General features: G+C 61.8%; 56 protein-coding genes, 5 pseudogenes and 1 riboswitch (1 of these 62 running past the window's edge). Of the genes and pseudogenes, 44 read left to right on the top strand and 17 right to left on the bottom strand.

Annotated elements, in window-relative coordinates:
• From CVS27_RS15330 to CVS27_RS15320, 3 genes are all read left to right on the top strand, one after another.
• Positions 1-1,016, top strand: the 3' portion of a protein-coding gene (locus CVS27_RS15330; RefSeq protein WP_103466718.1) for a cation diffusion facilitator family transporter. The gene continues 79 nt to the left of window position 1, outside the view; only the last 1,016 of its 1,095 coding nucleotides appear in the window; its start codon lies off the left edge, out of view; it ends in the stop codon at positions 1,014-1,016.
• Positions 1,017-1,029: 13 nt separating this feature from the next.
• Complete coding sequence (locus tag CVS27_RS15325; protein WP_103466717.1) at positions 1,030-1,500, top strand: peptidase; 471 nt, start codon at positions 1,030-1,032, stop codon at positions 1,498-1,500.
• A 232-nt stretch (positions 1,501-1,732) separates the two neighbouring features.
• Positions 1,733-2,056: a heavy-metal-associated domain-containing protein gene (locus tag CVS27_RS15320; protein ID WP_103466716.1), complete on the top strand. Its 324-nt coding sequence runs from the start codon at positions 1,733-1,735 to the stop codon at positions 2,054-2,056.
• A gap of 187 nt (positions 2,057-2,243) precedes the next feature.
• Here CVS27_RS15320 and CVS27_RS15315 read toward each other — a convergent pair.
• A pseudogene (locus CVS27_RS15315) lies at positions 2,244-2,417 on the bottom strand (Tn3 family transposase); the annotation flags it as partial.
• A gap of 804 nt (positions 2,418-3,221) precedes the next feature.
• Here CVS27_RS15315 and CVS27_RS15310 point away from each other — a divergent pair.
• The 10 genes and pseudogenes from CVS27_RS15310 to CVS27_RS15265 all read left to right on the top strand — a co-directional run bounded on the left by CVS27_RS15310 (position 3,222) and on the right by CVS27_RS15265 (position 18,484).
• A complete protein-coding gene (locus CVS27_RS15310; protein ID WP_103466715.1) occupies positions 3,222-5,657 on the top strand; it encodes a heavy metal translocating P-type ATPase in 2,436 nt (811 codons plus the stop codon).
• 44 nt (positions 5,658-5,701) lie between these two features.
• Positions 5,702-8,131: a phosphoketolase family protein gene (locus CVS27_RS15305; RefSeq protein WP_103466714.1), complete on the top strand. Its 2,430-nt coding sequence runs from the start codon at positions 5,702-5,704 to the stop codon at positions 8,129-8,131.
• A gap of 1 nt (position 8,132) precedes the next feature.
• Entirely contained in the window at positions 8,133-11,318 is a 3,186-nt protein-coding gene (locus CVS27_RS15300; RefSeq protein WP_103466713.1) for a beta-phosphoglucomutase family hydrolase, read from the top strand.
• A 71-nt stretch (positions 11,319-11,389) separates the two neighbouring features.
• On the top strand, positions 11,390-12,454 hold the full coding sequence (locus tag CVS27_RS15295) for a type II glyceraldehyde-3-phosphate dehydrogenase (protein WP_103466712.1): 1,065 nt from the start codon (positions 11,390-11,392) through the stop codon (positions 12,452-12,454).
• A gap of 100 nt (positions 12,455-12,554) precedes the next feature.
• A complete protein-coding gene (locus tag CVS27_RS15290; RefSeq protein ID WP_103466711.1) occupies positions 12,555-12,938 on the top strand; it encodes a methyltransferase family protein in 384 nt (127 codons plus the stop codon).
• Positions 12,939-12,985: 47 nt separating this feature from the next.
• On the top strand, positions 12,986-13,846 hold the full coding sequence (locus CVS27_RS15285) for a DMT family transporter (protein WP_103466787.1): 861 nt from the start codon (positions 12,986-12,988) through the stop codon (positions 13,844-13,846).
• Between the two features lie 100 nt (positions 13,847-13,946).
• Positions 13,947-14,966: pseudogene (locus CVS27_RS15280) on the top strand (ABC1 kinase family protein).
• On the top strand, positions 14,947-17,214 hold the full coding sequence (locus tag CVS27_RS15275; RefSeq protein ID WP_207767544.1) for an NUDIX domain-containing protein: 2,268 nt from the start codon (positions 14,947-14,949) through the stop codon (positions 17,212-17,214). The pseudogene CVS27_RS15280 and the gene CVS27_RS15275 overlap by 20 nt, the downstream one beginning before the upstream one ends.
• Positions 17,215-17,330: 116 nt before the next feature.
• Positions 17,331-17,825, top strand: coding sequence for a universal stress protein (locus CVS27_RS15270; RefSeq protein ID WP_243400215.1), 495 nt, complete (start codon positions 17,331-17,333; stop codon positions 17,823-17,825).
• 212 nt (positions 17,826-18,037) lie between these two features.
• Positions 18,038-18,484, top strand: a complete 447-nt coding sequence (locus tag CVS27_RS15265) for a hypothetical protein (RefSeq protein ID WP_103466710.1) — start codon at positions 18,038-18,040, stop codon at positions 18,482-18,484.
• A gap of 125 nt (positions 18,485-18,609) precedes the next feature.
• On the opposite strand, the gene CVS27_RS21665 is transcribed toward CVS27_RS15265, so the two are convergent.
• Entirely contained in the window at positions 18,610-18,849 is a 240-nt protein-coding gene (locus CVS27_RS21665) for a multicopper oxidase domain-containing protein (protein WP_103466784.1), read from the bottom strand.
• Here CVS27_RS21665 and CVS27_RS15255 point away from each other — a divergent pair.
• The 9 genes and pseudogenes from CVS27_RS15255 to CVS27_RS15215 all read left to right on the top strand — a co-directional run.
• Positions 18,760-19,059: pseudogene (locus tag CVS27_RS15255) on the top strand (heavy metal translocating P-type ATPase); the annotation flags it as partial. The gene CVS27_RS21665 and the pseudogene CVS27_RS15255 overlap by 90 nt on opposite strands.
• An 86-nt stretch (positions 19,060-19,145) precedes the next feature.
• A complete protein-coding gene (locus CVS27_RS20565; RefSeq protein WP_133162947.1) occupies positions 19,146-19,625 on the top strand; it encodes a DUF6153 family protein in 480 nt (159 codons plus the stop codon).
• 106 nt (positions 19,626-19,731) lie between these two features.
• Positions 19,732-20,328 carry a DUF305 domain-containing protein gene (locus tag CVS27_RS15245; protein ID WP_103466708.1) on the top strand — a complete coding sequence of 199 codons (597 nt, stop codon included), beginning with the start codon at positions 19,732-19,734 and terminating at the stop codon, positions 20,326-20,328.
• Positions 20,329-20,482: 154 nt separating this feature from the next.
• Positions 20,483-21,301: a F510_1955 family glycosylhydrolase gene (locus CVS27_RS15240; protein WP_103466783.1), complete on the top strand. Its 819-nt coding sequence runs from the start codon at positions 20,483-20,485 to the stop codon at positions 21,299-21,301.
• A 4-nt stretch (positions 21,302-21,305) separates the two neighbouring features.
• Positions 21,306-22,055: a cytochrome c biogenesis CcdA family protein gene (locus CVS27_RS15235; protein ID WP_103466707.1), complete on the top strand. Its 750-nt coding sequence runs from the start codon at positions 21,306-21,308 to the stop codon at positions 22,053-22,055.
• 26 nt (positions 22,056-22,081) lie between these two features.
• On the top strand, positions 22,082-23,608 hold the full coding sequence (locus tag CVS27_RS15230) for a multicopper oxidase family protein (protein ID WP_103466706.1): 1,527 nt from the start codon (positions 22,082-22,084) through the stop codon (positions 23,606-23,608).
• A gap of 11 nt (positions 23,609-23,619) precedes the next feature.
• Complete coding sequence (gene lgt / locus CVS27_RS15225; protein ID WP_103466705.1) at positions 23,620-24,534, top strand: prolipoprotein diacylglyceryl transferase; 915 nt, start codon at positions 23,620-23,622, stop codon at positions 24,532-24,534.
• Positions 24,531-25,166 carry a thioredoxin-like domain-containing protein gene (locus tag CVS27_RS15220; protein WP_103466704.1) on the top strand — a complete coding sequence of 212 codons (636 nt, stop codon included), beginning with the start codon at positions 24,531-24,533 and terminating at the stop codon, positions 25,164-25,166. Before lgt ends, CVS27_RS15220 begins: the two co-directional genes overlap by 4 nt.
• A 27-nt stretch (positions 25,167-25,193) precedes the next feature.
• A complete protein-coding gene (locus tag CVS27_RS15215; RefSeq protein WP_103466703.1) occupies positions 25,194-25,439 on the top strand; it encodes a hypothetical protein in 246 nt (81 codons plus the stop codon).
• 441 nt (positions 25,440-25,880) lie between these two features.
• Here the strand turns inward: CVS27_RS15215 and CVS27_RS15210 are convergent, their stop codons facing one another.
• Positions 25,881-26,711 carry a M23 family metallopeptidase gene (locus CVS27_RS15210; RefSeq protein ID WP_103466702.1) on the bottom strand — a complete coding sequence of 277 codons (831 nt, stop codon included), beginning with the start codon at positions 26,709-26,711 and terminating at the stop codon, positions 25,881-25,883.
• A gap of 5 nt (positions 26,712-26,716) precedes the next feature.
• Positions 26,717-26,891, bottom strand: a riboswitch (cyclic di-AMP (ydaO/yuaA leader).
• 565 nt (positions 26,892-27,456) lie between these two features.
• On the opposite strand from CVS27_RS15210, the pseudogene CVS27_RS15205 reads away from it, so the two are divergent.
• Positions 27,457-27,819 (top strand): annotated as a pseudogene (locus tag CVS27_RS15205) (SOS response-associated peptidase family protein); the annotation flags it as partial.
• Here the strand turns inward: CVS27_RS15205 and CVS27_RS15200 are convergent.
• Positions 27,816-28,463: a nucleotidyltransferase family protein gene (locus CVS27_RS15200; protein WP_103466700.1), complete on the bottom strand. Its 648-nt coding sequence runs from the start codon at positions 28,461-28,463 to the stop codon at positions 27,816-27,818. The pseudogene CVS27_RS15205 and the gene CVS27_RS15200 sit on opposite strands and share 4 nt — an antisense overlap.
• Before the next feature lie 218 nt (positions 28,464-28,681).
• Here CVS27_RS15200 and CVS27_RS15195 point away from each other — a divergent pair, with 218 nt between their 5' ends.
• Together CVS27_RS15195 and CVS27_RS15190 are read left to right on the top strand one after the other, a co-directional pair.
• On the top strand, positions 28,682-29,119 hold the full coding sequence (locus CVS27_RS15195) for a sigma-70 family RNA polymerase sigma factor (RefSeq protein ID WP_103466699.1): 438 nt from the start codon (positions 28,682-28,684) through the stop codon (positions 29,117-29,119).
• Between the two features lie 260 nt (positions 29,120-29,379).
• Positions 29,380-30,045 carry a hypothetical protein gene (locus CVS27_RS15190; protein ID WP_133162946.1) on the top strand — a complete coding sequence of 222 codons (666 nt, stop codon included), beginning with the start codon at positions 29,380-29,382 and terminating at the stop codon, positions 30,043-30,045.
• Between the two features lie 48 nt (positions 30,046-30,093).
• On the opposite strand, the pseudogene CVS27_RS15185 reads toward CVS27_RS15190, so the two are convergent.
• Positions 30,094-30,492: pseudogene (locus CVS27_RS15185) on the bottom strand (DUF4113 domain-containing protein); the annotation flags it as partial.
• A gap of 583 nt (positions 30,493-31,075) precedes the next feature.
• Between CVS27_RS15185 and CVS27_RS21495 the strand changes: the two are divergent.
• The 4 genes from CVS27_RS21495 to CVS27_RS15165 all read left to right on the top strand — a co-directional run bounded on the left by CVS27_RS21495 (position 31,076) and on the right by CVS27_RS15165 (position 33,228).
• A complete protein-coding gene (locus CVS27_RS21495; RefSeq protein WP_103466696.1) occupies positions 31,076-31,330 on the top strand; it encodes an SHOCT domain-containing protein in 255 nt (84 codons plus the stop codon).
• A gap of 53 nt (positions 31,331-31,383) precedes the next feature.
• Positions 31,384-31,899, top strand: a complete 516-nt coding sequence (locus tag CVS27_RS15175; protein WP_243400214.1) for a sulfocyanin-like copper-binding protein — start codon at positions 31,384-31,386, stop codon at positions 31,897-31,899.
• A gap of 222 nt (positions 31,900-32,121) precedes the next feature.
• Positions 32,122-32,556, top strand: coding sequence for a rhodanese-like domain-containing protein (locus tag CVS27_RS15170; protein WP_207767543.1), 435 nt, complete (start codon positions 32,122-32,124; stop codon positions 32,554-32,556).
• A 285-nt stretch (positions 32,557-32,841) separates the two neighbouring features.
• A complete protein-coding gene (locus CVS27_RS15165) occupies positions 32,842-33,228 on the top strand; it encodes a DsrE family protein (RefSeq protein ID WP_103466694.1) in 387 nt (128 codons plus the stop codon).
• A gap of 12 nt (positions 33,229-33,240) precedes the next feature.
• Here CVS27_RS15165 and CVS27_RS15160 read toward each other — a convergent pair whose 3' ends face one another.
• Both CVS27_RS15160 and trxA read right to left on the bottom strand, forming a co-directional pair.
• Positions 33,241-33,852, bottom strand: coding sequence for a hypothetical protein (locus CVS27_RS15160; protein WP_103466693.1), 612 nt, complete (start codon positions 33,850-33,852; stop codon positions 33,241-33,243).
• Between the two features lie 153 nt (positions 33,853-34,005).
• The gene (gene trxA / locus CVS27_RS15155; protein WP_103466692.1) at positions 34,006-34,371 is read right to left on the bottom strand and encodes a thioredoxin; all 366 of its coding nucleotides are present in this window, start codon (positions 34,369-34,371) and stop codon (positions 34,006-34,008) included.
• Positions 34,372-34,578: 207 nt separating this feature from the next.
• Here trxA and CVS27_RS15150 point away from each other — a divergent pair, with 207 nt between their 5' ends.
• The 3 genes from CVS27_RS15150 to CVS27_RS15140 all read left to right on the top strand — a co-directional run bounded on the left by CVS27_RS15150 (position 34,579) and on the right by CVS27_RS15140 (position 36,408).
• A complete protein-coding gene (locus CVS27_RS15150) occupies positions 34,579-34,881 on the top strand; it encodes a rhodanese-like domain-containing protein (protein ID WP_103466691.1) in 303 nt (100 codons plus the stop codon).
• Between the two features lie 157 nt (positions 34,882-35,038).
• Entirely contained in the window at positions 35,039-35,647 is a 609-nt protein-coding gene (locus tag CVS27_RS15145; protein ID WP_103466690.1) for a rhodanese-like domain-containing protein, read from the top strand.
• Entirely contained in the window at positions 35,644-36,408 is a 765-nt protein-coding gene (locus tag CVS27_RS15140) for a sulfite exporter TauE/SafE family protein (RefSeq protein WP_103466689.1), read from the top strand. Before CVS27_RS15145 ends, CVS27_RS15140 begins: the two co-directional genes overlap by 4 nt.
• A 114-nt stretch (positions 36,409-36,522) precedes the next feature.
• On the opposite strand, the gene CVS27_RS21745 is transcribed toward CVS27_RS15140, so the two are convergent.
• On the bottom strand, positions 36,523-36,690 hold the full coding sequence (locus tag CVS27_RS21745; protein WP_103466688.1) for a DUF8730 family Cys-rich protein: 168 nt from the start codon (positions 36,688-36,690) through the stop codon (positions 36,523-36,525).
• Positions 36,691-37,141: 451 nt separating this feature from the next.
• Here CVS27_RS21745 and CVS27_RS15130 point away from each other — a divergent pair, with 451 nt between their 5' ends.
• Both CVS27_RS15130 and CVS27_RS15125 read left to right on the top strand, forming a co-directional pair.
• Complete coding sequence (locus tag CVS27_RS15130) at positions 37,142-37,963, top strand: NAD(P)/FAD-dependent oxidoreductase (RefSeq protein WP_243400213.1); 822 nt, start codon at positions 37,142-37,144, stop codon at positions 37,961-37,963.
• 462 nt (positions 37,964-38,425) lie between these two features.
• The gene (locus tag CVS27_RS15125) at positions 38,426-38,872 is read left to right on the top strand and encodes a universal stress protein (RefSeq protein WP_103466687.1); all 447 of its coding nucleotides are present in this window, start codon (positions 38,426-38,428) and stop codon (positions 38,870-38,872) included.
• Here CVS27_RS15125 and CVS27_RS15120 read toward each other — a convergent pair.
• Both CVS27_RS15120 and CVS27_RS15115 read right to left on the bottom strand, forming a co-directional pair.
• Positions 38,869-40,068, bottom strand: coding sequence for an MFS transporter (locus CVS27_RS15120; protein WP_243400225.1), 1,200 nt, complete (start codon positions 40,066-40,068; stop codon positions 38,869-38,871). The genes CVS27_RS15125 and CVS27_RS15120 overlap by 4 nt on opposite strands.
• 204 nt (positions 40,069-40,272) lie before the next feature.
• Positions 40,273-41,673 carry an MBL fold metallo-hydrolase gene (locus tag CVS27_RS15115; RefSeq protein WP_103466686.1) on the bottom strand — a complete coding sequence of 467 codons (1,401 nt, stop codon included), beginning with the start codon at positions 41,671-41,673 and terminating at the stop codon, positions 40,273-40,275.
• 192 nt (positions 41,674-41,865) lie between these two features.
• On the opposite strand from CVS27_RS15115, the gene CVS27_RS15110 reads away from it, so the two are divergent.
• The 6 genes from CVS27_RS15110 to CVS27_RS21660 all read left to right on the top strand — a co-directional run bounded on the left by CVS27_RS15110 (position 41,866) and on the right by CVS27_RS21660 (position 45,888).
• The gene (locus CVS27_RS15110) at positions 41,866-42,123 is read left to right on the top strand and encodes a metal-sensitive transcriptional regulator (RefSeq protein WP_103466685.1); all 258 of its coding nucleotides are present in this window, start codon (positions 41,866-41,868) and stop codon (positions 42,121-42,123) included.
• A gap of 214 nt (positions 42,124-42,337) precedes the next feature.
• The gene (locus CVS27_RS15105) at positions 42,338-42,586 is read left to right on the top strand and encodes an SHOCT domain-containing protein (RefSeq protein WP_306418506.1); all 249 of its coding nucleotides are present in this window, start codon (positions 42,338-42,340) and stop codon (positions 42,584-42,586) included.
• Positions 42,586-44,091, top strand: a complete 1,506-nt coding sequence (locus CVS27_RS15100) for a multicopper oxidase family protein (RefSeq protein WP_103466683.1) — start codon at positions 42,586-42,588, stop codon at positions 44,089-44,091. The genes CVS27_RS15105 and CVS27_RS15100 overlap by 1 nt, the downstream gene beginning before the upstream one ends.
• Positions 44,092-44,146: 55 nt before the next feature.
• Positions 44,147-44,557, top strand: coding sequence for a DUF302 domain-containing protein (locus CVS27_RS15095; RefSeq protein ID WP_103466682.1), 411 nt, complete (start codon positions 44,147-44,149; stop codon positions 44,555-44,557).
• Between the two features lie 167 nt (positions 44,558-44,724).
• On the top strand, positions 44,725-45,045 hold the full coding sequence (locus CVS27_RS21565) for a transglycosylase domain-containing protein (protein WP_306418508.1): 321 nt from the start codon (positions 44,725-44,727) through the stop codon (positions 45,043-45,045).
• A gap of 507 nt (positions 45,046-45,552) precedes the next feature.
• Positions 45,553-45,888, top strand: a complete 336-nt coding sequence (locus CVS27_RS21660) for a GIY-YIG nuclease family protein (RefSeq protein ID WP_370739518.1) — start codon at positions 45,553-45,555, stop codon at positions 45,886-45,888.
• 146 nt (positions 45,889-46,034) lie between these two features.
• On the opposite strand, the gene CVS27_RS15080 is transcribed toward CVS27_RS21660, so the two are convergent.
• Positions 46,035-46,352, bottom strand: coding sequence for a hypothetical protein (locus CVS27_RS15080; protein WP_103466680.1), 318 nt, complete (start codon positions 46,350-46,352; stop codon positions 46,035-46,037).
• Between CVS27_RS15080 and CVS27_RS15075 the strand changes: the two genes are divergently transcribed.
• The 3 genes from CVS27_RS15075 to CVS27_RS15065 all read left to right on the top strand — a co-directional run bounded on the left by CVS27_RS15075 (position 46,351) and on the right by CVS27_RS15065 (position 49,627).
• Complete coding sequence (locus CVS27_RS15075; protein WP_103466679.1) at positions 46,351-46,581, top strand: hypothetical protein; 231 nt, start codon at positions 46,351-46,353, stop codon at positions 46,579-46,581. The two genes, CVS27_RS15080 and CVS27_RS15075, sit on opposite strands and share 2 nt — an antisense overlap.
• 282 nt (positions 46,582-46,863) lie before the next feature.
• Positions 46,864-48,126 carry an AlbA family DNA-binding domain-containing protein gene (locus CVS27_RS15070; protein WP_103466678.1) on the top strand — a complete coding sequence of 421 codons (1,263 nt, stop codon included), beginning with the start codon at positions 46,864-46,866 and terminating at the stop codon, positions 48,124-48,126.
• A 181-nt stretch (positions 48,127-48,307) separates the two neighbouring features.
• Positions 48,308-49,627 carry an AlbA family DNA-binding domain-containing protein gene (locus CVS27_RS15065; protein ID WP_133162945.1) on the top strand — a complete coding sequence of 440 codons (1,320 nt, stop codon included), beginning with the start codon at positions 48,308-48,310 and terminating at the stop codon, positions 49,625-49,627.
• A gap of 75 nt (positions 49,628-49,702) precedes the next feature.
• On the opposite strand, the gene CVS27_RS15060 is transcribed toward CVS27_RS15065, so the two are convergent.
• From CVS27_RS15060 to CVS27_RS15040, 4 genes are all read right to left on the bottom strand, one after another.
• A complete protein-coding gene (locus CVS27_RS15060) occupies positions 49,703-49,906 on the bottom strand; it encodes a hypothetical protein (protein WP_103466676.1) in 204 nt (67 codons plus the stop codon).
• A gap of 34 nt (positions 49,907-49,940) precedes the next feature.
• Positions 49,941-50,471 (bottom strand): hypothetical protein, encoded by a 531-nt coding sequence (locus CVS27_RS15055; RefSeq protein ID WP_103466675.1) that lies wholly within the window; start codon positions 50,469-50,471, stop codon positions 49,941-49,943.
• Between the two features lie 515 nt (positions 50,472-50,986).
• The gene (locus tag CVS27_RS15045) at positions 50,987-51,442 is read right to left on the bottom strand and encodes a hypothetical protein (protein WP_103466673.1); all 456 of its coding nucleotides are present in this window, start codon (positions 51,440-51,442) and stop codon (positions 50,987-50,989) included.
• Positions 51,439-51,846 carry a hypothetical protein gene (locus CVS27_RS15040; RefSeq protein ID WP_103466672.1) on the bottom strand — a complete coding sequence of 136 codons (408 nt, stop codon included), beginning with the start codon at positions 51,844-51,846 and terminating at the stop codon, positions 51,439-51,441. The genes CVS27_RS15045 and CVS27_RS15040 overlap by 4 nt, the downstream gene beginning before the upstream one ends.
• Positions 51,847-52,154: 308 nt before the next feature.
• Here CVS27_RS15040 and CVS27_RS15035 point away from each other — a divergent pair, with 308 nt between their 5' ends.
• Complete coding sequence (locus CVS27_RS15035; protein ID WP_133162944.1) at positions 52,155-53,015, top strand: hypothetical protein; 861 nt, start codon at positions 52,155-52,157, stop codon at positions 53,013-53,015.
• A gap of 72 nt (positions 53,016-53,087) precedes the next feature.
• Here CVS27_RS15035 and CVS27_RS15030 read toward each other — a convergent pair whose 3' ends face one another.
• On the bottom strand, positions 53,088-54,098 hold the full coding sequence (locus CVS27_RS15030) for a DUF932 domain-containing protein (RefSeq protein WP_103466670.1): 1,011 nt from the start codon (positions 54,096-54,098) through the stop codon (positions 53,088-53,090).
• Positions 54,099-54,255: 157 nt separating this feature from the next.
• Entirely contained in the window at positions 54,256-54,750 is a 495-nt protein-coding gene (locus tag CVS27_RS15025; RefSeq protein WP_103466669.1) for a hypothetical protein, read from the bottom strand.
• Positions 54,751-55,055: the final 305 nt, after the last annotated feature.

Below are 55,055 nucleotides of genomic sequence, written 5' to 3'. Positions count from 1 at the left end.
ATGACCATGACGGACACTCCCACAAGCACCATTCGGGTTTCAAGGGTTGGTTGTTTGAACTATTCGTCCCACACACTCACGACTCCTCCGACTCAATCGACGATGCCTTGGAAGCGAGCAAGGAAGGCATCCGGGCACTGAAGATCAGCATGGTAATCCTGCTGGCCACCACGGCGCTGCAGGTCATCGTGGTGGCGATCAGCGGTTCCGTGGCGCTTCTGGCGGATACCATCCACAACTTCTCCGATGCACTCACGGCCGTGCCGCTGTGGATTGCATTTATCTTGGGCCGCCGGGTGGCCACGAAACGCTACACGTACGGTTATGGGCGGGCCGAGGATCTGGCCGGCCTGTTCATTGTTGCAGTCATTGCCCTGTCCGCGATCCTAGCCGCATGGCAGTCAATCGAACGCCTGTTCAATCCGCAACCCCTAGAAAACCTCTGGTGGGTGCTCGCGGCCGGCGTGATCGGATGCGCCGGCAATGAGATCGTGGCAGTTTACCGCATCCGGGTCGGACAAAAAATCGGTTCGGCCGCGCTCGTCGCAGACGGCGTGCACGCCCGCACCGACGGATTCACGTCCCTCGCCGTAGTGATCGGAGCCGTCGGCGTGATGCTCGGATTCCCACTGGCGGACCCGATCATTGGCCTGCTGATTTCAGCTGCAATCATCGTCTTACTCTGGGGGACGGTGAAAAGCATTGGCCGCCGGCTCATGGACGGCATCGAACCTGACCTCGTTTCCAGCGCACACTCCGCTCTTGAAGCCACGCCTGGCATTCTGGAGGTGCCAAGGCTGCAATTGCGTTGGGTAGGGCACCGGCTGCAGGGCACGGCAACCGTCATCGTTGCTGACAACACCCTGTCAGTGGTCGAAGAGACCATCCGGGATGCCGAGCATCGGCTCGGGCATGCGCTCAAGAAACTCGACGACGTGGTGATCAAGGCCATCACGACCCCTGCGGACGACAACAAGGCTGACGTTGAATTGTCCAAGCACGAGGTTCATCGATGAGACAGTCGGTCCAATGACCGCCTTGATACCTGATCAGGGTCTGTCGGCGAGCATTCCCGGACACGGCAGCTTCTCTATTACCGGGAATGCAGTGGACATGATCGAGGTGTTCGGCGGGCTGTTGCATTGTTATCAGGGAAGCGGAGGCTGTCGCAAGCAGGGCCTGTACTTCTCTCGGACGGAACCAAAGAAACCCCTTCGATGCCTGCTCCATAGCCTGAGCTGGCCCGGAAGCGATTCCCTCAACGAGTGGAACCAGCCGAACCATAGAGGAATCGTGATCAGCGTCAGCCACGAACTGGCACCCAAACTCGACGGCGCAGTCTTGGACTTTGGCACATACAACAAGATGCAACGATTCGTGTGGCTGTCCATGCCTGCCGTCAAAGGACCAGCTTGCACATGCCTGCGTTCCATCGGGCCAGCCGCGGGGAAACGCTCGCCTTGCCTCGACGATCAGGGAATTGGACTTAGCGACCTCTAGAACGTGTGGAATGATCCTGCTTCCAGACCCCGGATCTATTGATTTCATGACGGAACGGCCGGCCATTGAATCCCAAATCACATCTGCAACTTCTTGACCTAGATACCCCTAGGGGGTATATTGGAGATGTTGTTAGTGAAGTAGTTTGTCGCGGCCGTTGGATACTCCGCCCGCCACTGCCGTTCAACCCACAACGCACACCATCCAACCCTTTCCAAAGGACCTGACCGATATGTGCGAACCAGATAGTCACACACTGATCGAACTGACCCCTGTTTCAGAGAGCACCTGTGCGTGCTGTTCAACCGAGACGAAAACTGCAGCACCCGCCAGCGCCAAAGATGCCTCCGGGACCAGTTACCGGCTGGAAGGCCTGACCTGCGGGCATTGTGTTCAGCGCGTGGAGTCGGCCATTATGGCCGTGGCGGGGGTGGACTCCGCCACCATTGACCTGGTCGTCGGTGGCGCCTCGACACTGACAGTTTCCGGATCCGTCACCTCGGAGGAAATCCGCGCCGCCGTCGCCGTGGCCGGATACGCTGTCATCACAAGCTAGAAACCCCTTTTCAACGATTTAGGGAGCGTCATGGACGAACAAGGAACGCAACGAAAGAGAGCAGCACGAACGCAACCGTTCCGACGACCATACCCGCGACCAAGACGACCACTGGGAATACTGACCTGATAGGTGAAAAGTGAATTATCCGACGCTAAGGTTTAGACGAGCGTCGGATCGGCCTGTATTATTTGCCGGCTTTGACCTGGTTGGCGCGGGGCCATGTGTAGTCGCCGGTGAGGTTGATGTGCTCCCACCCCAGGGGTGAAAGGAAACGCAGCAGATCAGGGTCCGTTGCGTTGGTCTCCTTATCCAAGGTGGTGATGGTGCGCTCGAGGTAGACGGTGTTCCAGAGCACGATCACAACGATGAACCGCTTTGTTTGTGACAAGGACTTAAAGTTCCCCGCACCCGGTTTGATATGATCACAGCAGAGGGTGAAACCAACCAGCATGATTCGAGATTAACACTGGGATGGGGAAACGTGCGTCATTCCATGCGATGGCACCATGATTTTTCCAACGTGGCCGCAATCACCGCGGTGCTGGTGTTTCTCGTCGCGATTACGGGAATTCCTGACAGGCCGATGGAGTCTACTCAGGAAACCGGAGCCAGTGCTACATCGCGGACCGTCACCTTGTCCGACCCGGAAAACTCTGAGTTTGTGAGTATCCGGCTCGTCCTTTCCGGCGACACCGCTGTGGTTGCCGAAAATGACGGGGTGAGACAACCCGCCCCATCCCGTACAGAACACTGCCCCATGAACTTGGGCTTGTCTGTAGCGTGCCCTGATGTGCTGTCTTCAGCCGTCGCTCCCTCTTCTGTCCCGGGAGTGCGCGGCAGCGCCTCCGCCGCCGGTGCTGCAGCACAGCCAGCCGGGGCTCTTCCCGGAGCACCCCTCCATCCTGTATCGCTCATCCGGCTTCCCATCAGCCGCGTATAGGAGAAGTCTGCCCTCCGGACTCTGATCTGGGGGCTTGGACGCCCCACAGCTGCGTCGAGCCGCCCGGAGCGGACGTTCCCCGGCAACGCCCTAAGCTGTCGTGGCAGGGCGAACCTCGTTTCCGCGCCGGCCACTGCGGCTGTAGTGCCCTACCAATGAGCTAAGAGATCGACGGCCGGACACTTCTTCAACCGCTATCGAACCCTGAGAGGAATTTCCGTAATGAGCAATAGGAAGCAAACCGCGGTCATGGAAGTGGCGGGTGTCCACTGGGCATCATCCAAGAGCATCGCTGAAGCCACGCTCTCCCGTCGACCGGGCGTGCTCAACGTGGAAGCGAATCCTGTTTCGCAGACCGCGAACGTCACGTTCGACCCCGACAAAACCTCAATCGCCGACCTCAGGAGCTGGGTGCAAGAATGCGGCTACCACTGTTCCGGCCAGTCCGTGCCGGACCATATCTGTGATCCGATGCACGAAAGCGGCTCCGCACCATCGGCACGTGGCGGCAACGGTACAGCCGACCACCAACCGTCTGCCCATGAAGGCCACACCGCCCACGCCCAGCAAGCCCCCCGGGATGCGCAGGAGGTCATGGGTCACGGCGGTCATGGGGGCCACGGCATGTCGATGGAGTCGATGATTCGCGACATGCGGAACCGTTTCCTGATTGCGGCCATCCTCTCGGTGCCGATTACTCTGTGGTCCCCGATCGGACGCGAAGTCATCGGCTTCACCGTCCCGGCTCCGTTCGGTTTACGGGACGACGTCTTTGCCTTGATCCTTTCCCTGCCGGTCATCTTCTACTCGGCCTGGATTTTCTTCGACGGCGCCTACCGGGCACTGAAGGCCCGCACCCTGGACATGATGGTCCTCGTGGCCGTCGGCGTGGGAGCGGGCTGGCTCTACAGCCTCATCGTTACCCTGACCGGTGGTGGGGATGTCTTCTATGAAGCCGCGACTGTCCTGGCCGCCTTCGTCTTACTGGGACACTGGTTCGAAATGCGGGCAAGGGGCGGGGCGAACGACGCCATCCGCACACTGCTGGAGCTGGCACCGTCCATGGCCCTAGTGATCCGGAACGGGGAACCCGTGGAGGTGCCGACCTCCGAGGTCGTGCCCGGGGACCTGCTGCTGGTGCGACCGGGATCCAAAATCCCCACGGATGGCACCGTCGAAGACGGCGAATCCGACATTGATGAGTCCATGGTCACCGGTGAAAGCCTGCCGGTGGCCAAGTCCACGGGCTCCGAGGTGATCGGCGCCACCGTCAACACGACCGGAACATTGCGTGTCCGGGCCACCAAAGTCGGAGCCGACACGGCCCTGGCGCAGATCGTGGCCCTCGTCCAGGAAGCCCAAAACTCCAAAGCCCCCGGGCAGCGCCTGGCCGACAGGGCCGCGTTCTGGCTGGTCCTGGTAGCGCTGATCGGCGGATCCGTCACCTTCCTGGCCTGGTGGCTTGCCGGTGTGAGCGTTGGGCAGGCGATCCTCTTCGCGATCACCGTGGTGGTCATTACCTGCCCCGATGCCCTAGGTCTGGCCACCCCGACGGCGATCATGGTCGGCACCGGCCTTGGCGCCAAGCGCGGCGTCCTGTTTAAGAACGCCACAGCGCTGGAAACCGCAGCACGCATCGATACTGTCGTGATGGACAAGACGGGCACGCTGACCAAGGGTGAACCGGAAGTCACGGACTTCATTGCCCATGAATTCGATGAGGATGAACTCCTGGCTCTCGTGGCCGCCGTCGAACGCGAATCCGAGCACCCCCTCGCCGCCGCCGTCGTCAGCTATGCTGTCGCCCGCGGCGTTCCGTCCGCTGATGCCGAAGCATTCCGGAACGTCCCCGGCCACGGTGCCGGCGCCACGGTAAACGGGCGGAAGGTCTTCGTCGGCAACAGGAAGCTGATGGTTGCCGAAGGCATTGACATCGGGCCGGTAGCCGAACAGCGCGAGGCCCTCGCCTCGACGGGGCGCACGGCAGTTCTGGTGGCCGTGGACGGTAGGGCCGCCGGCGTGATCGCACTGGCTGACGCCGCCCGTGACACCGCTGCCTCCGCCGTAGCGGCACTGCATGAAACCGGCATCGAGGTCGTTATGCTCACGGGAGACAACGAGGCAACCGCGAAGCGGATTGCCGCCCAGCTCGGCATCGACACCGTCATCGCCGAGGTGCTTCCCGAAGACAAATCCGCAAAGGTGGCCGAACTGCAGAAGGCTGGCAAACGGGTCGCCATGGTCGGCGACGGCGTCAACGACGCCCCAGCGCTGGCACAGGCCGACCTTGGCATCGCCATCGGGGCGGGTACCGACGTGGCCATCGAAACGGCCGACGTCGTCCTCATGCGCTCGGATCCGCTGGACGTTCCCATTGCCCTGCGCATCGGCAAGGGCACGCTGCGCAAGATGCGACAGAACCTGGGCTGGGCCATCGGCTACAACGTCATCGCCCTGCCGATCGCCGCCGGCGTCTTCTTCCCCGCGTTTGGGCTCATGCTTAGCCCAGAAATAGCCGCGATCTCCATGTCCGGATCCAGCGTCATCGTCGCCGTCAACGCCCTGCTCCTCAAGCGCCTGCGCCTTCCAGCGCCCGGCGAGGCTACCGGCCGCACGATCAAGACCGAGCCAGCACCGGAACCAAGCGGCGTCCGCTAAACGCCGCCCGAGCCCCGTTCCCACACCGACAGGCAGGACCTCCCATGACAGACCATCAGCTCCCGCAAACCCGGGAACCCGTGCTCAGCCCCGATCAGCTGGACTGCATTCATGCATGGTGGCGGGCGGCGAACTACCTCTCCGTCGGACAGATCTACCTCATGGACAACCCACTGCTGCACGAACCGCTGCGCCCCGAGCACATCAAGCCGCGGCTGCTGGGGCACTGGGGCACCACTCCAGGCCTGAATTTCATTTACGCCCACCTGAACCGGGCCATCATGGAACGGGACCTGGACATGATCTATATCATGGGCCCAGGGCACGGCGGACCGGGCCCGGTGGCGTCGGCCTGGCTGGAAGGCACGTACAGCGAGACGTACCCGGATATTTCCCAGGACACCGCAGGGATGAAACGGCTGTTCCGCCAGTTCTCCTTTCCCGGCGGCATCCCCAGTCATGTGGCACCGGAGACACCGGGGTCCATCCACGAGGGCGGGGAGCTCGGATATGCGCTCTCGCACGCCTACGGGGCAGCGTTCGATAACCCGGGCCTCGTCGTGGCGGCTGTCATCGGCGACGGGGAGGCAGAGACGGGCCCGCTGGCCGCGAGCTGGCACTCGAACAAGTTCGTGAACCCGGCACGGGATGGCACTGTCCTGCCGATACTGCACCTGAACGGCTACAAGATCGCCAACCCCACGGTCCTGGACCGGATCAGCCATGAAGAACTGGACTCACTGCTGCGCGGGTACGGCCACACACCGTATTACGTGGAAGGCTCCGACCCGGAACAGATGCACCAGGACTTTGCCCGGACCCTGGATGCCTGCCTGGACGAGATCCTTGAAATCAAGCGCGGCGCCCGCGAGGACGGCCGCACCGAACGGCCCCGCTGGCCCATGATTGTCCTTCGCTCTCCCAAGGGCTGGACGGGACCGCCTGAAGTGGACGGACTGAAGGTGGAGGGAAGCTGGCGTTCGCACCAGGTGCCTTTCACCCAAGCCCGCGAAAACGACAGCCACCGTGCCGTGCTCGAACAGTGGCTGCGCAGCTACCGCCCCGAGGAACTCTTCGACGACGCGGGTGCTCCGGTGGCGGAGGTCGGCGGGTTGCATCCGGTCGGGGAGCGGCGTATGAGCGCGAACCCGCACGCGAACGGAGGGCTGTTGCTGCGCGACCTGCGCATGCCCGACTTCGCCGGCTATGCCGTGCCCGTGTTGGATCCCGGCACCGGGGCGGTGGAATCCACCCGGGTGCTGGGCACGTTCCTGCGGGACATCATGGCTGGGAACATGGATAATTTCCGGGTCTTCGCCCCGGACGAAAACAACTCCAATCGGCTGGGGGCCATCTTCGACGCGACTGACCGGGCTTGGAATGCCCGGACCGTTCCAGAGGATGACCATCTCGCCCGCGACGGGCGGGTCATGGAGATCCTCTCTGAACACACCTGCCAGGGCTGGCTGGAAGGGTACCTGCTCTCGGGGAGGCATGGATTCTTTTCCTGCTACGAGGCGTTTATCCACATCGTCGACTCGATGTTCAACCAGCATGCCAAGTGGCTGACCACGACCAACGACATCCCGTGGCGCTGGCCGGTCGCTTCCCTGAACTACCTGCTGACCTCCCACGTGTGGCGGCAGGACAACAACGGGTTCTCGCACCAGGATCCCGGGTTCATTGACCATGTGATCAACAAGAAGGCCGATGTCATCCGCGTCTACCTGCCGCCGGACGCCAACACGCTCCTGTCCGTGGCCGACCACTGCCTGCGCAGCCGCCAGTACGTCAACGTCATTGTCGCCGGCAAGCAGCCGCAACTACAGTTCCTGGACATGCAGCAGGCGATCGTGCATTGCACCAAAGGCATCGGCATCTGGGACTGGGCCAGTTCGGATGCGGACGGGGAACCGGACGTTGTCATGGGCTGCGCCGGTGATGTGCCAACAATGGAGACCCTCGCCGCCGTCGACATCCTTCGCGGGCGGTTCCCGGATTTGAAGATCCGGGTGGTCAACGTTGTTGACCTCATGCGCCTGCAGGATGACACGGGACATCCCCATGGCCTGTCCGGGCGGGACTTCGATGCCCTGTTCACCACGGACACGCCGGTGATCTTCGCTTACCACGGCTACCCGTGGCTGATCCACCGGCTCACGTACCGCCGGACGAACCACGGCAACATCCATGTCCGCGGCTACAAGGAAGAAGGCACCACCACGACCCCGTTCGATATGTGCGTGCTCAACCAGCTCGACCGGTTCAACCTGGCCATCGACGTCATCGACCGGGTGCCCAGGCTGAAGGACGTTTCGGCGCATGTGCGCGAGGAGCTCAAGAACAAGCTCATCGAGCACCGGCAGTACATTCGCACCCATGGCGAAGACATGCCGGAAATCCGGAGCTGGGAGTGGACGTCCGCACCGGGTCCCACCAACAACCCGGCTGATGAAGCAGCGGAACCGGCGTAGCATGACGCAGGTCCATGCGGGCGGCGGACGTCCCTCCAGTGATTCCCGGCATGGCGCAACACTGCCGTATCAGGCGGTGCTGTTCGATATGGATGGAGTTGTCACACAGACCGCCGCCGTGCACGCGGCAGCCTGGAAGCAACTCTTTGACTCGGCCCTTCAGGACCCCCGGCTCACCGGGCGTCTAAGGAGGGATCCGTTCGACGAGGACACGGACTACTGGCGTTACGTCGACGGCCGGCAGCGCGAGGACGGAGTCACCGCCTTCCTGGCATCCCGCGGCGCCCGGCTTCCTGCCGGCAGCCCCGATGACGGGCCGGACATCTGGTCCGTCCACGGACTCGGCGCCCGCAAGAACGCCCTGTTCCTGCAAGCCGTGACGCGCAATGGCATCAAGGCCTACCCCGGGACCACCGCCCTGCTGGCCCGCCTGCATGCCGCAGGAATCCCCGTGGGCTTGGTCACCGCGAGCCGCAACGCCCGCGCTCTGCTGACGGCTGCCGGCCTTGACACCGGATTCGACGTCATCATCGACGGGCAGACCGCCGCCGAACACGGCCTGCCGGGCAAGCCCGACCCGGCCATGTTCCTCGAAGCGGCCCGCCGGCTCGGCGTGGCACCCCGGCATACCGCGGTTGTCGAGGACGCGGCCGCCGGTGTCCAGGCAGGACGCCGCGGCGGATTCGGTCTGGTCGTCGGCATCGACCGCGCGGGGCATCGGGAACAGCTGGAACTGGCCGGCGCCGACATCGTCCTCGGCGACGTCGCTGAGCTGGACCTGGGGGTCTCACGCACTGACCCGTGGACGCTGGTCTACGAAGGGTTCGATCCTGCCCACGAAGGCCACCGGGAGGTCCTGACCGCCTTGGGCAACGGGTACATGGCAACACGCGGCACCCGGCCGGAACGCCGTGACGACGGCGTTCACTATCCCGGGACCTACCTGGCCGGCGTCTACAACCGGACCGAAAGCACCATCCACGGCCGCGAGCTGGAAGAAGAACACCTGGTCAACGTCCCCAACTGGCTGCCCCTGGACGTGCGCATCGGCGCCGGGCCGTGGTGGTCAACGGGGGATATCCACGTCAGCGAGGAACGAAGCGAGCTCGATCTGCGCCGGGGCCTGTTGACACGCCGCGCAACCCTCGCGGGCCCGCACGGGGAACGGCTTACCGTCGTGCAGCGTCGGCTGGTCTCCATGCACAATCCCCACCTGGCAGCACTGGAGACGACCCTGACGGCCCACGCCTTCAACGGGACCGTGGGTATCCGGGAAGGAATAGATGCTGGGGTGACCAACACCAACGTCCGCGACTATGCCGGCACCGGGCAACGGCACCTGACCGATCCTGAATTCACGGAAGTGGACAGCGGCATAGTCCTGTGCACAGTCCAGACCAGCCAGAGCAGGATTCGCATCGCACTGGCCGTCCGGACGGTGTTCGACGGCGCCTCGGCGGCAACGCCCCGGGACGCGGGGAGCGACGGCGGCCGGTACCAGCGGCAGTTCGACCTCCGGCTGGCCGGCGGACAGCCGGCCACCATAACCAGGACTGCGTCGCTGGCAACCTCCCGCGACGGCGCCATCTCCTCGCCCGAGGCCGCTGCCCTGGCCGGGCTTTCCCGCGTTGACACGGGCTTCACCGCACTGCTCAAAGACCACGAGACGGCCTGGCGCCGCCTGTGGGAGCGGTTCGAGATCAGCCTCGACGGCGACCGACACTCCCAGCTGGTACTCAACCTCCATGTGTTCCACCTGCTGCAGACAATCTCCCTATATACCGCAGCCCTGGACGCCGGAGTACCCGCCCGGGGCCTGCACGGGGAAGGGTACCGCGGTCACGTCTTCTGGGACGAACTGTTCGTCTTCCCCGTGATCGGGCTTCGACTCCCTGACGTCAGCCGGGCCCTGCTGGAGTACCGCTGGCGCAGGCTGGATGCTGCGCGGGCCGCCGCACGCGCCCAGGGCCTCCAAGGAGCACTCTTCCCGTGGCAAAGCGGCAGCGACGGACGGGAGGAGACGCCCCGCCAGCTCTATAACGCCCGGTCCGCCCGCTGGATGCCGGACAACTCCAGCCGCCAGCGCCACGTCGGGCTCGCCGTCGCCTACAACGCCTGGCAGCACTTCCAGGTCACCGGGGACCGGGACTGGTTGACGGCCCGCGGTGGGGAACTGATCATCGAAGCGACCCGAATGTTTGCCTCGCTGGCCACCCATGATCCGGTGGAGGACAGGTTCCACCTTTCAGGGGTGATGGGACCCGACGAATACCACGACGGGTACCCAGACACGCCCGGTACCGGGCTGCGTGACAACGCGTACACCAACGTGCTGTTCTCCTGGCTGTGCGAACGCGCTGCCGATGTGCTGCGGGAACTCGCGGGCCATCCCGGCGGTGACCTCACCGAGCGGCTGCAGGTCACCGAGGAGGAGATCAGCCAATGGTCCAGGATCAGCCGCAGGCTCGCCGTGCCGTTCCATGCCGACGGAGTCCTCAGCCAGTTCGATGGCTACGAAGACCTGGCAGAACTGGACTGGCCGCGCTACCGTGCCACGTACGGCAACATCGGACGGCTCGATTTGATCCTCGAAGCCGAAAACGATGCCACCAACCGGTACAAACTCGCCAAACAGGCTGACGTACTGATGCTGATCTACCTGGTGGGGCCGACAGGGGTGATCAGGCAGTTGCACCGGCTCGGCTATCCTTTCGAGGAGCCCGACCTAGAGCGCACCGTGGAGTACTACCTGGCCCGGACCGCCAACGGATCAACCCTCAGCCGGGTGGTGCACACCTCGGTACTGGCACGGATTGACGAATCCCGGGCCTGGCAGGTCTTCCGTGAGGCCCTGGTCTCCGACCTGGACGACACCCAGGGCGGCACCACCCGGGAAGGCATCCATCTGGGCGCCATGTCCGGGACGGTCGATATCGTTGCCCGGGCTTTCGCCGGCCTCCAGACAGAAGCCGACGCGCTGACCTTTTCTCCCCGACTCCCGGCCCGGCTGGGACGTGCTGCGTTTCAGATCCGGTACCGGGGCCATCGCATCGATGTGTCCCTGAGCGCGACAAACCTCCGGATCCAGCTGCAGCCCTGCAGTGCACCCGCTGTGCGGATAGGCGTCGAAGGAACCTATGCACAGCTCGCCGGCGGGGAAGACATGAACTTCCCCCTGACACTATAGGACCCAAGATCGGCAGTGCCGGAAAACCGCCATCAACAAAACACCGCAACCGCAAGTGGGAAGGCATACCAATGAATAAGACCAGAGTAGCCGTCAACGGATACGGAGTCATCGGCAAGCGGGTAGCCGACGCTGTCCTTTTGCAGCCGGACATGGAACTGATCGGCGTCGCCGACATCATCACCGACTGGCGGATCCGCTCCGCCGTGGGACGTTTTCCCCTGTTCGCATCCACCGCCGAAGCGCGGGACGCAATGGGCCAGGCAGGCCTGACCATTTCTGGAGACCTGGACGACCTGCTGGCCCAGGCGGACGTCGTCGTCGATGCGACACCCAAACACGTGGCAGCCGGCAATCTGCCCCGCTACCGTGCGGCAGGGGTGAAAGTTGTCCTGCAGGGTGGTGAATCCCACGACACCACAGGGCATTCATTCGTGGCCCAGGCCAACTATGACAGCGCACTGGGCCGGGACATGACACGCGTCGTCTCATGCAACACGACCAGCATCGTAAGGGTACTCGGTGCCCTGCAGAACGTGGGCCTGCTGGCCAAGGCCCGCGGAGTCCTCATCCGACGCGCCACCGACCCCTGGGAATCACATCTCGGAGGGATCATGAACACCATGGTCCCGGAACCGAAAATACCGTCCCACCAGGGCCCGGACGCCCGGACCGTCCTACCCGATCTGGACGTCGTCACCATCGCGGCCAAGGGCGCCCACACCCAGACCCACAACCACTACTGGACTCTCCAGCTCACCCGCGCAGCCAGCCGGGAGGAGGTCCTCGCGGCCCTGCGGGCCGCACCGCGGATAGCCTTCATACGGATGGCTGACGGCCTCGTCGCGCTGAACTCGACCATCGAACTGATGAAGGATCTCGGCCGGCCCCGCGGAGACATGTGGGAAGTCGCAGTCTGGGAGGAACTGGTCACCGTCGAAGGAGACGAGGCCTACCTGACGTACCAGGTCTACAACGAGGCCATCGTCGTTCCCGAAACCATCGACGCCATCCGCGCCCTGACCGGGACCGCCCCGGACGCGGTGACATCGATGACGATGACCGACTCGACGCTGGGCATGAGGCAGGACTTCCTCGCCGAACATCTGCCCGTGCTATCGGGAGGCCAGCCGTGAGCCACGACCACCAGCATCCGGGCGGCAGCCAGCCAGAGCAGCGTTCTCCCATGCGTCCGGTTCCTGACCGCAGGGCCTTGCTTATCCGTGGCAGGACCTGATGCGCTGGCAAAGAGATCCGCATCTGAACCTCCTGCACCTGCTGAGCAACGTGCTCATAGCTGCCGGCTTTATCCTGCTGTATCAGGCATGGCGAGTTTTGTATGCGGCACAGACGGAGCGCCGGGTGGCTGTCAGCGGTATCTACGCCCGGCTCCGCCACCCGCAGTACCTAGGGTTCCTGACCATCATTTTCGTTTTCCTGCTGCAGTGGCCCACCCTCCTGACCCTGATCATGTTCCCGATCCTAGTTGTCGTTTACCACCGCCTGTCCAAACACGAGGAGCAGAACATGGCCGCCGAATTCGGAGAAGAGTACATCGAATACGCGAGAAGGGTTCCTGCCTTCATCCCGAAGCGCCGGAACAAACGCCCCGTAACTTGAGCGGATCCGGACTATCAACGCAGCTGCGTCGCCCCAAACCGGTGCGCATGCTGTGGATCACTTTAGCCTGGGGCTCCTGCTTTCTGGCGATCAGCGTCGGCCTGAAGGACGCCCCGCTGCTGTGGTTCGCCGCGTTGCGTGCGCTCATAGCCGGCGCGGCACTCCTAATGGCAGCGGGATTCCGGAGGGAACCGACGCCGCGCGGGGCACGGACCTGGATTCTGATAACAGTGATGGGAATTGTCAATGTCTCGGTGGCATTCGGTGCCATGTTCGGCGGTCTGGCCGGTCTCTCGACAGGAGCCGCCTCGGTTCTGGCCAATGCCCAGCCGCTGCTCATCGTTCTACCGGCCTGGTGGATATACAAGGAACGCATCTCGGCACGGACGCTGGCCGCGCTGGGTGCCGGATTCGTCGGGCTGCTTGCTGTGGCCCTGCCCGGCGGCATCGGCACCGGCGCGTGGCTGTCTATCACCGCGGCTCTGGCGATCACCGCGGGAACTCTGATTTCGCGGCAGGTAAAGGCCAATGTCCTGCCGGTGATCGGGTGGCATTTCCTGATCGGGGGCGTCATACTCGCGCTCGTTGCCGGGCTGACAGAAGGGGCTCCGGCCATCAACTGGAGTGCGCGTTTCATCGGCATTCTCCTGTATGTCTCCCTCGTGGGCACCGCTGCAGCTTTTCTCGGTTGGTTCACGGAGGTCCAGCACTGTCGCCTGGACGCGGTCTCGGCATGGACTTTCCTTGTGCCGGTGTTCGGCATCCTGTTGTCGATAGTCGTCCTGGAGGAACGCCAGACCTTCTGGAGCATGGCCGGCATGGTCCTGGTTATCGTGTCCATGCTTGTACTCGTGCTGCCGGGAAGGAAGCGTGTCGTGCAGGGCCGCGGAAACGTCTCCGGACAGTAACCCACTGTCCCGCAGCCTAGGGTACCCGATACTTTGTTGGGGCGAACACGGTGTGCGTCTTCGGAATATTCATCCTTCAAGTACAAATCAGGAAGTGACAATGAATTTACGTGTACACCGCTATCAGCAGATCAGCGAGGTACTGGCCCGACACGGGCTGGGATTTCTGGTGGGTATCACCGGACTCGAGCGATGGGTCCCGTTCCACCATGGGCTCCTTGGCCATGAATGCAGGACCCAGCCCTACACGAATCCGGATCACCTGCGGTTGGCCCTCGAAGAGCTGGGACCGACGTTCATCAAACTCGGCCAGATCCTCTCCACCCGTGCCGACCTCTTGCCGCACCAGTACCAGACGGAGCTGGTTAGACTCCAGGACGCTGCCCCGCCGGTGCCAGACGCAACGATCCGTCAGCTGATCCGCGAAGAGCTCGGGGCCAAGCCTGACGAAGTGTTTGCGGACTTCATGCTCGAACCTCTGGCGAGTGCCTCGATCGGACAGGCCCACGCAGCAACCCTCCACGACGGCACCCACGTCGTCGTCAAAGTCAGGCGGCCCGACGTAATTCCCACCATCGAGGCAGATCTGGACATTCTGCAGAACCTCGCCATCCAGATCAGCCGCCGATGGGACGCGGCGGCCTACTATAATCTCCCCGGCATAGCCGCGGAGTTCGCACAGACGCTGAGGGCCGAACTCGACTATCTGCGGGAAGGCCGCAATGCGAAGCGATTGGCCCACAACTTGGCCGCCGATCCCGGCGTTCATATTCCCCGCGTCTTTTGGGAAACCAGTACGTCCCGGGTCCTGACCCTGGAGCGGATCGTGGGGATATAAGTCAATGACCTCGAGGTGCTGGAAGGTGCAGGGATTGACCGGGCGGCCAGGGCCGCACGGTCAACCGGAACAGCAGTCACAATGGTTTTTGAGGACGGGTTCTTCCATGCGGATCCGCATCCCGGCAACCTGTTCATCGAACCCGACTGTCGCATCGGTCTCATCAACTTCGGCATGGTTGGTGAGGTGAACGACGTACTGCGCGGAAGCGCTGTCGGATCGTCCTCCACTTTGGGCGACAGACTGCGTGGAAGGGGGCATCATGAAAGATCCAGGCTGTGATGCGGAGGAGATGAACACCGGCGGGCACACCTTTTTTCCGGTCGTCGATTCCGGTACGGCGAATGCCAGCGGGGGCGTCACGGGTGAGTGGGCGCGCATTGAATCAATGACTGAGTGTGCCCCGTGCGTGGCACGGCTATTGCCGCTGCCCCAGCGTGTCGCGTCAATCCAGGCGGCCATTGCAGCCGAGAGGGAACCGCTGGTCACCCTCACACATTTACTGCAGCTGTGCCGAGACGAGCACCGGGTGCTGCAGGAGCGGATGCAGGATTCCGGGTGCCGCGCCAGAGCAGCGCTGATCGTCGCCGGTGTCAGGTCGGTGCTGCCCGCTACATTGACCGGACTCGAGCTGGGCCCGGAGGTGCGCAGTGCTCTTGCGGCGTCACTGACCGCCGGCGATGACCTTCCCGCCGTAGCGGTGGCGCGGCTGCTGGCCGAGCTGCTGGATGAGCGCTACTGCCAGAGCTTCCGCGAGTCCTTTCGTCGGCGCAGCCCGTACCAGCCCGGCGTGGGAGATCCTATCCCGCTGGACAGTCCCGACATGCGGGAAGTGACCGCAATGCCGGCGACCTCTCCGCCGTGGCGGCTTGCCAACCGTCTGGATGAGACCCGTCATGTCCGGCTTGCCGGGGAATGGGCCACACAGTTCCAGGTCATCTTCGACTACAGTCTCGCCCGCGAGCTCATCGGGATCCTTGGTCCCGACACCATCGTGGCAACCTGCCACCCCAACCGCACTTTGGCTGATTTCCACTTCCCGGCGGATGCCAGGGGGCGGACCTTCCCGGTCCGCCCGAAGGATGAAGAGAAACAGCATCAGGAGATAGACCGACTGATCAGTACAGCCGTCACAGCCGGCGCGAGCGTTATCGTGCTGCCCGAGCTGTGCGTTACCGAGTCCCTGGCCGCCCGGCTGCAGAGCTGGACCTGCCGGGCCGGCGGGCCCAGGATGCTGGCCGCAGGCAGCTACCATCACGACGACGAGCACGACGGGTCGCCGCGGCGGCGTAACACGGCCGTCACATACCTCCGCGGCGTCCCTAACCCGTTGACCCAGGACAAGCATTCCCCAGCCGACCGGCCGGTCAACGAAGACATCCAGCCCCAGGGCTGGCCCCAGCTACGCGTCCATGTCAGCGACGACGGATGGCATCTGGTGCTGGCGATCTGCCGGGACCTGCTTAACCCTCACGCCGTGCACGCCTTGACCGAGGCCGGCGCCAACCTCCTGCTGGTCCCGGCAATGAGCGACACCCTCGTCGCCTTTGGCGGCCCGGTGGCCAACCTCGTAGGGGCCGGGCAGGCCTTTGTGGCGGTAGCCAACAACCCCGCCGATTTCTCCGACGCCACCGACCTGGCGGCCCGCCGTCCCGCCCGGGCACTGTTCGGCCATCCGGGTTTCGGACAGTTGACTCGGCTGGTGCAACCGGCCGGAGCCGCTCCAGGGGTAGCGCTGCTGCGGGTGCGGACCGGGCAGCTGCAATGGCTGGGCAATGATGCTGCCCGGTCGAAGCCGAGCGCTGACGGAACGGCACCGCTGCCGCCCTGGGCCGACAAGCTGGCCCGGCTGACCGGGCGGGACCATCTCGGATCGGACCGGCAGCCGACCCGCGTCACCCTGAGGGCGGCAGCGGTACTTGTGCTGCTCACAGACGGTCCGCACGGCCCGGCAGTGCTGCTCACTGAACGCGCACCCGATTTAACCCACTACCCGGGGCAGCTGGTCTTTCCCGGCGGCGCCGCCGAAATCGGCGACCACGGCCCGGCCGCCACGGCGCTGCGCGAGGCCTTCGAGGAAACCGCATTGGACCCGGGCAGCGTGCACATTCTGGGCACGCTGCCCGCCATCGCCCTTCCCGAAAGCGGTTTCCTCCTAACACCTGTACTCGCCTGGTCGCCGGGGCCCGTCTTCACCGGAACACCCAACATGGCCGAGGTCAGTCTCCTCACCACACTTCCGTTGTATCAGCCAACACGCCTAGGACAACGGGGACCGGGGCCCGCACCCGACGAAGGAACCCTTACGGACCGTCAGCCTGCGGCGCTCGGAGCTGTCAGTGGTGCGATACTTGACCTGCTCAGAGGCATGCTCTGGGGGCACGGTGAGTACACGGGATCAACGGAGACGGAGGCGACGCCGAAGAGGCACGCACCGGTCACCGCGGATCCTGTTTCCCATCCCCAAGACGGATCCGCGTCTGCTCTGACGGGGATCCCCCTGACACCGCAGCCCCGCACCAGCCCCTGATCCTGCAGCCGCCCATTGACCGCCCGTCGCCGTTCAAGGTCCGCTAGAGCAGGACTGTCTTCATTCGGGGTCATCTTTATCAGGTACCTTGCGGCTGAACCAGATATGGGAGACTGATGGCAATCAGCCAGGCAGCACCCAAAAGAACGGTGGAGCTCATGAGCGGCGAAGACAGATTCACGATCGCGGTGGGGGTGGACGGCTCAGCCGAGTCACGGATAGCTCTCGAATGGGCCGTCACGGAAGCCCGACTCCGTCACGGGCAGATACGGGCCGTGACCGCCTGGGAGTATCCGCCCGTGACGGCTGGTATGGAAGTGATGATCTGGGATCCTGACATTTTCGAGTCTGCTGCCCGGAGAATTCAGACCGACGCCTTGAAGGGTGTGGACACCGAGGGCGTGCCGTTCACCGGCGACGTCATTCAGGGGGCTGCAGCCTCTGTACTGCTGCATGCCTCCCAGGACGTGGACCTGCTTGTCGTCGGTTCCCGCGGCCACGGAGGATTCACGGGGCTGCTGCTCGGATCCGTCTCCACGCAGGCAGTCCACCACGCCTTCTGTCCCGTGGTCGTAGTCAAGACTAGGCCCAGAGCCCACGGAGACGGATAGGGTCATGGCCAGCTGATCGAGAGATCATCCGCTGCAGGGCTGCTTGGGCGGTTCTGATACGAGCCGGGGCGCACCGGCCCCACGTGGTTTGACAGCCGTCGACAAGGCCAAGGCGTGCCGTTTCATTCAGGGCGGTCTGGAGACCAACCAGCGCAGGGCTAGAATGGGCGCAGCTCGGAGATCATGATGCATTAGAGACAGGACGGTGGACCATGACCGGTGATCATTCCCACCACTTGCACGGCTCTGCCGCCACGCCTTCCCGTTCCGGTGCTGATCCGGAACAGCCGAGGACCTGGCGCCAGCGCTTCCACGCCCTTTGGCACTCGATCGTCGCGGTCATAGGTTTCCTAGTGGGTCTCCTGCCGCACGTCCTTCATCACATCGGGCTCCTCGCCGGTACGGCACTCGTCGCAGGATCCGGGGGCACCGCATTGTTCGGTGCGCTGGGACTGCTTGCATCCGTTCCGCTGCTCTTGCGCCTGCACAAACGGTTCGGGACCTGGATCGCACCGGCCATAGGGCTGCTGATCTTCGCTGCGATGTTCTCCCTGTCGGCGTTCGTCATCGGCCCGGCAATCAGTGGCACCGGAGGTGACCTACCCCCTGGGCCGGTACCGGGCGTGGAGCACCCAACGGATCACCCCTCCGGTCACTGATTCGGCCCCGGGTCGGAGCAGGATCCGGAACGTATACGCGTGGACCTCATCCTGCCCTCGCCCGTGAGAGGCCCCGGGACGGGCCGTCCGCAGCGCCCGGAGCCTGAAAGCTCACACTCAGGCCGTCACTTGGCGTAGGAGAAGAAGGCCATCATGCCCCTTTCGGCGTGATAAGCGTTGTTGCAGTGCGCGAGCCACTGGCCCGGATTGTCGGCGTCGAAGACCACCGTCACGGTCTGGTTGGGACGGACGGTTACGGTATCTTTGCGGACACCGCCGGAACCGACGTAGCGATGGAATCCGCCGGCGTGGTCCTGGCAGGAAACGACCCATGGGCAGTGTTGTCCATGGTGGACCTTTCCCATGCCAGCTACCGAAAAATGTGGCAAAACCTGATCTGGGCCACCGGTTACAACGTCATCTCAGTCCCCTTGGCCGCAGGTGTATTGGCTTTTGCTGGCATCGTCCTCTCACCGGCCGCGGGTGCAGTTTTGATGTCACTATCCACCATCGTGGTGGCACTGAACGCGCAATTGCTCCGCCGCCTCAAGCTCAGCCCCGCCAACGTCCAATAGGAATGTTCGAAGCTCTCACCCAGCTTGGGCCCGTACAATTCATAACGATTAGCTAGATTCCAGGGAGCTACAGAAAGGATTTCACCATGCGCATGCCAAGTAACATGCCCACGATGGGATCCTTTCTGCGCTGGGGCGGGATGATCGCTCTTGCGTTCGCTGTCATCGGCGGGATCTTCGGCATGCATGTCATGGGCGGAGCAGGCGTTTCTTCCTTGGCTTCCTCCAGTATGATGAACGCCTCCACCGAAACAGTCAGTGTCGAAAGCGCTACGGTGTCGGAACACCCAGTGTCCGAAGGCAACGCAATGCTCGGTAGCGCCGCTCATGCGCCCTCGACTGCACCGGCGGCTTGCGGCTGTTCCTCCACTGGATGTGAATCATCCATGGACATGCACCAGAGCTGTATTCCAAGCCTCGCAACAGCAGCCGTGAATTTGCCCCTGCCCGGAACGCTCATGCTTCCTTCGAACGAATCGGCGTTTCTGGTTGCTACAGGACACAAGTCCTCGGGTCGTGTTCCCGATCCGCCGTCACTGAAGCAACTCTCGATCAGCAGAACATAAACCGATGAAGCGTCCCGTGTATCACTCACGGGTCCTCATTCGTGTGCCCTCAATGCCAGGGCAACTGCAAGGTATTCGAGAAGTTTAAGTGAAGGACTGTTTTGTTATGAAGAAATCATTGACCGTTTCAGCCACCATTGTTGCCGCCATGCTCGCGTTGGCAGGATGTTCCACCGGAACCGACGGCGGATCCATGCCAGGTATGGACCATGGCGATTCCATGACGACACAAGCGCCGGTTACGGTGGGCGAGAACAATTCCGCAGACACGATGTTTGCCCAAATGATGATCCCTCACCACACCCAGGCGGTGGAGATGAGCGACATTATGCTCGCCAAGACCGGCCTCGATGCGAAGATCACCGCGTTGGCAACAGACATCAAGGCCGCCCAAGGCCCGGAAATTACGAAGATGACTACCTGGCTGGGCTCTTGGGGTGAGCCCACCGCGATGTCCGGGACGATGTCGATGAACGGCATGATGAGTGCCGCTGACCTGGAGAAGCTCACAGCTGCGCAAGGAAACGAGGCCAGCAAGCTGTTCCTGACCCAGATGATTGCCCATCACGAGGGTGCCGTGGAAATGGCCCAGTCCGAGGTTACCGGCGGAAAAAACGCCGACGCGGTCGCTCTGGCGAAGAGCATCGTCGCCTCACAGGAATCCGAGATCAAAGACATGAAGGACCTGCTAGCGGCTCTGTAGTCCTCAACTGCTGCTGACAACTCAACGGTGGCGGTTCGTTGACGTTAGAACCGCCACCGCCTTCTATCTTTTCGATCAACATGTTTTTGGAGTTCTTGTGAAACCCCGCTTCTTCCTTTCGCCTGCCCGCCCTACAGTGATCGTGGCAACGCTCATGCTTCCTCTCGTGCTGGCTGGTTGTTCGACACCACCGGATCCGCAAGCTGTTGCGGCCGTGGGCAGCGATCATGTCCACGGGATCTATGTGGACCCCTCCTCGACCAAAGTTCTTCTAGCCACTCACGATGGGTTGTTCGATGCAACAGGGACTGCGCGGAAGAAAATCAGTGAAAATACCATCGATCTCATGGGATTCACCTCCTCTGCCGAGCCGGGAACCTACTACGCGTCCGGTCACCCCGGGCCGGATTCCTCATTGCCGAACCCCCTCGGACTGGTGAAATCCACTGATGAGGGAAAGACCTGGCAACAGGTCTCCCGAGGCGGCCAGTCAGACTTCCACGCCCTGACCGTTAGCGGCGGCAGCTTGGTCGCTTTCGACGGGCAACTTCGCACCAGCACAGATGGAATAGCGTGGTCTACCTCGCCCGCAACGTTCTCGCCTGCCGGTTTGGCCGGAAACCCCGCCTCGACCGTCGTGTTGGCGACCACCGAAGCGGGAATTCAACGCTCAATCGACGCCGGGCAAACCTGGGAACTCGTACCCAAGGGACCCATCATTCAGTTCGCCGCGTTTGCTGACTCAGAGATGAAAGCCCCGACGGAAGCTGTCGGTGTTGCACCGGATGGGAGCGTCTACGTCTCGAACGATTCAGGACTGACATGGACCGAGAGAGGAAAAATCACGGGCCAAGTCGAAGCCATCACTGCCCTAGCCGGCACCACAGGCAAACCCTGGATTTGGGCGGCCACTACCGATGGAGTCCAAGTGTCCACCGACGGCGGCGCAACATTCCAGCCGGCTGCGTCCTAGCGACATGAGTATCGGAGAGTTTTTCGCCACGACGGTAACCTCCGGCGCCCTCCTCGTCGCGATGCCTCTGGCCCTGATTGCCGGGATCGTCTCGTTTCTATCCCCCTGTATTCTGCCGCTCGTTCCTGGCTACCTCGGCTACGTCTCTGGTTTGACCGATCCGAACCAGCCGCGCAATCGCCGGCGTGTGGTGGCAGGGGTCGGGCTGTTTATCCTCGGATTCGGTTCCGTTTTCACCCTATACGGGGCTGCATTCGGGATGGTCGGCTCCTGGCTCGTTCGATGGCAGGACCCGCTCATGCGCGTCCTGGGCGTTGTCGTGATCATCATGGGACTGGTGTTGCTGGGGAAGTTCTCTTGGTTACAACAGAGCCGCAAACTAACGCTCACTCGACGCACCGGACTTGGTGGGGCACCGTTACTGGGCATTGTGTTTGGCCTGGGTTGGACGCCCTGCATGGGCCCGACACTTAGCGCCGTTCTGGCCCTGAGCATCTCCTCCGGCAGTGCCTGGCGCGGGGCACTACTGGCTTTCATCTACTGCCTGGGCTTGGGCATACCCTTCCTCCTTGTCGCCCTCGGACTGGGTTGGGTTACCCAAATTTTGGGCTTCATCCGCCGCCACATCCGCATTGTCAACATCGCTGGAGCCAGCATGCTGATTGTCCTCGGCTTCTTGATGGTCACCGGAGCCTGGATGCAGTGGATCTACCAGCTGCAAAACCTCTCCGGTACCTACCTCACCGTCGTCTAAGCCCACATTCTTCAAAGGAACACCTCATGAGCCACACACTAAACCGACGCTCCTTCCTAGGGCTCTCCGTCGCGACCACCGCAGCGGCCGCCTTGGCCGCCTGTACGCCCACCCCTCCAGCGACAGGACAAACCAACCGAATCCTTCCTACCGACCCGCTCATCAACGACTATGAAACTCGGCGGGATTCCACCGGCAAGACCGTCACCAAGACCCTCACCCCCGCCCCGTTCTCCACCACCATGGCAGGGAAGAAGCTCACAACGTGGGGCTATGACGGCGCCCTCGTCGCCCCGACCCTGCGCGGCACAGTCGGTGACCAACTCAAGGTAACCGTCACCAATAAGCTCAGCGAGCCCACCAGCATTCACTGGCACGGACTCGCCCTCCGCAATGATGCCGATGGTGTCCCTGGACTCACTCAGGCCGCGATTGACGCCAGTAAGGACTACCCCTACAGCTTCAATCTGCCCCACCCGGGAACCTACTGGTACCACTCACACGTGGAAATGCAACGAGAACGTGCTCTCTACGGTGCCCTGATCATCGAAGACCCTCAAGAAAGTTTGAAGTATGACAAAGACTGGGTAATCATCCTGGATGACTGGCTTGACGGCGTCACCGGCACTCCAGATGAGGTCATCAAAGAGCTTTCCAAGGGTATGGCGAGTATGGGCGGCATGAACCACGGCGAAGGCGATGGTGGCATGGTGATGGGCCACATGCTCATGGGCGCCAGCAGCGACTTCCTCGGCGGTGACGCCGGGGATGTCGCCTTCCCGCTCCATCTGTTCAACGGCCGTGAGCCGGAGAACCCGGAGACTTTCACGGCCACGGCGGGGGAAAGGATACGCCTACGTATCATCAATGCCGCAGGAGACACCGCCTACCGGGTTGGGGTCCCGGGCCAGAAACTGACTCTGACCCACACCGATGGATTCCCTGTCCAGCACACCGAGGTCGACGCCGTCGTCCTCGGCATGGGCGAACGCATCGACGCGATCCTGACCATCCAGGCTGGATACACCCCCGTGCTGGCCCTTGCCGAGGGGAAAGCCCAGATGACTTACGGCCTAATTACCACCGGGAGCGGAACAGCACCCGGGAAAGATGCTCTCCCGAAAACGCTGAGCGGCAACGTCGTTCACGGTGGCCAGCTTACCGCTGACCCGTCCGTGAACCTTCCGTCCAAGTCACCGGATCGCACCCACGAGCTGCGCCTAACTGGCGGAATGGCGAACTACGACTGGGGTATCAACGGCCAACGCTTTGACATGACCAAACCCTTCGAAAAGGCCTTCGACCTCAAGATCGGGGAACGGGTGGAAGTGAAGTTCATCAACGACACCGAAATGTGGCACCCCATGCACATCCACGGCCACACCTTCCAAATCGGCACCACCGGGGCTCGCAAAGACACCGTCATCGTCCGCCCCAAAGAGACCGTCACCGTCTATTTCGACGCCGACAATCCGGGCCAGTGGCTCTTCCACTGCCATAACGCCTACCATGCCGAACGCGGCATGATGGGCGTCTTCTCCTACCTCACGTAAGACGGCCCCCCATGAATCCAATCGCGCTCACACCCCTGCTCATCCCCTCACCCACGGTCAGTGCACTGCAACTGGGGCCACTGACCATCCGCTTCTACGCCCTGTGCATCCTGGCAGGCATTGTGATTGCCGTCTGGCTTACCGGGCGACGATTAACCGCCCGCGGAGGCAACCCCGGAACAATCCTAGATATTACGATCTGGGCCGTCCCCTTCGGCATCGCCGGAGGACGGATCTACCACGTCATCACCAGCCCAGAACTGTACTTCGTGCCAGGGAAGAACCCATGGGACGCCCTGAAGATATGGGACGGCGGAATGGGCATCTGGGGAGCGATCGCCCTGGGACTTCTCGGCGCCTACATTGGGTGCCGACGCAGCCACGTCTCCTTCACCGCCCTCATCGACGCAGCAGCCCCCGGGCTACTGATCGCCCAAGGCCTCGGACGCTGGGGGAACTGGTTCAACAACGAACTCTACGGCGACCCGACCACAGTGCCGTGGAAACTACAGATCCACCAGATGGACTTCAGCACCGGCCGCGCCCACCTGGACAGCACCGGAGCCCCTGTCATTCTGGGCTACTTTCAGCCGACATTTCTCTACGAGTCCTTGTGGTGCCTGGCAGCTGCCGCCGTGCTGCTGTACCTCGACAAGAGATTCCGGCTCGGGGCCGGATCCGTCTTCGCCCTCTACGTCGTCCTCTATACCGCGGGTCGGTTCGTCTTCGAGCTGCTGCGCTCCGACTATGCCAACACCATCTTGGGACTTCGGGTGAACACCTGGGTCTCAGGCCTGCTACTGCTCGCCGGTGCCACCGCATTCCTGTTATGGCGAGGCAAACCTCGTTCAACCGTAGATCCCATACCCACCACCAGCTCAGACGATAAATCCACGACCCCGTCTACTCCAAGGAGACAGCAATGAGTAACGCCAAGGACCGGCAGGCCGAAAATCAGGCAAGAATCGGTGCCGTGTTCGCCACGCACCGAGTGAAGCAACGCCGACGTAACCTTTTCGTCTACGGCGGATTTGGTCTGCTGGCCGTCGCCGTGATCACCATCGTCGCATTCGTCATTACCGGGTCTATTCAGGCCCGCGAGGAGACGGCTGCGGCCGCCAAGAACCCGATCACCGGGGTCCAGACGTACCCGAACCTTACCCGTAACCACGTCCAAACCCCCGTGAGCTACCCACAGAGCCCCAGTGTTGGCGGTGACCATTCAGCAACATGGACGAACTGCGGTATCTATTCAGACCCAGTCAATGAGGAACGGGCCGTTCACTCCCTCGAACACGGGGCAGTCTGGATCAGTTACAAGCCAGACCTTTCCCAAGAAGACGTCAGTGCCTTGACTGCCTTGGTCAAGGGAAAACCCTACGTCCTACTCAGCCCCAATCCGGACCAACAAGCGTCCATCACTGCCTCCGCGTGGGGTACACAGCTCACCGTACCGAATGCCGATGATTCCCGACTTCCCGTGTTCATCAAGGCCTACGCCATGGGCCCGCAGACACCAGAACCAGGCGCTGCATGCTCTGGTGGCACTAACGGCTAAACAACCCACCAAGGACAAGGACAGAACATGACTACCGGTCTCCCCGGTCATGACGCCCACAGGGACTACCGTCGTCATCGCCGTTTAGTCAGGATCGGGCAGATGATCATGGCCGTGGGTGTTCTGGTCGGACTCTCACACTGGATCGCCCATGTCGCCGTGACCGGGGGTCCGCCCGGCATGCAGGATCTCCTCATCGGATACCCCACAGCGGCTGCCCTCTTGATTGCAGGTGCCATCTTGGCTGGACGTACCACGCCCAAGAAGCGCTGACCTGCCACCCTAGGGCATGCCGGCGAGAACCTGGCCCATGAAGGCAACCATACTGCCCCTGATGGGTCCCACCAGTGTGCTCAACGATTCAGGACCGTGACGTTTCACGGTCCTGATCCTAGAGTCGCCTCTGCCTTCAGTCATAGTCTGCTTGGGGCGTTGCTCTACCGATCTCTGGCTACCCATTGTTTGTTCTGTTGTTATCAGTTCTGGGTACCACGATCGTCTTGGACGGGTGATCATAGGTTCTCTCGGAGCAGCCCGTTATTCACCCGGCGTTAGCATGCAGCACGATACTTGGATGAGCTCAATAATGATTTATCAGTGAATTCGCCCGTGCGTGCCTGGCCAATGGGAGGGGTCACGGTGGCCCGAAGGCTACCGTGACCCCACCTCATGTCACTTTCTACACCGGGACCTTCCAAGAAGGAGGGGATTCGATCAGATGAACGGTGCCGGATCGACAGTTTGACCATTGACGACGACCTCGAAATGAAGGTGGCATCCAGTGGAATTACCCGTTGACCCAACCCCAGCAATCTGAGCACCTGCACTGACCTGCTGACCGACGCTGACGCCGACGCTGTCTAGGTGGTTGTACGTGGTTTTGATCCCGCCGCCATGGTCAACCACAATCCGGTTACCACCCCCATACTGGCTCCAGCCAGCCTCTGTCACGGTCCCGGTCCCCGAAGCCAAGACCGCAGTGCCGCAAGCACCCCCGAAGTCGATCCCGGTATGCATTTCTCCACCGGCGCCGCTCAACGGATTGGTCCTATACCCGAAGGGTGAGGTGACCGTCAGGGCAGCCAACGGAGGCACCAGCCCCGAAGACGAGTTAGTGGTAGGAGCTTCCAGGGCCGGTGCGGGTGGTGTAGTTACTGTTGGGGCCTGTACCGACACAGGGGTCTTTTCTGCCGCCGCCGGACGCAGTCCGCCTGCAGGGGCTGTCGTTGGCGCCGGTTTACTGACAATAGTCGGCTGAGCGAAAGACAGCACAACGTCCTTGTCCGCTGTCACTGTCGGTTGCGCTGTCGAGGCGGCGGCGCTGGCGGTCACCGCCGGGGAAAGGTGGTTGGTTTCGGCATGTGCGGCGGGGAGGGCAGTGAGGGCAATGAATCCTGCCGCGGCCACGGCTAGTGCCAGTGGCTTTCGGCCCGTGACATGTTTGGATTTGATTTCAGCTGGAGACGTCCAGTGGCGTCCAGGCGAGGTGGGGGCAGTCTTGGAGACGGTGGCACGGCGGCGGCCGTGCTGGCGGTGGGCAGGCATAGATAAGATCCTCTCGACGCCGACGAAGTTAGCTGTCGGATTCGGGCGAGGGGTCTGCCCGGCCCGCTCAACACATAGCCGCACAGGCCTAAGTTTGTTGAGCGTGCTTCACCCCAAGGCGCACTAAGGCGCCGGTGGTGGTTCCTCCGTCCCCGTCTGGAAAATGAACGGTCGTAATCCGCCGACGGGGTTTGGCGAAGCGGTCACGAACATACCCGTAAGGGGTATGTATTTGTTCAAGCCTAACCAAGAAGCTTCAAAAGTTATAATTTCGTTACCTTAGGGCCATGTGACTTTCTCGTGCCCCATCGGCCGAGAACGGTTCGTGCCGATGCTGTGCAACTCACTCTTACCGGTGGACGGCGGACCAAACGCCCAGAGAGATCTGCATAGGTATCGTGGCGATGCCTGCTGCACCCGTTGCGGCAAAACGGCAATGAGAGCGAGGGCGCCTTAGGCGGCCGCGGCGCACCGACCCCTGAAACCAAAGTGGAGAGCGTAGAGAACAGCAAAGGCACCTGCTGCCAGCCCTGGGACAGCGATGAGAAGTAAGTGCAACCCTCTCGGCACTCAAACGCAACACTCGCAACGGGCAATATCAGGTTTCGCCTCTTGGCTCCGTCAACGACGTTGAAGAGCAAAACCAGATAGCCACGGCTTCACGACTTCCAGACGAGGAAATGACGCACTCTAAGACGCTAAAGACTGCCACAAACGAGTACCGGATAAGCCTTCCGATTTTTACTATGAGTGGTTGACCGAAGGTGAGTTGAAGACCCCGCATGCCATCCATTTACCGGGTAATGAACTGATGGGCTTCGCCGGCCTTTACATCTGGGGGTCCGATAAATCCCTACCTGAGGATCATGAAGCGTATTGGCCACTCACGGCCACAATTTTGACGAGGGAAACGGTTGGGATTGGGAACGGTCGTCAGCTGCAGGAGGGCACCCCGGTGACGTTGTCGCCATCATTTTGGGATGAGTGGCTGGATGCGGACGAAGAGGGAGTCCAGTCCTTGGTTGATGCCGCAGTGGCCGCAGCTACGCCCATCGCGGAAGTCCTTGAGCGCTATCCGGTGGAACCGCTGCGGGGTGATGGCTCTTAGCTGATGGTTGCGTCTTCGTAGACTGTCGTGAATTGATCGGTGAAGAGCTCGATGTCCTCCAGGGTGATGTTGATGGCGGTCGAGCGATTGCGCAATGTTTGCAGGATTTCCTTTTGTGGCCACATCAGTTGGTCCATAAAAGAGGGAAATGTTCGCCCACTTTCCGCGGCGTACCGCAGGAGTGCTTCGGGGTCGGTCACGCGTTGTCCGATGATGAGCTCAACATCGACATCACCCAAAGGATCGATTGTCTTGTCCAGGTAGCTACCAAAAATCCTCAAACGTTGAACGTAGTACGGCTTGGTGAGATCGGAGTTGTAGGTCCGGGCCCGTTCTTGTATTGCCGCTACCAATCTCTCTGCGGTTTTTCGGGAGATTGGTCTGCCAAAACTGGCCATAGCCAGGGCATTACCGAGGATCGTGGTTCTCCACCAAAGGTATCTGCCATCAGAGGCGCCCGTTCGTTCGATGTATCCCTGGGCTTGGAAAAGTCCAAGGGCGGTGCTGGGCTTGTCGATGTCGGGGGTGTCCAGCAATGAGAGTGCCCATTCTTCCTCGAAGTCTTCATTTTTGACCCGTCGGAGAAACTGTCGGGCGGCGGGAGCAGGCAGGCCGGCAATTAGATCGGTCTTTGCAATCCTCATGGGTGACTTTCCGTTCCGGCGCGACTCTTGGTTCTTCAGTCGTGGTGAAGCGGGACTTTGGCTTCTGGGTTCAACTCTAGGAGATGAAGAGCGAAACCGCGATGGCGTCCATACTGGTGTGAGATTTCCTTAGTTCCTACCCCTATTCAGGGGGTAGGGCCTGCAGTAACGTGGGGTTTATACATTATGTATATTGCGAGTAGGCGGAGGAGCTGAATATGGAAACTGCACAAGAGGCATTGGCTCGGGTCTATGCCGGCCGAGAGTTGAACCGGATTGATCTGTTGCGCAGTTGCGCAGCTGCACGAGTTGCAGATTTGAAGCAAGACGAGATTGCTCAGCGGCTCCAGATTTCGCAGGCGGAGGTCTCACGGATACTGAGGAAAATTAGGAATTTTCCGGAGCTCCTTGAAGTGACGCCTCGTGAGATCATTCTCGATTTTCATGCAGGGAGGATGCGGCACGGTGAGATGCTCCAGCAGCTGAAGGATTGGCAATACACCTTCTCCAAGGATGCTGAACCGGACAACCCCGAAGGTGCTCTGACAGGCGGTAGCTGGGATGACGTCGTTGACGCGTTTCACCGGGATCTCATCGATATGGAGGACTACCAGGAAATCCGTCAAGTGGTTCTCCGAAGCGCAGCTACTTCATGAGTCGTGAAGTGCTCCAGCAGGTTCACGAAGAGCTATCCTGGATGACCTCAGAAGGCGGCTCAGCCCACAGAAACTCCCCGCGAGCCACTCAGCAAACGAATCTACCGTTAGATATCTCGGGGGAACGTCTCCGGTTCCAACGGAGCCTCCTGGATGAGCTCCTTTCCGAAGGCGAGGGGCTCATCCTAAAGGAGGGGTTTGCGGCTGTCGTAGTGACAGCTGGACCACCTGGCGCAGGGAAATCAACACACATTGGAGCGATGCAGCTTGCCGATGGTTGGAGGGAAATTGACGCCGATGAGATCAAGATCCGGCTTCTGAAATCTGCCGTCAGCGATGGGCGCTTTGATGATTTCCTCACAACCAATCTTGCCGATGGCCACCCCATTATGATGAACGAGCTCTCCTCCCTGGTGCACAACGAGAGTGTTGCCTTGGCTGATCTGATGATCAAGCGATGCCTAGAGCGCAAAGAGAATGTGATTATTCAGGGAACCCTGTCCTGGGAGGGGCTCCCGCCACGCTACTCACAGATGCTTGCCCTGTATGACTACTCATCGCTCACTCTTTTGGATATTGAAGTGGAGCAATCTGTCGCATTGGAGCGAGCTTTCACCCGCTGGAGTACGGGCCGCATCGACACGATAGCGGGACACTGCGAAGGAGGCGGACGATTCACCCCCATCGAGGCAATCACATCGATCTACGATTCATCCGGCCGCTACAGCCGATGCAACCAGAACGCCGTTGATTTCTTCAACGCCAAGGGTGTCGAAGACCTTGACGGAATTCGGTTGATCGTCTGCGACGGGGAAGACCCCGAAAGCCAGACTGAATACAGGAGGGTTAAGGGCGACTACACCACCCCAATCCCCGGATATCTAAAGGACAAGGACCCGAACCCAGTTAAGGCGAGAACACCCTAGTTTCACTCGATACCAGGCAAGGAGCTAGCTGTGGTGTTGGGGTGAGTTCTAGGAGGCCTTGGCGATGGGCAGCTCATCCCAGTGCGTGGTGTAACGGGGTGAAAGCATCCCTCTTTTCATGCTCCAGTCGGGCCCTCCCTTGACGCCGGCTGCCCCTAGACCGATGGCGCCGCGGCCGTATTCCTTGGATACGTCTTCCAACAGGGTGCCGATGTGTTTTTCTTCGTGAGCATTGACGGAAAAGGACAGGGGCGATTGGTTCCCGGTGGGTTTGAGATCGGTGACCATGATGCCGGCCCTGGGATATCTGACACCATCCACAATGTGCGGAGCTAGGGCGTGAGCTGCTTTCGTGAGAAGCATTGGATCCGCGGTCGGCATGGGCAGACGGACAGTGACCGAGGGGAAGGCTTTGTCATTGGGATTGAAGTGAGAGATTCCAGCAAACCACGACCTCCGGCCCATACGCCAGACCAATCATGGATTGATTCTCCCCACAATGAGGTTCTTCGCCAGGCGCGCCACCGACGCCGATCACCGGCTCCTTGCAGCCCTGAAGGACCTCGAAACCGCCTGAGGTCCGCCCGACTTGCCAGTGACGGCCGGCCGAGGGAGTGACTGCTGTGAAGCCCGTGGTCGTCCTGGAGCCAGCTGTCCGATTTGTCGTGGTGGGAGGATCATTCACGTGATGACTGGTCAGCCGAGGGGTCCGCCGGAATTGCGGGGCCGGCGAGTCCCTGTCCGGTCAATCGGCATAGCCCGAGGGTCGTGGCTCCGGGCGGCAGCGAACTAACGGCCTCGACGCTGTGCCTCCGGCACGCACGTCCCCGGCATACGGCTGCGCTCCGGGTCCGGCATCACCCGTCAGGGGACGATTTCGAAGCCGCGGACGCCCATGAAGTGATCCACTCAAAGTAGCGATGAGATGCGGGAACCCGTTTGAGGACCTTGGACCCTGTTCCGTCGGGCCACGGAGGCAATAGACTCCAACCAAAGGCTGGTCAACACGTAGGCATGGGACGGAGTCAGGATGTATGGATGGGACGGGAACGGCTGGGGTGCAGGTGCCTGGATAGCGATGGCACTCATGATGTTGGTGTTCTGGGGAGGCGTGGTCACCGTCGTCATTCTCTTGCTTCGGCGCACCCCTCCACATCAAGGACCAGGCCCCGTGCGGCCCCCGCATTACGACGCGGAGCGTATTCTGCACGAGCGGTTCGCCCGAGGTGAGATCGACGAAACGGAATACACCGCACGCCGCTCCGCGCTTCGGCATCCGGAATGAAGCCCCAATCCCGACGTGGGCAGGTCATTTTCGGGGTCTTAGTCACCCTCATCATGACAGCCCTGTCTGTCGTTGTTATCGGAGTCGTGGGCGGGGCGACTGCCGGCGGCAACGGATTCGCGTCCCGTCAGAATTGTGCGGCACCCGATCTTCCCGGGCCGGTGGTGAACGTCTCCCTAACGAACATGGGCGGACCCATGATGGGCCAACGAAACGGCATAATGAATGGCGGGGCGATGCGTCTGACCGCGGACCGTGCCACCGTGCCCCGGGGGACGGTGTCCTTTCTGGTGACCAACGGGGGCAATATCAGTCATGAACTGGTGGTCCTGCCGCTTCCGTCCGATCAGGTCGCCGGCACGCGCCCGATTGGCGGTGACGCCAAGATCGATGAAGCCGGGAGCGTCGGTGAAGCATCCAATACATGTGCTCAAGGCGCCGGCCAGGGAATCGTGTCCGGTTCCTCAGGCTGGGTCACCCTCACGTTGGCACCTGGGCGTTATGAACTGCTCTGCAACCTCCCCGGTCACTATGCCGCTGGAATGTACACCCAACTCACGGTCTCCTAGTTCCGATACCACTCTTGTCAGGCGCTTGGAGGGCGGGGGCCCGGAACCGTCGCACGTAAAAGTAGCGCTAGGCCATTGTCGGATGGGCTACGGTAACTATCGTTTGCGATCACGAGCAGGATTCCACCGGCTACGCCGGTGGAATCCTGCCGAGGCGCGCACAGCGGCATTAGACTGGGCCTCATGGGAGTCGAGCCAGCTGTAATAAAGCGAAGGTCCAGAATGCGTTCTCAAGATCCAGCCAGCGTGCCCCGGGAGGTGGAGGGCGAACCGGATCTGGTATCGGTGGACACGACATGGGGAGAGCTGCAGCCGCTGCAGTGCGCGCCCGGGGTGGTCACCCTTGGAGAGCTCGAGCTCCTGGACTCGCTCAGCGTCGGCGCGGTCCTAGTCGACACCCGTGTGCCAGGCTCCAGGGCCGGGATCACGATTCCAGGGGCAGTTAACATCCCCCATGACCGCATCCTCGAGTCCAAGGATCAACTCGACCCTTCCCGGATGAGCGTGTTCTTCTGCAACGGCCCGCAGTGCCCGCAGTCCCCGGCGGCTGTCCGGGCACTGCTGGAAGCCGGGTATCCGGCCTCCGCCTTGGCATACTACAGGGGCGGAATGCATGACTGGGTTACCCTGGCCATGCCCACGGAACGGACCGCGTGACCGCCGGTTGCTGTCACGGCAAGGGTCAGCGGTGGCTGCGTACCTGGGGCGTTAGCCTAAGTTTCGGCATCACCACAGAGGTAATCAGATAACTTAGGACTTCTGCGGCGGCTACGGCAAGCCACCCTGCGGGCCAGGGCCGCTGTCAAGGCTATGCGCTTCTCTGTGTCAAGGGGTTCCTGTTCACAAAAGACGTTCTCATCTTTGGCATAGCATGCAATGGTATGACCACCGCAGGTTGTGCCCGGTCCGAAGGTTGGCACTGGCAATGTTGAAGGAGCGCTCATGCCGGACAGCAACGTTTCGAACGATACCCCGGAAGCTGATGCCTTGAGGGGGCTTTTGATCCATAGTGCAGGGCAGGGCGGGAGTTCCGGGCTTGCTGGCGTGCTGCGCAGTGCGGCAAACGCGGTGGCAGCCTTGGCGCCGGATGTCCCTGTTGAGGTCGTTGTGCAGGGCCCTGGGGTGGGTCTGTTGGTTACGGGTTCAACGCTGACGAAGCCCGTCAGCGAGGCCATGGGCCAGGGCATCCGGATTCTTGCTTGCGGTAACAGCATGGGTTCGGTGGAACTGACACCGGGGCAGCTTCTTCCCGGCGTCGGTTCCGTGCCGGCGGCCATTGCGCATCTGGCGACACGGCAGGGGGAAGGGTGGGCATACGTCCGGCTGTGATGCCCGCTGTCGTCAGGGGTCCGTCCCGCCCGACGGGCCCGGCCTGGTGGGGAAAAGCGGCCGGCAGGTAGTGCACGCATCTCCTGCATCCCCGCCGGTGGTGGCCGATACGGCCCTCCGCTCGAGTTCGAGGCGCTCCCGCAGCGCCCAGCCCAGCAGGGCCAGGGACAGGAGCGCGAAGGCAGGCTGGATTGCCCCGGCCAGCACTGCGGGGGCAGCGCCGGTGAACAGGTGGGCTGCCGGAGTCCTGCGGCCTGTGGACGTTGCGATCACCAGTGCGGTGAGGCCGAGCACCGGCCAGCGGGTATCACAGAGCGTGGCCTCGGCCCCGATGGGTGCCCTGATGTAACTTCCGGCTACCAGTCCCGTGAGAAGCGACCCGGCCGCGACGATCACTACAGACCACCACGGTGTACGCATTTCTGTCATCATGCCGTTCATTGAGAGCACACCAGCCGCGGCGGCGGCGGCGGCGGCGGCGGTGCCGGCTGCCGCCACCCGGGACCACTGCCAGTGGCGAAGTTGACGCCAGTCAGCGCCCAGGGACCGTGGCCGCCGGCCACGGGTACTTCCCCGCTGATCCCCGCCCTGGAGTTCCTGCTCGATCCGGCTGTTCTTATCCATGTCCGTTTCCTGGCTGTTTCCCTGCTCGGGGTCCGGGGCCGTGGCCGGCTGGGTGCTGCCGCAGGCCTGCGAAGACGGCTCAGCCGCTCGTGCGTGCTCATGGGCCCCGGTCCGGCATGCCGTGGGGCTCCCGGGACCGCCGCCTGGCGCGTCTCAGGATGCCGGGTTCGCTGCGACCGTCGCCCGGACCTGGTCCATGTCCAACTCTTTGATGCCGGTGATCAGTTGCTCGAGTCCGGTCGCGTTCATCGCGCCGGGCTGGGAGAAGACGTGTATTCCGCCGCGGAAGGCCATCAGGGTAGGGATGGAGGTGATGCGGGCGGCGGCTGAGAGCCCGGGCTCGGCTTCGGTGTCGACCTTCGCGAAGACAACGTCCGCGTGGGTTTCCGAGGCTTTGCTGAAGGTGGGAGCGAACATCCGGCAGGGCCCGCACCAGGCTGCCCAGAAGTCCACCAGCACGATGTCGTTGCCGGTAAGGGTCTCGTGGAAGGTCTTTTCGGAGAGGTCGATGGTTGCCATGTCCAAATATTATACCCCATGGGGTATTTTCGCAAGAATCGGAAGGGAGTCCTCCTGGCTTGCTTTTATACCCTAGGGGGTATCATGATGGAAGGGTAGATGCCCAGCCGGCGCGGAACTCCGGCAAACGCCGCACCATCAACCGGCTCAAGCGCGCCCCCGTTACTACTGCAAACCAATGCCCCTTCCTACTGAAAGGTCTAGAACATGGAGATCACCCCGCAGCAACTGGCGGAGCAGCTCAAGGGCGGCAGCGACGCCCAGATTGTGGATGTCCGCGAATCCGATGAGGTCGCCGAGGGCATGATCTCCGGCGCGACTCACATCGCCCTGGCAGAACTGGTCAGCCGCCTGAACGAGCTGGACAGATCCCGTCCCGTGATTACCGTGTGCCGCAGCGGGCGCCGGAGTGCAGTAGCCGCGGAGCAGCTGACAGCTGCAGGTTTTACCGCCTACACTGTGCCCGGCGGAATGCTCGACTGGACAGCCGCGGGCCTGCCCATCAGCTGACCCGCCCCAGACCGCCCGGGCGGCATATCCCCAGATGCCGTCAAGGCTCCCACCTGCCCGGACCTTGTCCTGCAGCTTCGCGACAGGGAGACGGGCGGAGGCTACCCGCAAGTGCGGCGCCACCACCAAAAATGTTCCAGCTGCACCGAAAGAGACAATGACAACTTTGAACACGACCCATGCCGTTGAATCCGCCCCAGAGTCCATAGACGCCTCAACCCTAAAGACCTGGGAGGACAACCATGATGATCTGATGGTCATCGACGTGCGCAGCGGCGCCGAGTTCGATGCGGTGCATATCAATGGCTCCTACCATGTTCCGCTGGCCATGCTCAGCGAGCACACGGAAGAATTCGCAGCGAAGCTGGGTACCCGTGTGGTCCTGGTCTGCCAGTCCGGCAACCGCGCCGAGCAGGCCCGCAAACACCTGGACGCCGTGGGTCTGGCCGGTGCCAGCGTCCTGGCCGGCGGGGTCCCGGCGTATGCCGCCGCGGGCGGGAATGTTGTCAGGGGCCGCGGCCCCTGGGCGCTGGAACGCCAGGTCCGGATGACCGCAGGTTCCCTCGTGCTGGCCAGCATCCTCGCGGCGAAATTTGTCTCCCCCAAACTCGGCCTGGTGGCCGGCGGGATCGGCGCCGGCCTGACGTTCTCCGCCGCGACCAACAGCTGCGCCATGGGCCAGGCGCTCTCGAAGATGCCGTGGAACCGCCCCGCGAACGAGCCCACCGCGCACCAGGCTCTGTGGAACCTGGACGCCAAGGCATGATCCTCACCGCGGCGGCGTTCGGGCTGATCGTTGGCGCCCTGCTGGGCCTGGTCGGGGGCGGCGGATCCATCCTTGCCGTCCCCGCCCTGGTCTACGGGGTCGGGCTGCCGCTGGCCGCGGCGATCCCGACCTCGCTGGTCGTCGTTGGCGCGTCCTCCGCCGTCGCGGTGCTGCCCCGGCTGCGGACCGGGGTGAACTGGAGACTGGCGCTGATCATTGGCGCGGCAGGAACCGTGACGGCGTACCTTGGCGCGGCGGTCAACCGGCTCCTGGACCCGAAGATCCTGCTGCTGGCTTTTGCCGCGATCATGGTCTTCGCCGGTATCCGGATGCTGATGCCCTCCAAAACCGCCGGCGGCGCCTGCGCACTGCCCGGCGGCGGGGTCCACTGGCGCAGCTGCCTGCCCAAGGCCATCGCCACCGGCGCCGTCGTGGGCTTCCTGACCGGCCTCCTCGGCGTGGGCGGCGGCTTCCTGATCGTCCCAGCCCTCACCCTGGTCCTCGGACTCCCGATGGCCTTGACCGTGGGAACCTCCCTGGTCATCATCGTCATCAACTCGGCCGCCGGCTTCGCCGCCCACCTCGGTGATCTGCAGATCGCCTGGGCCGTCACGGCGGCCTTCGCCGGAGCCGCGATGGCCGCCTCGCTCGCGGCAGGGCGGATCGGCACCAGGATCCCCGACAAGGCACTCAAACGTGGCTTCGCCATTCTGGTCCTGGTCATCGCCGCCTACGTCGCGATGCAGGCGCTCCTCTCTTGAGAGTGACAGCAAATCCTGAGAGTGACTGCAAAGAAGTGGCATAGGGAAAGCGCCGGAGGACATGTCCTCCGGCGCTTTCCCTATGCCGAACGCCCGGGCGCCAGCAGGGTGGCCCTACCGTCCGAAAAGTCTGGCGAAGAAGCCCCTGCCCGAGGACTTTTCCTGCTCGTGCCCGCGGCACCGCTGGGAGGCTGGGACCCCGCGCATGACCTGGTCCACGTGCTGGCCGCAGCCCGCCCACGTCGTCTTACCGCATTTTTTGCATGTCACCGCACGGCACATCTGATTGCTCCCTTATCTCATTCGATTGTCTTAGCAGTATACCCCATGGGGTATTTTGGGCCGCCGGTTTTAAGTGTGCGGGCGCCCATGGCCCGCCTTTGGGGCGGCACTCCAATGAGAGCGGGCAGACTTTACCTGCCCTCACTATGGCCGGCTCCCGCTCTCAGATGTATCTCATCAAGATACCCTCATGGGTATAGTGTCCAGCTTGTCTACGCGGATCCGGCCGGCTGCGGTCCCCGTCCCGGTGGGTGGGAGATCCTGTGTCTGCCCGCTGTGGGCATGGCGGCAGTGCTTGGTTCATCGAAAGGGTTATACATGAGCATCCACCACGAGATTCTGAGCATTGGTGGCGGCACGCCGGTGTCAGTGTCGCAGCGAGACGCCGCAAGACCGGACGGACAGACATTGGTCTGATCGAGCCCAGCGACGTGCACTACTATCAGCCTTTGTGGACCCTGGTCGGGGGAGGCTGCGCCGATCAGGAGGAATCCGTCCGCCCCCAGTCCTCCTCATTCCCCAAAGTGTTGCCTGGAACAAGGATGCTGCCACGAACATTGACCCGGACGGGCGCGGCGTCCCCCTCGCCTCGGGCTGGACGGTTAGCTACGACTACCACGTGGTCAGCTCCGGCATCCAGCTCGACTGGGATAAGGTCCCCGGCATGGCCGAGGCCATCGAGTCGCCTGCCGCCTCAGGCAATTACCGCTACGACCTTGCCCCCAAGACCTGGAACATGATCAAGAACCTGACCTCCGGCACGGCCGTCTTTACCCAGCCGTCCGGGCCGATCAAATGTGCCGGAGCTCCACGGAAGATCGCCTGCCTTGCGGCCGACTGCTCGCGCAGTCAGGGGGTGCTGGAGGACATCCGGGTGGTGATAGTTCTTCCGACGCCGGGCATGTTCGGGGTCAAGGCCTTCTCCGATGAACTCGAGCGTGTGGTGGCCGATTACGGAATCGAGGTCCGCTTCAACAGCGAAATGGTCGAAGTGGACCCTTCCTCCCGGACCGGGGTCATCGCGGACAGCGAGCGGGGACCAGGGGATCGCTGCACTACGACCAGTTGCACACCGTGCCGCCGCAGTCGGCCCCTGACTGGCTCAAGCGCACACCGCTGGCCGGTCCTGCCAACCCTGCCGGGTACGTGGAGGTGGACAATACCACTGTGCAACACATGGGCCACCGCGAAATTTTTGCCCTGGGTGACGCCGAATCCACACCGAACTCAAAAACCGGGGCGGCTATCCGAAAGCAGGTTCCGGTGCTGTTGAAGAATCTTCTGGCTGCCATCAATGGTGCAATCCCGGCGGCCCGGTAGAGCGGATACTGCTCCTGCCCGCTGACAACGGCGCGCGGGAAGATGCTGCTGGCCGAGTTCGACTATTCACTCCAGCGGGCCCCCAGCCTTCCCTTTATTGACACCACCAAGAAACGCCGTGACATGTGGCTACTAAAACGCTATGGCTTGCCGTTCATGTACTGGAACCTGGTACTCCAAGGCCGCGCCTGAACAGGTCCTGAAGTGGCCGTGCTATGACGGTTGAGGAGGGTCCTTCGAGAAATGATATTCGGCTGAAGCCAGGTGTCCGGGTGGGGCTTCCTGCAAACAGGAACTCCTGGAATTCCCGCACCCTTCGGCTGGCAGTGAAGCGGCGTTAATTTGCACGTCGTGCCGCGAAGACACGGTTTCCATAGTGGGAGGATTGAGGGTGGCAGGGCCCATAGAGGGAGGAATGATGGAGGTAGGAGCGGTTTTCCGAATCGTTGTCGGGGTCGACGGGTCGGACTCGTCGTTGACTGCTCTGGACTGGGCACTTGAAGAGGCGCGCCTGCGGTCCGGGCAGGTTCACGTTGTTGCAGCATGGCACTATCCCGTCATTGGGGACGCCGCGGGTAAGGCCGAGGATCATGAGGCATTCGGAGAGGACGCCCGGCATGCACACACTGAAGCTTTGCGGCGGGCATCCGGGCCAGGGGTGGCGGTCACCGGGGAAGTGACGGAGGGGCATCCCGCGGAAGTTCTCCTGAAAGCTGCAGCCGGGGCGGATCTGCTGGTGGTTGGATCGCGTGGTCATGGCGGATTCGCTGGAATGCTTCTGGACTCGGTATCGGGCCACGCGGTGCACCATGCCCATTGTCCTGTGCTGGTGGTCCGTGCCGGCGCCGGTGCTGGTCCTTAGATTGCGGGTTTGTGGTCGGTGCTGCGCATCCGTACGGCCACAATGATTCCCGACAATGCAGTGAGGAGACCCACGACGGCGACTGCCGCCGGGATGCCGTAGGCATCGGCGAGGATGCCGGCCAGCAGGGCTCCGACCGCGAATCCGCCGTCGCGCCAGAGGCGGTAGATCCCTACCGAGCGTGCCCGCCAGGACGGGTGCGCGACGTCGCCTATGGCGGCCAGCAGGGTGGGGTAGACCATGGCGGTGCCGGCGCCGAGCAGGACCGCGGCGGCCAACCAGAATCCGAAACCGGTACCGAAGGCGACCATTCCCAGTGCTACGGCCTGGACGAGCATGCCGCCGACGATCAGACGTTTACGTCCGTACTTGTCAGATAGTGCACCGGTGACGAGCTGCCCGGCGCCCCAGACGGCGGGGTAGACGGCGGCGAGGATGCCGATCTTTTCGATGCTCAGTCCGGCGGCGGCGAACAGGACCGGGAACAGCCCCCAGGCGAGGCCGTCGTTGAGGTTGTTCACCATGCCGGCCTGGCTGACCGAGGACAGCGACTTGTCCCGGAAGCTGGTGAGGGTGAAGATTTCCCGGTTGCTTAGTTCTCCGTGGGCGCGGGCGTGGGCGGAGGTGTGGTTGGCGGCCTCCAGCATGGCATGGCCCCGGGTTTCCCGCACGGTTATCACGGACAGGCCGAGTCCGAGGGCGATGTAGGCGCCGCCGAGCAGGAAGGGGCCGGGCCGGAGCCCGTAATTGGCGGCGATGTAGCCGGTGGCCAGGGCGGTGGCGGCGACGCCGAGGTAGCCTGCTGCCTCGTTCAGGCCCATGGCTAGGCCGCGGCGGGACGGGCCGACGAGGTCCATTTTCATAACCACGGTGGTGGACCAGGTCAGGCCCTGGCTGATGCCCAGGATCACATTGGCCGCGACGATCCACCCCCAGGACGGTCCGAGGATCAGCATCAGCGGAACGGGCAGGGCGATGAGCCAGCCGGTGATCAGGACGGGTTTGCGGCCGTAGCGGTCCGAGAGGGTGCCGGCGACGTAGTTGGTGCCGGCCTTGGCCAGCCCGAAGGCCAGGATGTAGGTCAGGGCGGAGGTGTAGAGGTCCAGGTGGAAGACCTGTCGGGCCAGCAGCGGGAGCACGGTGCGTTCCTGGCCGAGGGTGCCCCCGACGAGGGCGTTGACGGCGACCAGGAGCATGAACTGGGCCAGGTTCTGCCGCAGCCCCAGCGAGAGGCCGGTGGGTCGTGGATTTTCCCGCCGGACGGCACGGTCCCGGGGTGTTGGGGCATTACCGGGCGTCATCTGCGTACTCCGCTTGTCCGTGACGTGTGTTCGTGGCGGCCCGGTGTCCCGGACCGCCGCCAACGCGTGTCAATCAATTACTTCAGGTGCCTCCCAGGATCAGATGCTGGACACAGCTTCCCGTGCCTGCTGCCAGCCGGCGTAGCTGCCGTCGAGTTCAACGACGTCGTAGCCGGCGCGGCGCAGGGCGCTGGCGGCAACGGAGTTCCGGACGCCGCTCTGGCAGTAGCTCACGATGGTGCCTTCGCCGGGGAGCTGGTCGAGGTTCCACATCACGCGGCCACCGCTGAGCTGGTGTGAGCCGGGGATGTGTCCGGCGGCGTGTTCGGTGCGGTTGCGAACGTCCAGGACCATCGCGGCGTCGAAGCCTTCGAGCTCTTCGGGCTGGATCAGCGCCGGGGTGCTCACAGGCAGCCCCTCGATGCCGGTGACGTACCCAGCGACGTTATCGATGCCTACCCGGACCAGGTGGTCCCACATCTGTTGCGCGGCCGCCTGGTCGGTGGCCAGCAGCACCAGTGGTTTTTTGTCGGTGTCCGGGTTCACGACCCAGGCGCCGTAGCTGGCGACCTTGTTGCCGGCCGGGACGTTCAAGGAGCCGGTGACGGTGCCCTGGTGGACCTGCTCGTGGTTGCGGGTGTCCACGAACGTCATCGTGTCCTCCGCGAGGCCGGCCACGACGTCGGCGGCGGCGAGCTCTGCCAGGTGTGCACGTTCACCCACGATGGCGGGGCCTTCGCGGTTTTCTCGTTTCATCCGTCCGAAGTACGCGTGCGCGTCGGGCTGGCCGTCGAGGAGCTCATTGATGAAGCCCTGTTCATCGTTCGCGGCCAGGTAGGGCCCCCACCAGGCGTAGAGACGTTCGTAGCCGACCGTGGAAGAGGGGATTGCGCCAAGGGCCTTGCCACACGCGCTCCCGGCGCCGTGGCCGGGGTGGACCTGGACGTGGTCCGGCAGGGTCAGGAACTTCTCCTGCAGGCTGGTGAAGAGCTGCTTGGCACCGTCGAAGCGGGTGTCGATGCCCCCTGCTGCCTCGTCGAGCAGATCCGGGCGGCCCAGATCCCCGGAGAAGACGAAGTCACCGGAGAGCAGGTAGCCGGGGGCGTCGGCGAACGCGCCGTCCGTGATCAGGAACGACAGATGCTCGGGCGTGTGGCCGGGGGTGTGCAGGGCCTTGACAGTGATGTTTCCCAGGGTGATCTCGTCCTGGTCAACCAGGCGCTCGGCTTCGAAACGGTACTGCCAGTCGGTTCCCCCCTCACCGGAGACGTAGAGGGTGGCGCCGGTCGCAGCGGCCAGTTCACGGCTGCCGGAGAGGAAGTCCGCGTGGATGTGCGTCTCGGTCACAGCAACGATCTTCATCCCGTTCACTGCCGCGAGGGATTCATAGACGCCGATGTCGCGGCGGGGGTCAACGACGAGTGCTTCGCCCTTGGCTTGGCATCCGATGAAATAGCTGGCCTGGGCAAGATCTTCGTCGTAAATGCGCTCGATGAGCATGGCGCTCTCCTTCGTTGGGCGGTGGGGGAGTTTCCGGGAGCGGAGTCTCCGTTCCTCTACCCACAACGGTAATACCCTAGGGGGTATCTCGCAAGCGGTCCTGGCTGGCTGAATCCGGGCGGCCGCCGCCGCTGGCGGTTATACCCTACGGGGTATAGAATGGCAAAGTACCCACAACCTTTGGAGCCCGCCATGGAACTTGATTCAACAGAACTCACCCCGGTTATCAACCGGCTCAAGCGCGCCCAGGGCCAGCTTGCAGCCGTCACGCGGATGCTCCAGGAGGGCCGTGACTGCAAAGACATCGTCACCCAGCTCGCAGCGGTCTCGAAGGCCCTGGACCGGGCGGGCTTCGCGATCATTGCCACCGGCCTAGAGCAGTGCATCACCCGCGAAGATGCCAGCATGAATAAGAAAGACCTGGAAAAACTCTTCCTATCGCTCGCCTGAGCCGTAACCAACCGAAAACCAACCCCACGGAGGGATCCGGTGTGGCCCGTGCCGGTTCCGAACGGCCCCTTAGGGTCCAATGCGGCGGAGTCAGTGTTGGCAATCGTTACACCGGCCCCGTCGCGAACTGCCGCGAACCCCGGGGCGGGCGGCGGGACAAAAGCCGATGCCATAGGAACGGAGAAGGAAAATGATGGGTGGATATGGTTCGACGATGGGTTGGACGTGGCTGTTCTGGGCGCTCCTGATCCTCGGCATCGTACTGCTGGCGGTCCTCGCCGTACGGTTTTTCTCCAGCGGTCCGAACCGTGGCGGAACCGGCCGCGGGCAGGGCCCCGGCACGGATGGGCCCGATCCGGGCGTTAGTGCGGCCAGGCGGATCCTGGATGAACGGTACGCCAGGGGAGAATTGAGCACCGAGGAATACACCGAACGGCTCAGAGCTCTTGGGGACGATACCTAATGCAGCCTCTGAAGCGTCGCACCACCCTGATCCTGGGCGGGACAGGAATTCTTGCCGCGGCGACCGGGGCGGCAGGCCTGCTGTGGGGGCAGGGCACGGGGACCGGACTTCAGACCACCGGCGGGCAGGAACTCAGTGAGCCGCAGGCCCTACATAGTGCCGAAGGTCACCTCCAGGTGAAATTGTCCGCCGCCCCGGGCCGGGTGCGGGTGGCAGGCAGGGACGTCGACGTTTTCTCCTATAACGGGTCTCTGCCCGGACCGACGCTCTTCCTGCGACCCGGGGACCAGGTGAACGTGGGCCTGGAGAACCGGCTGGCGGCCCCGACCAACCTGCACGTCCATGGCTTGCACGTCTCCCCGGAGGGCAACAGCGACAACGCGCTGGTCTCGGTCGACCCGGGAACATCCTTTGATTATGAGTACCGTCTGCCGGCGGACCACCCGCCGGGGGTGTATTGGTACCACCCGCACCGCCACGGCAGCGTGGCCGACCAGATCTTCGGCGGCCTGTACGGGGCGATCATCGTCCAGGACCCCCAACCCGTGCCGGTCAGCCGGGAACGGATCCTGGTCATCTCCGACATCTCCCTGGACGCTGGCGGTTCCATCGCCGCCGTGTCGGCGATGGAGAAAATGATGGGCCGGGAAGGGAATCTGGTCCTGGTCAACGGGCAGCTGAACCCGGCACTGGCCGCCCTTCCGGGCGAGCGTGAACGGTGGAGGATCATCAATGCCTGCACCTCCCGGTACCTGAAACTGCGCCTTGACGGCCAGGCCATGCAGTTGCTGGGTCTGGATTCGGGCCGCTATCAGACTCCCCGGGACGTTGAGGAAGTGCTGTTGGCCCCGGGTAACAGGGCGGACCTGCTCGTCACCGCCGCGCCGGGTATGGCCGTGCTGCGCACCCTGCCCGTGGACAGGGGCAGCATGGGATCCATGATGGGCGGCAGCAACGGAAACGGACAATCCCGGCCCGGCCCGGACGGGACCGTCCTGGCCACCCTGACCGTTACTGGCGCCCCGGCCGCTGTGCCGGGACCGGTCCCGGCACAGCCGGAACCGCGGGACCTGCGCTCTGTGGCGGTCACCGCGCACCGGGAACTAGTCTTCGCCATGGCCATGGCCATGGGCATGAACAGCGACACCCAGGGCATGGGCGGTGGGACGGGGTCGGGGATGATGAGCTTCACCATCAACGGCAAGCCGTTCGACCCCGCCCGCGTCGACACCAGCGTCCCCGCCGGCGCCGTCGAGGAATGGACCCTGCGCAACACCAGCCCGATGGACCACCCCGTGCACCTACACGTGTGGCCGATGCAGATCATCGAACAAGCCGGCCGGCCCGTGGACACTCCCGTCTGGCAGGACGTGGTCAATGTCCCGGCCCGCAGCAGCGTCCGGGTCCGGATCGCCTTCGATGACTTCACCGGCAAAACCGTCTACCACTGTCACATCCTGGACCACGAGGACAGCGGCATGATGGGCGTGATCGAAGCCCGGTAGGACAGCAACCCCGCAGCCCTTTGCAAAATGAAAACACCGATAAAGGAGCACAACAATGAGCTACGCACACACCATCACCGTCGCCCTGCCCTACCCGGAAGCAGTAAGCCGGACCCGTGAAGCCCTCTCCAGACAGGGCTTCGGCGTCCTCTCCGAAATCGATGTCCGCGCCACCTTCGAAGCCAAGCTTGGATCCGACGCCGGGCAGGGCCTAGGCGACTACCTCATCCTGGGCGTCTGCAATCCAGCCTTGGCGCAGAAAGCTCTCGCCGCGGACCCAGACATGGGATTGCTGCTGCCCTGCAACGTCGTCATCAGGCGCGGACCGGACACCGGCACCACCGTCATCCAAACCATCGACCCGCAGACAATGGTCCAACTCAGCGACGCCCCGGCCATCGCCGAAGTCGCCACCGACGCCGACCACAGGCTCCTCGCAGCCATGAAGGAACTCGAAACCGCCTGAAACCCGGCCACCATGCGGGAGAACGCGAGGACGGTTGAAAGCATTACGGACTTGGAGCCTGCCGGCCGCCTTGCCGTGACGTGCCGCGGGAGCCGCCGGGCTGCTGATTGCCGTCCGCTTGGTCGGCGTAGCCCCGCGGGCATTCTGGTCCGTGACAAACCACCGGCATCACGTTCGACGGACCTCCGGTCAGGAAGCCGGCCGGAGTACCCGCCGAACGTGAAGCCGTCGTTGCTATCGGTCCTCGGTTCCTGATCCTTGTTCTGGCCGCTGTCGTCGCAACGCTTCAGGGCGGGCGCGAAGGGGCCTCCACCATCACCCAGCAATACGTAAACAACGTCATCATCCAAAACCTGGTCTCCAAGGGAGATGCAAGCCAGGTCAAGCTGGGCGCGCAAAAAACAGTGGCCGACAAGCTCAAGGAAATGCGTCTGGCCATCGCCATGGAAAAAGGTACTCCGAAGACCAGATCCGCCAGGGCTACCTGATGCACCGACTGCTCACCACCCAGCCCGTGCCCGTACTGGCCATTCCCTCCCACCACGTGCAACACTATTTCCACTCCCACGAGTAAAAACAGGGCCACCTTCAACGACAGACAGAGCCAGCGTCTGGTTCGGGCCCGTATAGACCGGACCATGGTTCCAAGTAGGCGTCAAAATCTTGCGTGGGTTCATGAAGCAAACCACAATCGCCTACGCCTACGTCACCAAGCGCGGAATGAGCGAAATTCCGGATGATTTACTGAACGCCGTGGTCAGGCGCCTATCTGAGCCTGGGCGTCCAATTTCGGCGGGCATTGAATTCGTTCCCCCGAGCCGGGGCTTTATGCCATCGGCGCTCCACCCGAGATCTGGACCAGCCTAGGTTTAGAGGCAAGGGGCCCAGAGGTCCCGCTCTACGTTGGAAAATCTGAGTCCAACTTGGTTGGCCGTGACCTCAGTGATCACTCTGCTATTGACCCTGAAAGCACTCCAAATACTGGGTAATCTACAGTGCGCCGGTCGTTCGCTGCCCTCCTTCGAGGGCCCTTGGGTTTCCAGGGGGCTCCCCGAAACAGGAAGAGCCCGGAGCGCCCGGCCAACTACGGGCTGAAGGAAGGTGGTGACCTTCGACTAACTAATTGGATGCAAGCTCTTTTAATGCTGGTTTGCTGGCCCAAGCCCTCTGATCTTGGATACCTGCTGGAGGACGTAGATAAGAAAATGATTAAGAAATGGGATCCGCCCATAAACATCTTGCACGCACCAACCGAGCGCAAGGTTCTCAAAGGTGCGCGTGCAGTAATGGCAAAGGGGGCCCGCACCTGGATCTCCGAAAATATCGCCTAGAAATGTAGGCCTTCATCGAGGCGGCGGGGCTTGATTCGGCCGGTTTACTCCTGGGTGAGGGCTGGTGGGGTTGAGGGAAATCGACCGGGCTTCGGAGGGGCTAGTGAACAAACAGCTGTCGAAGCTTCGCGTTTTGGCTGACGCCACTACACGTCAGTTCTGGGTGGTGCCTGCTTGGGCAATGCTTGGATGGCGGCCTCTATATGTCCACAAGCTTCCGAGAGCCCCTCTGGGGGGATATTGGCAAGATCGGGGCCCAGAGTGGTGTATTCCTCCGAAAGGTCTGCGAGCGCGGTTTGTAGGCTTTTGAGGATGCGGACGATGTTGTAGGCGTTGATGCCGAATTCGTCTTGGGTTGGGGTTCCTTGGCGGCGGCGGCGTTTGATGGCGTTGGTGAGTTTCCTGGCTGCGGCTCCTGCCTCGAGTGTCTCGTAGTGGACGGGGCTGAATCGTGTTGTGGCCATGGGAGGTTTTCGCTGTCTGTTCTGGGGTGCTGTTTGGGTGGTGGTGCAGGGAGGTTTCTCCGGCTGGGGTCTGGGGTTAGGGGGTGAGGCCGAGGAAGCGTTCCAGGGTGGTCTGGATGGTGAAGTAGGCGGCTGCGGAGGTGGTTTGTCCGGCTGCTTGGAGTTCTGCGACGTCGGTTTTGGCTATGGTGAGCTGGTATTCGAGCTCTTCGGTGCTGATGGTCTTTGAGATGTGGCTCTCCCCGTAATGTGTTGATCTGACAACAATAAATATATCTGCGTGGATGATTTACTGTCAACCGGATTGGGGTTGGTGGCTCACGCGAGTTCTCTGGCTGTGCTGCTGGCAGGTAGTTCGGTTTTTTCGTGGGCACTGGCATCTATTTTTCGTTGGATGTGGGGATGGCGCTTTTCTACTATCAACGTGGGCCGAGGTGGTTGGGTCATGTATGTTTAGAAATTCTTGCGTGTTACTCGGTGGCTATTCGTCTTTGAAAGCTGGGATTTGCTCATGATCACTTTTACCTCCTTGCATCGTCTGCTGGGGCAAATGCCTGGTCCGATCACTGATGAGATGGTGGATTTGGCGGTGACTGAGGGGTTGGCCGAGACCACTGATTTGGATTGGAAATCCAGATTGCCTGAGATAAAGGGGCTGTCTCAGCATGACTTCCCCAAAGATGTTGCGGCTATGGCCAATTCTGGTGGTGGGGTCATTGTCTTCGGAATCGAAGAGAAGGATAAGAGGGCCACGGGACGAGTGGATGTTGGTGTGCTTACTGAGCAACATGAGCGGGCCCTCCGCAGCGTTGCCGTCTCTGCGATCAGCCCGCCCATTATGGGGTTAGACATCCAGCGAGTAGGTGACGAAGGGGCCCAAGTTGTGGTGGTGGTTATTCCTCCGACCATCGATGGCCCCCACCTGATCTACCGGGAAAACTACTTCGGTGCGCCAATCCGCAATGATGCGGACACGGTATGGATGAAGGAACGACAGATCGAAGCAATGTACCGGGTCCGCTTTAGTGACCGGCTCAATGCGAAGGAACGACTGGATGACCTTTATGCGGAAACCACGCATGGGCGAGATGGTCGGGAGTTGGCCTGGCTCCTCGCTGTCGCACATCCGCGGCTGCCGGCATCAAACCCGGTCAAGCGAACCCAAGATGAGGCGCGTGACGCCTTCAACCGGGCGGATAGCTTTGGCCGCCTGCACAGGAGGGCTGCCGGGCATCGGCATCCGCTGGGAAACCTGGATCTAAACAATCCGCGTCCAGGGTTACGGCGATGGAAGGCTGTGCATGTTTCTTACGTCAGCGCACGCGAACCAGAAAACAATCAATGGCTTGAAGCTGAAGCCGCCATTCATCACGATGGTTCGGTAACTCTGGCCACTGCCATTGGTGGGCGCCGGATCGGGGGTGAGAGCTTCGATGATGGTGAAGCAATTCAAGCTGAGGCAATTGAAATCGCCCTCTCCGACTTCATGGGTCTCCTCCAAGCTGTCAGCCGAAAGGCGGGTCTAGGCGAGTACGAGACCCGCATAGGCATTGAATGCGGCAACGAAAATCCAATGTTCATTTACGCCAGGGATGAATGGGGTGATTCACGGTCAAGTAGCTTGAAAATTTCCAAGTACACCCCCGTTTCGACAACGATTTTGGCTGATGCTCCAGATCGGGAATACAGCCAACAGCTTCGCAGTATTGCCGAAGACTGCATCAACCAAGGCGGAGTTCACAACCTCACAGTTATCGGCGAACCAGATCAATAGAATTGCCCCAACCTGAAGCTCTGCCAATCGCCTAATGAAACAGCGACAACAGCGCATAGTTCACACTCACAGGGGCTAGCTCGATGAACGCAGTGGCTGCGAGCGCAGGGGCCGGATGGATTTGGAGCATGCGATGCGCTCTATGGCGGGGGAGCTGTGAACTGCGGGGTAACTTAGTCCTATGTCGAATCCTTGGACCCCACTTCACGCCGCTCTGAATCTGCCCAGGGGGCCGCTGACCTATGAGCACATCGTGCAGGCTGTTTCTGCGGGCGTTGTTGAAGAGGCTGGCTTGGATTGGAAGCAAGAGCTGCCACAGCGGGGCAAGGTCGAAGAGACAACGAAGGACATTGCCGCCATGGCCAATTCCGGTGGAGGGGTCATCATTTATGGTGTCGCTGAATCCTCTGGTCGGGCTGAATCTGTCAGCCATGTGAGCGTCATGGAGGCTGCTCGTCTCATGATCTTGTCGGCCGCGGCGTCTGCCCAGCCAATGGTGCAAGGCATGGAGTTGCACGCGCTGCCCGACTCGGAGGGCTCCGACGAGGGAGTTGTGGTGGCCATTGTCCCAGGGAGCCCCAATGCGCCCCATATGGTTGGGCAGAAACACCTGTATGGAGCCCCTGTTCGAAATGGGCCGACAACGGTTTGGCTTGATGAGCGGGCAATCGAGAGGGCCTATTCCGAGCGCTTTACCCTCAGGTCTTCGCGAAATAGCCTGCTGGTAGCCATGGCAGAAGATTTGAGGGATCGGCTGTCACTCATAAATGGGGAAACCTGGCTGGTCGGTGTTGCTACGCCGCTCGCGCCTCTTAGCCGCCAAAGTGACCTCAGTAGATCTGAGGCATCAGAACTTTTGAACTTGGGTGAAGGGCGCTCCAGGAAGATGATCGGCAAAGCTGCTGAGTTCAGTTGGGCGCTAGGGGAGGTTGAGTCCCTGCCTGCAATGCTGAGAGTTGGTCGGCGTCGTTGGGTTGCAGAGACGGTCTATAGAGATGGGCCAGACAGCCGAAGCGAGGATGTCCATGCCGAATTGCACCACGACGGGTCAATAGGGTTGGCCATCAAAACGAACCCCACATACGAAACCGTGAGGTTTACTCGCCCCCAAGTTCCGCTGGACAAGGAGTCCTACAAGGAAATTCTTGAAGGGGCTGTGGAAACCTTCGCAGCGGACATCGTCTCCCTGGCCTTTGAAGCGATGCGGAAGAGCCAAAATGCAGGAGCATATAGCCTCCGCATCGAAGCCGCCCGAGACGGAAATATGCCTTTCGTTCTTGTTGGACTAAACCGCGCCCGCGCCGGATGGATAAGCGAAAGGGAAGTCGGTCAAGATCCTAAGGGGAGAACAATTCCCAGGTTCCATCCTGTTGAAAGCGAAATTAGGCCCAGCGACACCGAAGAAGACCTGGTCGGCATCGCCAGATCGTTGGCCCTTGAAATCGTCGAACAATTCGGGACCCAATCGCTGCACTACCTCGCACTATCAGCCGCAACGTAGAACCTGCCCCAAGCAGACACTGAGAGACATCGGACCGCGATTCGTGACTGCGAGCGCAGGGGTCCTGTGGCTGGGCTATTGATTGTTGGTGGGGTGCGCTGGTGGGGTGCTCATGACTTCGGCCACCAGGGCGTAGCGGTACGCTTCGCTGCGGTATTCCTGGCGTTCTGATTCCGGGGTGTCATTGGCCCAAACGTCAGGGTCGATGTCGTGGCCCTGGTCGTAGCTGCACAGTCTGCGGGCGGCTTCGTCAACTTTGTAGAAGTCAGGTTCGGCCATGGCGTTGGCTCCTTTCGCGATGTCGGGTTGGTGGTTATGCGTTTGCCCGGGGGGTGGGGCTGGTGCCGGGCTTACGGCCGGGCCTACGTGTCCAGTTCTCTACCCAGTTCTGGACAGCTGCGCGCGTGCGGAACTGGCCAGCTGCCAGCGTGAGAACAGGGGCAGGGAAGCTGTCCTGTTTCACGATGGCGTTGGCCCGCTGTCGAGAGACTCCAGCCATCTCCGCGATTTCGGTCAGGCCCACAAGATCCGGGATCTCCGGTTCATCCAGGCTGGCCTGGAAGGCGTCTTCGGAGAGGATCTCCAAAGTCACGACGGTGACGGCCCTGGTGATGGGCTGGGCCTTGGCCAGGATCTGAGGGATCAATGCGGCAGCCTGTACGGCGTCGGGTGCTGAGACCGTGAGGCTGATGCTGCCGCCGTCAGTGGAGAGCGCGGCGCTGGCGTGGTGTTCGGCCAGTGCGTCAAGAATGTCGAACCCTGCTTCGCTGTCCATCGGCGTCTTCGTGGTGAAGGTGACGGTGATGTACCAGTCAAGGGGCTGCGGTGATCCTTCCTTGGTCATGATGTGATTCCTTGTCGTTGTTTTCTATGGTGCATTTTTGGTTGTGGGTGTTGCTGTTTTGAGTATCAGGATGATGCCTGGTCTGCTCAATATTTGTTAGGGACCGGTTATGGCTGGGTGGTAGCTTAGGGGGAAGTTCCCCGTCCAAAGTGAACTTCCCCCTATGCGTTACTTGCGCTTCCTGATGTACCCTGCCCGCTTGAGCTGACTTAGCATGTTCAGCCATGAACGGTGATCCGAGGGTGTCAAGTGAATTGCTACCGGTGCTTTCGTCCTATCTGGTGAATAAGCGAATAGGCCCCGACTGCGCCTCTCTATCGTGAACCCCTGAGATTCAAGGTCTTTCAGGAGACCGTCAAGCTGTTTGTCAGCCATATGTGGTTCCTAACTCTGTGAAGTTTTCAAAGGGTGTAAGGCTGGTTTGCCTTACAAGTAACAGTTTACCACGTAAACGTTTACAAAGTAAACAGTTACATTGGGTTGGCGTGCCGCACCCGCCACACCAACCCAAGCGCTCACCCCAACTTCTTCAAACTACCCTCCAGCTCCGCAGCAAACACTTCATGCCCTCCGCGCTCGCAGGCGCCACCGCCCGGGATGACATAGGCGCGCAGCTCCTCCAGCCAGCTCTGCGCTGCGCTAAAGATCGTCACCCAGTCAGAGGCTTCGGGGGACTGGTCCCAGATGGTGGAGTCGTTGACGTTGACGCGGAAAGCCGCGGCGCCGTCAATCTGCACAACCGGGCGACCGTCGAACTCGCCACAGTAAAAAGTGGCAAGGATGGGCTCGGCGTCGGTCTCGATTGAAACTGAACCATCGGGCTGATGAAGCCACCGGGCCGAACTGTCACTCACGCTCGTCTCGCCTTCCGCCAGGTTCGCGGTGAGCTGGCGAATGACCGCCTCGGCGGCGGTGGGGCTGAGCTCCAAGGCGTCAATGACGATCATGGCCTCATCGGCTTCGATACTCATGAGGGTTCACCGGCCTGCTGACGGCGGTCCTGTTCGATGTCATCAATGACGAAGGTGTGGGGGCCACTGTCGCCCGTGCGCGCCTCAAAGCCGCCACAGGACGCCTGCTCCCCATCACTGATGGCTTCGCCGGGGCTGGAACCGCAGTGGGTGCAGCAACCGGCCTCTGCCAGGTAGTAGCGGTGTGCTGTGTCCTCTCCCCAGGGGACGCCCAAAGCGTCAGCCAGGTGATGGAGATCTGTCAGCAGATCCGTAATGCCCTCACCCTCAGAATCGATCAGCTCCTCCAGCGGCTGCGTGGAAGGGCTTCCGGGGGTGACTGCAATGTAGCTCGCGACCGCTGCGCGGACCCGGGTCAAGTCGCGAGAATGAACCTGCGCCGGGGGAATGCTGGAAATAGGCAAAATACTGTCCTCCTGAAAAAGAAGAGGAGGCGGTGACCGGGAATCCCGGCCACCAGATGGGGCAAGCCCCGCTCCTCTAAATGTGTTGATCTGACAACAACTAATTTACCGGGCATGAGGCGCAGTGTCAACAGGGTTGGGGCTCGAAAATTCAAGGCTGAGGCCAGGCCGGATCTCACGCCCGTCCCACGCGGAAAGATTGGGCCTTGCCCAAGTGACTGGAAGCTGGAGAATAGGGTGACTTCATCTTGTTCTGCAAGTAAGAAGTTTTGCCGGGCGAATGTTTCGCCTTGGATTCTTGGGGAGGAATGTTTTCAGTGGAAATAGAAACATGGGTGGCATTGGGGGCTGCCGTAGCCACGGCGCTTTCGGCCCTATTTATCGGATGGCAGGCATGGGAAACCCGGCGCTCAGCGGAGTCTTCTAACAAGGCGGCAACGGCCAGTGAGGCAGCTCTGGAGGTTGCAAATGCAAGTCTGGAGCTCAACCGGCGCCAAGCAGGGCAATCGGCGTTCATGGTGGCAGAGGCAACCAGGGCCCGTCTGGAAACCAACGCCCCGGCCGTCTCGATGGAGTTTGTTGATGGGGAAAATTGTCAGCCGTCCGCTTTCATTATCGGAAAGCAGTCTGACCCTGAATCGTTTGAATCTAGGGAGCCTGGCCATGTTTTTCAACTGCCTCAGGACGCAGAACTGTGGCTGTATGCACTCTTCGACGTGAAGTTTCATAACGATGGCCCATTGCCTGTCACCATCTGGTCAGGCTCCACGATCATCCCCACCTATGACGGCTTTCCCTGGGACACGACGTTCCGGCTCGATAAGGGTGAATCCCTCGTGAGGTTTCTAGCCGTTGGTACCTCTTTGGTGGGCTGGACAGAATCCCGAGACGACAAGGCGAAACCTCGTGGGGAAGCTGGGTGGCTAACAGAATTGAGCGGTGATAGCGGCGTGAGATTGACTCAAGCCATCCATATCGATGGGACCCTATTGGGGAACGGGCAAAGGGAAGGTGACTTCAGCCTTCGCGGGCTTGGGCCTGATGCTAACTGGCCATCACACTTGGTGAAAGACCAGGCGAAGCGAACCTACTGGCTCGGAGGCCAGGAAATCCCGGCGTTAGCCCCAGATGATGTATTTGGAGCGGCTGGGCTTGGTGTTATGCAATAGCGCACCCCTGAGTGGTTGCCTGGGGAACAAGAAGGGTGGGGCTGGTGAATCCAGCCCCACCCTCTTTGGGTTCTAGGCGTTGATGAGACGGAAGGCCGCTTCTTTGGTAGCCACGGCATCGACACCGAGGGAACGCATGGCGCGGGCCGTGTCCAAGTCGTTGGTCCACTGCGTGCGCTGTGCGGGGGAGTAGTGGTCGATGTACTCCGTGAGGGACTGGTAACCGGCCCAGCGAGTGCCACGGATGGCCTCGTTGGTCGGCGCCGTCGTGAAGAGGCGCTCCAGGGTGTTCATCTTTTCCTGGTACCGGCGCGTGGCGGGCTGGTTGCCCTCGCCCGGCTCAGGGAACAGGCGGCCCATGATGGACATGAATTCCCGGTCCGTCATGCTCTGCTGGATCATCCGCTCTGCCTCTTCCTCAAAGGCCTTCTGGTAGGTGAAGGTCAGGCCCAGTGCCTGCCGAGCCTGCGCGATGGCTGCGTTGGCCCCGCTGGTGTGGCGGATGGAGAAGCTGGACTTTGCGGACTTCAGTGCCGCGGCCTGAGTGTTGGCGCAGACGATACGCACCGGGGTGACCAGCAGGCGGAAAGCGCTGGAGCCATCGTGGGAGTTCAAAGCTGCCAAGTAAAGATCTACGTTGTCCACGCCGCCCACCTTCATATGATCGGGCATCTTCATGGTCACGAAGACCTCGCGGCCACCGCGCAGCGAACCGGCAGTTTCGAAGTGGGCTCCGGACATGTCCACCAAAGTGTTGAGGAGGAGGGCGTGCTGCTCATTCTGGATGGGGTGGTACTTCTTGCCAACAACACCCAGAACGTCAGTACCCTTCGTGACCGGGTTTGTGCGAACCGTGGCGTAGTGGTTCATGACAGGAAGCGAACCGGCGCCGTTTGCATCCATGACCGCATCGGTCTGCAAAGCAACCTTGCGAACATTCCAGCCCGACAGCAACGCCGATTCAAGGGCTTCCTCCGCCGTCAGTGCAGAAGCGGTGACCATGCCCAGACGGTGCCAAGCATCCTCGCGGGCAGAGACGAAGGCGGTGCGGCCATTGGTGAAGGTTTCCAAGAGATGAGACATTGTTTTCTCCTCAATAAATATGTTGATCTGACAACAACTAATTTACATACCTTCGCTCCTAGTGTCAACAGGGTTGCGAGGCAATTTCTGGAGAAGTTCGAACCCCCTTAAGCGGGGCAGGGGGTGCGCATTGCGAACCCCCTGCCAGTCTCGAGGCCTAACGCCTGATGACGGTACTGAAGCCGTCCCGGTAAAAGGCCCGTTCAAGAAAAGTTATCCAGTCATCCCAGCCGCACTCGGTCACCGTGTGGAGCGTCTCGGTGTCCAGTGAACGCAAGTCGACTGATCTCCACGCCTGAAGGGCCTCAAGAACCTGTGAATCGGTGGCAGACCAGCGATGGCGGCCACCGAGAGCTCCAACGAAGATCCCCCTGGTTTTGCTAGTGGCTGTGCGGGCCATTCCAAGGATGAGCATGGCCCGCTGATACTCGTCCCTTCCGGCATAGGTGAGACTGAAGAACTGGTTGCTGGCATTCGTGAGCGCCCTTTCGCGCCGATCAACAAGGCTCACGGCGGCGATCCTCTCAGCTGTCCCCTCGCGGAAGGTGTCAGCTGTTGCCATGACCACGGAGAGCTCTGTAAACAACTCTTGGCAGACAAAAGCCTGCTCCTCGGGAATGCGGTTGTGACTGTATGAAACCTTCAAAGGCATTGGGGATCTCTCCAAACTAAATATGTTGATCTGACAACAACTAATTTAGTCGTGTCAAAGTTAGAGTGTCAAGGCAGTTGCGAGCGCCAGGACCGGTGCAATTGCCTTCACGCTACTGAGAGTCACTGACACCCCAGCGCCCTCGCTAGCTACGTCGGAAGTAGGCCCAGAAATTCGGCCGCAACCATCACCACGGAAGAAAAACTTTATGCAAGCCCTGTTTGTGATCTGGTGTGTTTGCTGGTTTGGTGGGGTTTTTGGGGTGTTTCCTTTGTCTGTTCCCTCCCTGGTTATTTCTTTGGTTC

It is taken from the genome of Arthrobacter glacialis (assembly GCF_002909445.1).
GTDB lineage: Bacteria > Actinomycetota > Actinomycetes > Actinomycetales > Micrococcaceae > Specibacter > Specibacter glacialis.
This window is presented reverse-complemented; position numbering and strand designations above follow the sequence as displayed.

What these genes read in the sequence shown, in the direction of transcription:
- CVS27_RS15215 (WP_103466703.1), top strand. Translation starts at nt 25,194, where the DNA reads ATGACTACCGGTCTCCCCGGTCATGACGCCCACAGGGACTACCGTCGT.
- CVS27_RS15145 (WP_103466690.1), top strand. Translation starts at nt 35,039, where the DNA reads ATGACAACTTTGAACACGACCCATGCCGTTGAATCCGCCCCAGAGTCC.
- CVS27_RS21495 (WP_103466696.1), top strand. Translation starts at nt 31,076, where the DNA reads ATGTATGGATGGGACGGGAACGGCTGGGGTGCAGGTGCCTGGATAGCG.
- CVS27_RS15060 (WP_103466676.1), bottom strand. Translation starts at nt 49,906, where the DNA reads ATGGCCGAACCTGACTTCTACAAAGTTGACGAAGCCGCCCGCAGACTG.
- CVS27_RS15245 (WP_103466708.1), top strand. Translation starts at nt 19,732, where the DNA reads ATGAAGAAATCATTGACCGTTTCAGCCACCATTGTTGCCGCCATGCTC.
- CVS27_RS15170 (WP_207767543.1), top strand. Translation starts at nt 32,122, where the DNA reads ATGCGTTCTCAAGATCCAGCCAGCGTGCCCCGGGAGGTGGAGGGCGAA.
- CVS27_RS15095 (WP_103466682.1), top strand. Translation starts at nt 44,147, where the DNA reads ATGAGCTACGCACACACCATCACCGTCGCCCTGCCCTACCCGGAAGCA.
- trxA (WP_103466692.1), bottom strand. Translation starts at nt 34,371, where the DNA reads ATGGCAACCATCGACCTCTCCGAAAAGACCTTCCACGAGACCCTTACC.
- CVS27_RS15290 (WP_103466711.1), top strand. Translation starts at nt 12,555, where the DNA reads ATGCGCTGGCAAAGAGATCCGCATCTGAACCTCCTGCACCTGCTGAGC.
- CVS27_RS15045 (WP_103466673.1), bottom strand. Translation starts at nt 51,442, where the DNA reads ATGAGTATCGAAGCCGATGAGGCCATGATCGTCATTGACGCCTTGGAG.
- CVS27_RS21665 (WP_103466784.1), bottom strand. Translation starts at nt 18,849, where the DNA reads ATGGGAAAGGTCCACCATGGACAACACTGCCCATGGGTCGTTTCCTGC.
- CVS27_RS15325 (WP_103466717.1), top strand. Translation starts at nt 1,030, where the DNA reads ATGACCGCCTTGATACCTGATCAGGGTCTGTCGGCGAGCATTCCCGGA.
- CVS27_RS15035 (WP_133162944.1), top strand. Translation starts at nt 52,155, where the DNA reads ATGTTTTCAGTGGAAATAGAAACATGGGTGGCATTGGGGGCTGCCGTA.
- CVS27_RS15230 (WP_103466706.1), top strand. Translation starts at nt 22,082, where the DNA reads ATGAGCCACACACTAAACCGACGCTCCTTCCTAGGGCTCTCCGTCGCG.
- CVS27_RS15270 (WP_243400215.1), top strand. Translation starts at nt 17,331, where the DNA reads ATGGCAATCAGCCAGGCAGCACCCAAAAGAACGGTGGAGCTCATGAGC.
- CVS27_RS15150 (WP_103466691.1), top strand. Translation starts at nt 34,579, where the DNA reads ATGGAGATCACCCCGCAGCAACTGGCGGAGCAGCTCAAGGGCGGCAGC.
- CVS27_RS15125 (WP_103466687.1), top strand. Translation starts at nt 38,426, where the DNA reads ATGATGGAGGTAGGAGCGGTTTTCCGAATCGTTGTCGGGGTCGACGGG.
- CVS27_RS15070 (WP_103466678.1), top strand. Translation starts at nt 46,864, where the DNA reads ATGATCACTTTTACCTCCTTGCATCGTCTGCTGGGGCAAATGCCTGGT.
- CVS27_RS15310 (WP_103466715.1), top strand. Translation starts at nt 3,222, where the DNA reads ATGAGCAATAGGAAGCAAACCGCGGTCATGGAAGTGGCGGGTGTCCAC.
- CVS27_RS15025 (WP_103466669.1), bottom strand. Translation starts at nt 54,750, where the DNA reads ATGCCTTTGAAGGTTTCATACAGTCACAACCGCATTCCCGAGGAGCAG.
- CVS27_RS15320 (WP_103466716.1), top strand. Translation starts at nt 1,733, where the DNA reads ATGTGCGAACCAGATAGTCACACACTGATCGAACTGACCCCTGTTTCA.
- CVS27_RS15305 (WP_103466714.1), top strand. Translation starts at nt 5,702, where the DNA reads ATGACAGACCATCAGCTCCCGCAAACCCGGGAACCCGTGCTCAGCCCC.
- CVS27_RS15190 (WP_133162946.1), top strand. Translation starts at nt 29,380, where the DNA reads ATGCAGCTTGCCGATGGTTGGAGGGAAATTGACGCCGATGAGATCAAG.
- CVS27_RS15285 (WP_103466787.1), top strand. Translation starts at nt 12,986, where the DNA reads ATGCTGTGGATCACTTTAGCCTGGGGCTCCTGCTTTCTGGCGATCAGC.
- CVS27_RS15105 (WP_306418506.1), top strand. Translation starts at nt 42,338, where the DNA reads ATGGGTTGGACGTGGCTGTTCTGGGCGCTCCTGATCCTCGGCATCGTA.
- CVS27_RS15235 (WP_103466707.1), top strand. Translation starts at nt 21,306, where the DNA reads ATGAGTATCGGAGAGTTTTTCGCCACGACGGTAACCTCCGGCGCCCTC.
- CVS27_RS15055 (WP_103466675.1), bottom strand. Translation starts at nt 50,471, where the DNA reads ATGACCAAGGAAGGATCACCGCAGCCCCTTGACTGGTACATCACCGTC.
- CVS27_RS15160 (WP_103466693.1), bottom strand. Translation starts at nt 33,852, where the DNA reads ATGGATAAGAACAGCCGGATCGAGCAGGAACTCCAGGGCGGGGATCAG.
- CVS27_RS15265 (WP_103466710.1), top strand. Translation starts at nt 18,038, where the DNA reads ATGACCGGTGATCATTCCCACCACTTGCACGGCTCTGCCGCCACGCCT.
- CVS27_RS15140 (WP_103466689.1), top strand. Translation starts at nt 35,644, where the DNA reads ATGATCCTCACCGCGGCGGCGTTCGGGCTGATCGTTGGCGCCCTGCTG.
- CVS27_RS15080 (WP_103466680.1), bottom strand. Translation starts at nt 46,352, where the DNA reads ATGGCCACAACACGATTCAGCCCCGTCCACTACGAGACACTCGAGGCA.
- CVS27_RS15165 (WP_103466694.1), top strand. Translation starts at nt 32,842, where the DNA reads ATGCCGGACAGCAACGTTTCGAACGATACCCCGGAAGCTGATGCCTTG.
- CVS27_RS15115 (WP_103466686.1), bottom strand. Translation starts at nt 41,673, where the DNA reads ATGCTCATCGAGCGCATTTACGACGAAGATCTTGCCCAGGCCAGCTAT.
- CVS27_RS15175 (WP_243400214.1), top strand. Translation starts at nt 31,384, where the DNA reads ATGACAGCCCTGTCTGTCGTTGTTATCGGAGTCGTGGGCGGGGCGACT.
- CVS27_RS15295 (WP_103466712.1), top strand. Translation starts at nt 11,390, where the DNA reads ATGAATAAGACCAGAGTAGCCGTCAACGGATACGGAGTCATCGGCAAG.
- CVS27_RS15275 (WP_207767544.1), top strand. Translation starts at nt 14,947, where the DNA reads ATGAAAGATCCAGGCTGTGATGCGGAGGAGATGAACACCGGCGGGCAC.
- CVS27_RS20565 (WP_133162947.1), top strand. Translation starts at nt 19,146, where the DNA reads ATGCGCATGCCAAGTAACATGCCCACGATGGGATCCTTTCTGCGCTGG.
- CVS27_RS15210 (WP_103466702.1), bottom strand. Translation starts at nt 26,711, where the DNA reads ATGCCTGCCCACCGCCAGCACGGCCGCCGCCGTGCCACCGTCTCCAAG.
- CVS27_RS15120 (WP_243400225.1), bottom strand. Translation starts at nt 40,068, where the DNA reads ATGCTCCTGGTCGCCGTCAACGCCCTCGTCGGGGGCACCCTCGGCCAG.
- CVS27_RS15110 (WP_103466685.1), top strand. Translation starts at nt 41,866, where the DNA reads ATGGAACTTGATTCAACAGAACTCACCCCGGTTATCAACCGGCTCAAG.
- CVS27_RS15195 (WP_103466699.1), top strand. Translation starts at nt 28,682, where the DNA reads ATGGAAACTGCACAAGAGGCATTGGCTCGGGTCTATGCCGGCCGAGAG.
- CVS27_RS15300 (WP_103466713.1), top strand. Translation starts at nt 8,133, where the DNA reads ATGACGCAGGTCCATGCGGGCGGCGGACGTCCCTCCAGTGATTCCCGG.
- CVS27_RS21745 (WP_103466688.1), bottom strand. Translation starts at nt 36,690, where the DNA reads ATGTGCCGTGCGGTGACATGCAAAAAATGCGGTAAGACGACGTGGGCG.
- CVS27_RS15065 (WP_133162945.1), top strand. Translation starts at nt 48,308, where the DNA reads ATGTCGAATCCTTGGACCCCACTTCACGCCGCTCTGAATCTGCCCAGG.
- lgt (WP_103466705.1), top strand. Translation starts at nt 23,620, where the DNA reads ATGAATCCAATCGCGCTCACACCCCTGCTCATCCCCTCACCCACGGTC.
- CVS27_RS15220 (WP_103466704.1), top strand. Translation starts at nt 24,531, where the DNA reads ATGAGTAACGCCAAGGACCGGCAGGCCGAAAATCAGGCAAGAATCGGT.
- CVS27_RS15240 (WP_103466783.1), top strand. Translation starts at nt 20,483, where the DNA reads ATGCTTCCTCTCGTGCTGGCTGGTTGTTCGACACCACCGGATCCGCAA.
- CVS27_RS15030 (WP_103466670.1), bottom strand. Translation starts at nt 54,098, where the DNA reads ATGTCTCATCTCTTGGAAACCTTCACCAATGGCCGCACCGCCTTCGTC.
- CVS27_RS15200 (WP_103466700.1), bottom strand. Translation starts at nt 28,463, where the DNA reads ATGAGGATTGCAAAGACCGATCTAATTGCCGGCCTGCCTGCTCCCGCC.
- CVS27_RS15075 (WP_103466679.1), top strand. Translation starts at nt 46,351, where the DNA reads ATGGGAGGTTTTCGCTGTCTGTTCTGGGGTGCTGTTTGGGTGGTGGTG.
- CVS27_RS15100 (WP_103466683.1), top strand. Translation starts at nt 42,586, where the DNA reads ATGCAGCCTCTGAAGCGTCGCACCACCCTGATCCTGGGCGGGACAGGA.